General features: G+C 36.9%; 53 protein-coding genes, 2 tRNA genes and 1 rRNA gene (1 of these 56 running past the window's edge). 29 read left to right on the top strand and 27 right to left on the bottom strand.

The features are described 5' to 3' along the window. The 3 genes from M0G43_RS14975 to M0G43_RS14965 all read left to right on the top strand — a co-directional run. Positions 1 to 233, top strand: the 3' end of a protein-coding gene (locus M0G43_RS14975; protein WP_248027828.1) for a 3-oxoacyl-ACP synthase III family protein. 826 nt of this gene lie to the left of the window's left edge; 233 of the gene's 1,059 nt are visible here — the last part of the coding sequence; the start codon falls outside the window, past its left edge; it ends in the stop codon at positions 231 to 233. Between the two features lies 1 nt (position 234). Further along, positions 235 to 771 carry a class I SAM-dependent methyltransferase gene (locus tag M0G43_RS14970; protein WP_248027826.1) on the top strand — a complete coding sequence of 179 codons (537 nt, stop codon included), beginning with the start codon at positions 235 to 237 and terminating at the stop codon, positions 769 to 771. A gap of 68 nt (positions 772 to 839) precedes the next feature. Then, complete coding sequence (locus tag M0G43_RS14965) at positions 840 to 1,688, top strand: glycosyltransferase family 2 protein (RefSeq protein WP_248027825.1); 849 nt, start codon at positions 840 to 842, stop codon at positions 1,686 to 1,688. A 32-nt stretch (positions 1,689 to 1,720) separates the two neighbouring features. On the opposite strand, the gene M0G43_RS14960 is transcribed toward M0G43_RS14965, so the two are convergent. Next, the gene (locus M0G43_RS14960) at positions 1,721 to 2,530 is read right to left on the bottom strand and encodes a DNA/RNA non-specific endonuclease (RefSeq protein ID WP_248027823.1); all 810 of its coding nucleotides are present in this window, start codon (positions 2,528 to 2,530) and stop codon (positions 1,721 to 1,723) included. 1 nt (position 2,531) lies between these two features. Then, on the bottom strand, positions 2,532 to 4,196 hold the full coding sequence (pafA, locus tag M0G43_RS14955; RefSeq protein WP_248027821.1) for an alkaline phosphatase PafA: 1,665 nt from the start codon (positions 4,194 to 4,196) through the stop codon (positions 2,532 to 2,534). 113 nt (positions 4,197 to 4,309) lie between these two features. Here pafA and M0G43_RS14950 point away from each other — a divergent pair, with 113 nt between their 5' ends. Together M0G43_RS14950 and M0G43_RS14945 are read left to right on the top strand one after the other, a co-directional pair. Continuing rightward, the gene (locus tag M0G43_RS14950) at positions 4,310 to 5,047 is read left to right on the top strand and encodes an MlaE family ABC transporter permease (RefSeq protein WP_248027819.1); all 738 of its coding nucleotides are present in this window, start codon (positions 4,310 to 4,312) and stop codon (positions 5,045 to 5,047) included. Continuing rightward, entirely contained in the window at positions 5,047 to 5,814 is a 768-nt protein-coding gene (locus M0G43_RS14945) for an ABC transporter ATP-binding protein (RefSeq protein WP_248027817.1), read from the top strand. The genes M0G43_RS14950 and M0G43_RS14945 overlap by 1 nt, the downstream gene beginning before the upstream one ends. Before the next feature lie 3 nt (positions 5,815 to 5,817). Here the strand turns inward: M0G43_RS14945 and M0G43_RS14940 are convergent, their stop codons facing one another. From M0G43_RS14940 to M0G43_RS14930, 3 genes are all read right to left on the bottom strand, one after another. Continuing rightward, positions 5,818 to 7,284, bottom strand: coding sequence for a DUF389 domain-containing protein (locus M0G43_RS14940; protein WP_248027815.1), 1,467 nt, complete (start codon positions 7,282 to 7,284; stop codon positions 5,818 to 5,820). 52 nt (positions 7,285 to 7,336) lie between these two features. Beyond that, positions 7,337 to 8,419: a mannose-1-phosphate guanylyltransferase gene (locus tag M0G43_RS14935; protein ID WP_248027813.1), complete on the bottom strand. Its 1,083-nt coding sequence runs from the start codon at positions 8,417 to 8,419 to the stop codon at positions 7,337 to 7,339. Positions 8,420 to 8,504: 85 nt separating this feature from the next. Then, complete coding sequence (locus M0G43_RS14930; protein ID WP_248027810.1) at positions 8,505 to 9,122, bottom strand: SprT-like domain-containing protein; 618 nt, start codon at positions 9,120 to 9,122, stop codon at positions 8,505 to 8,507. Positions 9,123 to 9,194: 72 nt separating this feature from the next. Between M0G43_RS14930 and M0G43_RS14925 the strand changes: the two genes are divergently transcribed. Next, the gene (locus M0G43_RS14925; protein WP_248027808.1) at positions 9,195 to 10,409 is read left to right on the top strand and encodes a glycoside hydrolase family 172 protein; all 1,215 of its coding nucleotides are present in this window, start codon (positions 9,195 to 9,197) and stop codon (positions 10,407 to 10,409) included. Positions 10,410 to 10,432: 23 nt separating this feature from the next. Here the strand turns inward: M0G43_RS14925 and M0G43_RS14920 are convergent, their stop codons facing one another. Continuing rightward, positions 10,433 to 11,110, bottom strand: coding sequence for a Crp/Fnr family transcriptional regulator (locus M0G43_RS14920; protein ID WP_248027806.1), 678 nt, complete (start codon positions 11,108 to 11,110; stop codon positions 10,433 to 10,435). 106 nt (positions 11,111 to 11,216) lie between these two features. Between M0G43_RS14920 and M0G43_RS14915 the strand changes: the two genes are divergently transcribed. From M0G43_RS14915 to M0G43_RS14860, 12 genes are all read left to right on the top strand, one after another. Further along, the gene (locus M0G43_RS14915) at positions 11,217 to 13,589 is read left to right on the top strand and encodes a heavy metal translocating P-type ATPase (RefSeq protein WP_248027804.1); all 2,373 of its coding nucleotides are present in this window, start codon (positions 11,217 to 11,219) and stop codon (positions 13,587 to 13,589) included. A gap of 79 nt (positions 13,590 to 13,668) precedes the next feature. Further along, entirely contained in the window at positions 13,669 to 13,857 is a 189-nt protein-coding gene (gene ccoS, locus M0G43_RS14910; protein WP_248027802.1) for a cbb3-type cytochrome oxidase assembly protein CcoS, read from the top strand. A gap of 5 nt (positions 13,858 to 13,862) precedes the next feature. Beyond that, complete coding sequence (gene ccoN / locus M0G43_RS14905) at positions 13,863 to 16,058, top strand: cytochrome-c oxidase, cbb3-type subunit I (protein ID WP_248027800.1); 2,196 nt, start codon at positions 13,863 to 13,865, stop codon at positions 16,056 to 16,058. Between the two features lie 3 nt (positions 16,059 to 16,061). Beyond that, a complete protein-coding gene (locus M0G43_RS14900; protein ID WP_248027798.1) occupies positions 16,062 to 16,250 on the top strand; it encodes a CcoQ/FixQ family Cbb3-type cytochrome c oxidase assembly chaperone in 189 nt (62 codons plus the stop codon). Beyond that, entirely contained in the window at positions 16,247 to 17,215 is a 969-nt protein-coding gene (locus M0G43_RS14895; RefSeq protein WP_248027796.1) for a cbb3-type cytochrome c oxidase N-terminal domain-containing protein, read from the top strand. Before M0G43_RS14900 ends, M0G43_RS14895 begins: the two co-directional genes overlap by 4 nt. 9 nt (positions 17,216 to 17,224) lie before the next feature. Then, the gene (gene ccoG / locus M0G43_RS14890) at positions 17,225 to 18,649 is read left to right on the top strand and encodes a cytochrome c oxidase accessory protein CcoG (protein ID WP_248027794.1); all 1,425 of its coding nucleotides are present in this window, start codon (positions 17,225 to 17,227) and stop codon (positions 18,647 to 18,649) included. An 11-nt stretch (positions 18,650 to 18,660) separates the two neighbouring features. Beyond that, on the top strand, positions 18,661 to 19,107 hold the full coding sequence (locus M0G43_RS14885) for a FixH family protein (RefSeq protein WP_248027792.1): 447 nt from the start codon (positions 18,661 to 18,663) through the stop codon (positions 19,105 to 19,107). Next, positions 19,108 to 19,809 (top strand): sulfite exporter TauE/SafE family protein, encoded by a 702-nt coding sequence (locus M0G43_RS14880; RefSeq protein WP_248027790.1) that lies wholly within the window; start codon positions 19,108 to 19,110, stop codon positions 19,807 to 19,809. A 150-nt stretch (positions 19,810 to 19,959) separates the two neighbouring features. Beyond that, complete coding sequence (locus tag M0G43_RS14875) at positions 19,960 to 21,495, top strand: sulfatase family protein (protein ID WP_248027788.1); 1,536 nt, start codon at positions 19,960 to 19,962, stop codon at positions 21,493 to 21,495. A 95-nt stretch (positions 21,496 to 21,590) separates the two neighbouring features. Then, positions 21,591 to 22,511 (top strand): DnaJ C-terminal domain-containing protein, encoded by a 921-nt coding sequence (locus M0G43_RS14870; protein ID WP_248027786.1) that lies wholly within the window; start codon positions 21,591 to 21,593, stop codon positions 22,509 to 22,511. Then, positions 22,508 to 22,801: a chaperone modulator CbpM gene (locus M0G43_RS14865; RefSeq protein WP_248027783.1), complete on the top strand. Its 294-nt coding sequence runs from the start codon at positions 22,508 to 22,510 to the stop codon at positions 22,799 to 22,801. The genes M0G43_RS14870 and M0G43_RS14865 overlap by 4 nt, the downstream gene beginning before the upstream one ends. A gap of 30 nt (positions 22,802 to 22,831) precedes the next feature. Further along, on the top strand, positions 22,832 to 23,179 hold the full coding sequence (locus tag M0G43_RS14860) for an ADP-ribosylation/crystallin J1 (protein ID WP_248027782.1): 348 nt from the start codon (positions 22,832 to 22,834) through the stop codon (positions 23,177 to 23,179). Positions 23,180 to 23,215: 36 nt separating this feature from the next. Here the strand turns inward: M0G43_RS14860 and M0G43_RS14855 are convergent, their stop codons facing one another. Then, positions 23,216 to 24,088 carry a DUF4349 domain-containing protein gene (locus M0G43_RS14855; protein WP_248027780.1) on the bottom strand — a complete coding sequence of 291 codons (873 nt, stop codon included), beginning with the start codon at positions 24,086 to 24,088 and terminating at the stop codon, positions 23,216 to 23,218. A 130-nt stretch (positions 24,089 to 24,218) separates the two neighbouring features. Between M0G43_RS14855 and M0G43_RS14850 the strand changes: the two genes are divergently transcribed. From M0G43_RS14850 to M0G43_RS14825, 6 genes are all read left to right on the top strand, one after another. Continuing rightward, positions 24,219 to 25,118: a hypothetical protein gene (locus M0G43_RS14850; RefSeq protein WP_248027778.1), complete on the top strand. Its 900-nt coding sequence runs from the start codon at positions 24,219 to 24,221 to the stop codon at positions 25,116 to 25,118. Continuing rightward, positions 25,115 to 25,612, top strand: a complete 498-nt coding sequence (locus M0G43_RS14845; protein ID WP_248027776.1) for a hypothetical protein — start codon at positions 25,115 to 25,117, stop codon at positions 25,610 to 25,612. Before M0G43_RS14850 ends, M0G43_RS14845 begins: the two co-directional genes overlap by 4 nt. Positions 25,613 to 25,718: 106 nt before the next feature. Continuing rightward, on the top strand, positions 25,719 to 27,491 hold the full coding sequence (locus tag M0G43_RS14840; RefSeq protein ID WP_248027774.1) for a TrkH family potassium uptake protein: 1,773 nt from the start codon (positions 25,719 to 25,721) through the stop codon (positions 27,489 to 27,491). Between the two features lie 12 nt (positions 27,492 to 27,503). After that, positions 27,504 to 28,190 carry a potassium channel family protein gene (locus M0G43_RS14835; RefSeq protein ID WP_248027773.1) on the top strand — a complete coding sequence of 229 codons (687 nt, stop codon included), beginning with the start codon at positions 27,504 to 27,506 and terminating at the stop codon, positions 28,188 to 28,190. 79 nt (positions 28,191 to 28,269) lie between these two features. Further along, entirely contained in the window at positions 28,270 to 28,980 is a 711-nt protein-coding gene (locus tag M0G43_RS14830) for a hypothetical protein (RefSeq protein WP_248027771.1), read from the top strand. Positions 28,981 to 29,079: 99 nt separating this feature from the next. Beyond that, positions 29,080 to 30,573 (top strand): YfcC family protein, encoded by a 1,494-nt coding sequence (locus M0G43_RS14825; protein WP_248027769.1) that lies wholly within the window; start codon positions 29,080 to 29,082, stop codon positions 30,571 to 30,573. Between the two features lie 203 nt (positions 30,574 to 30,776). Here M0G43_RS14825 and M0G43_RS14820 read toward each other — a convergent pair whose 3' ends face one another. Both M0G43_RS14820 and M0G43_RS14815 read right to left on the bottom strand, forming a co-directional pair. Further along, positions 30,777 to 30,980, bottom strand: a complete 204-nt coding sequence (locus M0G43_RS14820; protein ID WP_248027767.1) for a hypothetical protein — start codon at positions 30,978 to 30,980, stop codon at positions 30,777 to 30,779. 18 nt (positions 30,981 to 30,998) lie between these two features. After that, positions 30,999 to 31,145 carry a hypothetical protein gene (locus tag M0G43_RS14815; RefSeq protein WP_248027765.1) on the bottom strand — a complete coding sequence of 49 codons (147 nt, stop codon included), beginning with the start codon at positions 31,143 to 31,145 and terminating at the stop codon, positions 30,999 to 31,001. Between the two features lie 42 nt (positions 31,146 to 31,187). On the opposite strand from M0G43_RS14815, the gene M0G43_RS14810 reads away from it, so the two are divergent. Together M0G43_RS14810 and M0G43_RS14805 are read left to right on the top strand one after the other, a co-directional pair. Further along, entirely contained in the window at positions 31,188 to 31,700 is a 513-nt protein-coding gene (locus M0G43_RS14810; protein WP_248027763.1) for a DUF3124 domain-containing protein, read from the top strand. Positions 31,701 to 31,838: 138 nt separating this feature from the next. Next, complete coding sequence (locus tag M0G43_RS14805; protein WP_248027761.1) at positions 31,839 to 32,414, top strand: hypothetical protein; 576 nt, start codon at positions 31,839 to 31,841, stop codon at positions 32,412 to 32,414. Here the strand turns inward: M0G43_RS14805 and M0G43_RS14800 are convergent, their stop codons facing one another. The 7 genes from M0G43_RS14800 to porU form a co-directional block, all read right to left on the bottom strand. Next, on the bottom strand, positions 32,415 to 33,098 hold the full coding sequence (locus M0G43_RS14800; RefSeq protein ID WP_248027759.1) for an SDR family NAD(P)-dependent oxidoreductase: 684 nt from the start codon (positions 33,096 to 33,098) through the stop codon (positions 32,415 to 32,417). Continuing rightward, the gene (locus tag M0G43_RS14795; RefSeq protein WP_248027757.1) at positions 33,091 to 34,062 is read right to left on the bottom strand and encodes a M28 family metallopeptidase; all 972 of its coding nucleotides are present in this window, start codon (positions 34,060 to 34,062) and stop codon (positions 33,091 to 33,093) included. The genes M0G43_RS14800 and M0G43_RS14795 overlap by 8 nt, the downstream gene beginning before the upstream one ends. 85 nt (positions 34,063 to 34,147) lie before the next feature. Further along, on the bottom strand, positions 34,148 to 35,836 hold the full coding sequence (locus tag M0G43_RS14790; RefSeq protein ID WP_248027755.1) for a pyruvate dehydrogenase complex dihydrolipoamide acetyltransferase: 1,689 nt from the start codon (positions 35,834 to 35,836) through the stop codon (positions 34,148 to 34,150). Positions 35,837 to 35,839: 3 nt separating this feature from the next. Continuing rightward, positions 35,840 to 36,838: a pyruvate dehydrogenase (acetyl-transferring) E1 component subunit alpha gene (gene pdhA, locus M0G43_RS14785; protein ID WP_248027752.1), complete on the bottom strand. Its 999-nt coding sequence runs from the start codon at positions 36,836 to 36,838 to the stop codon at positions 35,840 to 35,842. Between the two features lie 91 nt (positions 36,839 to 36,929). Next, positions 36,930 to 37,412 (bottom strand): cytidine deaminase, encoded by a 483-nt coding sequence (cdd, locus tag M0G43_RS14780; protein WP_248027750.1) that lies wholly within the window; start codon positions 37,410 to 37,412, stop codon positions 36,930 to 36,932. A 95-nt stretch (positions 37,413 to 37,507) separates the two neighbouring features. Then, a complete protein-coding gene (gene porV / locus M0G43_RS14775; RefSeq protein ID WP_248027748.1) occupies positions 37,508 to 38,728 on the bottom strand; it encodes a type IX secretion system outer membrane channel protein PorV in 1,221 nt (406 codons plus the stop codon). Positions 38,729 to 38,790: 62 nt separating this feature from the next. After that, complete coding sequence (gene porU, locus M0G43_RS14770; protein ID WP_248027746.1) at positions 38,791 to 42,645, bottom strand: type IX secretion system sortase PorU; 3,855 nt, start codon at positions 42,643 to 42,645, stop codon at positions 38,791 to 38,793. A 335-nt stretch (positions 42,646 to 42,980) separates the two neighbouring features. On the opposite strand from porU, the gene gldJ reads away from it, so the two are divergent. Together gldJ and M0G43_RS14760 are read left to right on the top strand one after the other, a co-directional pair. Further along, complete coding sequence (gene gldJ / locus M0G43_RS14765) at positions 42,981 to 44,660, top strand: gliding motility lipoprotein GldJ (protein ID WP_248027743.1); 1,680 nt, start codon at positions 42,981 to 42,983, stop codon at positions 44,658 to 44,660. A 71-nt stretch (positions 44,661 to 44,731) separates the two neighbouring features. Beyond that, positions 44,732 to 46,012: a UDP-N-acetylmuramoyl-tripeptide--D-alanyl-D-alanine ligase gene (locus M0G43_RS14760; RefSeq protein ID WP_248027741.1), complete on the top strand. Its 1,281-nt coding sequence runs from the start codon at positions 44,732 to 44,734 to the stop codon at positions 46,010 to 46,012. A 38-nt stretch (positions 46,013 to 46,050) separates the two neighbouring features. Here the strand turns inward: M0G43_RS14760 and M0G43_RS14755 are convergent. From M0G43_RS14755 to M0G43_RS14715, 9 genes are all read right to left on the bottom strand, one after another. After that, positions 46,051 to 46,125, bottom strand: a tRNA-Val gene (locus M0G43_RS14755). Between the two features lie 53 nt (positions 46,126 to 46,178). Continuing rightward, positions 46,179 to 46,253, bottom strand: a tRNA-Val gene (locus M0G43_RS14750). 63 nt (positions 46,254 to 46,316) lie between these two features. Further along, positions 46,317 to 47,534, bottom strand: coding sequence for a bifunctional folylpolyglutamate synthase/dihydrofolate synthase (locus tag M0G43_RS14745; RefSeq protein WP_248027739.1), 1,218 nt, complete (start codon positions 47,532 to 47,534; stop codon positions 46,317 to 46,319). 1 nt (position 47,535) lies between these two features. Further along, complete coding sequence (locus tag M0G43_RS14740; protein WP_248027736.1) at positions 47,536 to 48,423, bottom strand: energy transducer TonB; 888 nt, start codon at positions 48,421 to 48,423, stop codon at positions 47,536 to 47,538. 1 nt (position 48,424) lies between these two features. Continuing rightward, positions 48,425 to 48,820, bottom strand: a complete 396-nt coding sequence (locus M0G43_RS14735; RefSeq protein ID WP_248027734.1) for an ExbD/TolR family protein — start codon at positions 48,818 to 48,820, stop codon at positions 48,425 to 48,427. Next, complete coding sequence (locus M0G43_RS14730; RefSeq protein WP_248027731.1) at positions 48,820 to 49,515, bottom strand: MotA/TolQ/ExbB proton channel family protein; 696 nt, start codon at positions 49,513 to 49,515, stop codon at positions 48,820 to 48,822. The genes M0G43_RS14735 and M0G43_RS14730 overlap by 1 nt, the downstream gene beginning before the upstream one ends. Before the next feature lie 53 nt (positions 49,516 to 49,568). Continuing rightward, a complete protein-coding gene (gene nhaD, locus M0G43_RS14725; protein ID WP_248027729.1) occupies positions 49,569 to 50,984 on the bottom strand; it encodes a sodium:proton antiporter NhaD in 1,416 nt (471 codons plus the stop codon). A gap of 10 nt (positions 50,985 to 50,994) precedes the next feature. Beyond that, positions 50,995 to 52,221 carry a Glu/Leu/Phe/Val dehydrogenase dimerization domain-containing protein gene (locus M0G43_RS14720; RefSeq protein WP_248027727.1) on the bottom strand — a complete coding sequence of 409 codons (1,227 nt, stop codon included), beginning with the start codon at positions 52,219 to 52,221 and terminating at the stop codon, positions 50,995 to 50,997. A gap of 64 nt (positions 52,222 to 52,285) precedes the next feature. Continuing rightward, positions 52,286 to 53,350 carry an anhydro-N-acetylmuramic acid kinase gene (locus M0G43_RS14715; RefSeq protein WP_248027725.1) on the bottom strand — a complete coding sequence of 355 codons (1,065 nt, stop codon included), beginning with the start codon at positions 53,348 to 53,350 and terminating at the stop codon, positions 52,286 to 52,288. Between the two features lie 92 nt (positions 53,351 to 53,442). Between M0G43_RS14715 and M0G43_RS14710 the strand changes: the two genes are divergently transcribed. After that, on the top strand, positions 53,443 to 54,585 hold the full coding sequence (locus M0G43_RS14710; RefSeq protein WP_248027723.1) for an acyl-CoA dehydrogenase: 1,143 nt from the start codon (positions 53,443 to 53,445) through the stop codon (positions 54,583 to 54,585). Between the two features lie 57 nt (positions 54,586 to 54,642). Here M0G43_RS14710 and M0G43_RS14705 read toward each other — a convergent pair whose 3' ends face one another. Both M0G43_RS14705 and rrf read right to left on the bottom strand, forming a co-directional pair. Then, on the bottom strand, positions 54,643 to 57,093 hold the full coding sequence (locus M0G43_RS14705) for a helix-turn-helix domain-containing protein (RefSeq protein WP_248027721.1): 2,451 nt from the start codon (positions 57,091 to 57,093) through the stop codon (positions 54,643 to 54,645). A 492-nt stretch (positions 57,094 to 57,585) separates the two neighbouring features. After that, positions 57,586 to 57,671, bottom strand: a 5S ribosomal RNA gene (rrf, locus tag M0G43_RS14700); the annotation flags it as partial.

Below are 57,671 nucleotides of genomic sequence, written 5' to 3'. Positions count from 1 at the left end.
ACGAAGCCATCTTGAAGCGTTTCTACAAGCTTTATAATGCTGAAATCCCTGATGGCATTATGCCTATGAGTATTCAGGAATTGGGTAATAGTTCTGTTGCCACGATTCCAACATTATATGATATGGTTCGCAACAACGAGATACAAGGGCAAGAATTGAATAAAGGTGACATCATTATGTTTGCAAGTGTTGGTGCTGGAATGCATATCAATGCTATCGTTTACAAATACTAACATGTACGAGCACACTTTCCCAAATAAAAGGTATAAAAAAAACCTTCAATTTCTAAAATCACATATTTCAACTAATTCTTCAGTTTTAGATTTAGGAGTGGAAAATCCTTTTACAGATTTTATGAAGAATGAAGGATATTTGGTTGAAAACACAAAGGGTGAAGATTTGGATTTTGATACATCAACTATTGAAAATTCATCTGCGGAAGTTGTCACTGCATTTGAAATTTTTGAACATCTGTTATCGCCTCTTACGGTTTTAAAATCAATAAAAGCCAATAAGTTAGTAGCGAGTGTTCCTATGCGCTTGTGGTTTTCTAATGCCTACAGAAGTAAAACGGATGCTTGGGACCGACACTATCACGAATTTGAGGATTGGCAATTTGACTGGCTACTGGAAAAAGCCGGCTGGAAAATAGTTGCAAGAGATAAATGGACGAACCCAACAAAGAAGCTTGGTATAAGACCGTTATTGCGGCTATTTACCCCAAGATATTATATTGTTTATGCAGAAAGAACGCAAAGTTCCAAATTCTAAATTCCAAATTCCAAAAAAAGTAACCTCTAATAATTGGGATTTGGGTTTTTAATATTGAAATTTGTTGAATGAATTTCTACATCGTCATCCCAGCGCATAATGAAGAAGATTCCATAGGTTTAACTTTGGAATCGTTGGTGAGACAGACTCTCGTGCCAAAAAAAGTGGTGATGGTGAATGATAATTCATCTGACAATACCTATACAATAGCCAACAAATTTGCTGAAAAATATCCTTGGATATCGGTGGTGAACAAAACCTCATCGAATAAACATTTGCCTGGCTCAAAAATCATCAATGCATTTTATAAGGGCTTTGAAACGCTTGATACGGAATACGATGTGATTTGTAAGTTTGATGCTGATTTAATCTTTCCTGCAAACTATTTGGAAGTATTATCAGATCATTTTCAAAACAACAACAAACTGGGAATGGCAAGCGGATTCTGTTACATCAAAAAAAATGATGAATGGGTTTTGGAGAATTTGACTCGAAAAGACCATATAAGAGGCGCTTTAAAAGCCTACAGAAAACAGTGCTTTCTTGACATTGGAAAATTAAAACCTTCAATGGGATGGGACACTGTTGATGAGTTATTGGCGAAATATCACGGTTGGGAAATTTTAACGGATGACTCACTACATATAAAGCACCTAAAACCTACAGGAATCAGTTACAACAAAGCTTCAAAATATCTTCAAGGAGAAGCTATGTACAAAATGCGTTATGGTTTTATGATTACCTTGATTTCAGCTTTGAAATTGGCTTACAAAAAGAATAGTTATGCTTTATTTAAGGATTATATAAACGGATTTTTTCGTGCGAAAAAAGCAAAAACAGAATTTTTGGTATCCGAAAAGGAAGGGCAATTCATTAGAAACTTACGCTGGAAAGGAATTTTTAAGAAGTTCTTTTAAAATCAACCAATAACTCTTTTATAGACATTTGTTCAATTGAAATTCCAATCTTTATAACTGGCCAAAGCTTCCAATTTGTTTTCAATAGAATCCTCTAATTCAGGAAAAAAATCGATTCCTGTGAGTTTCTCAATAGAATCAACAGAAACCACGAATTTATAAAGCGGATCATTGGAGTTTTTATGAGACATCAAAAAAGCGATCATCTTAATATTTCCATTGTTGGCGTCCAATATTATTTTGTAAAATTGATTGGGAACAGCTACTTCCTCATCTCCAATAGTTTTCAGGCCATCCTCCAAAACACCTCCTGTCACTACAAAAACACCATCATATTTACTGGCCCAATACCTCGTTTTTTGCTCCAACGTATTCCAAATACCTGAATTGAACTCGTGCTCTTGAGGACTGATATTGCTTGTTAAGAATGTTTCGTCGTGCGCTTGTTGGCTATAATTTCGATCTCCAGCCGGACATAAATGCCCACGATCATATCCAGAATTTTTATAATTACGCCAATGGGCTGCGCCAGTTTTCACAGCTTTATCTATTTCAAAATAAGGTCGTTTAAAGTTGGAATTTGATAGGTGCGATTTTTTAAGTTCATAAGCCACCCATTCTGCCTGTTCGTGTGGCTCACTATATGAGAGCGAATAACCTTGATGATGAATCACCTGCCCAGTAGTGCTGCTAGGCAAGAAGAATTCATTAGTATCTGTCTTTACCTCTTTCCCATTTTCAATGATGCTAGAAACCTCTTTCTCCTTTAGAAAATGTTCATAGCCATACACTCCCAACACTAGGACAAGAGCAACAATGATGTAAAATCTTCTTTTTTTCAAACTAATCAAAGACAAATTCCAATGGTTGACCAATGGCACCATTTGGAAAACTAAAGCCTAAAAGTGCTGACATGGTGGGGGCGATATCAGTGATTTCTGTTCTTTTATAAGTCTCTCCATGCTTGATTCCTTTACCAAAAAACAACAATGGCACATGTGTATCATAATTTAATCCTGAACCATGGGTTGAGCCTTTTGGTCCATAAGAAATGAATGAAGGGTCGTAAACATACAAAATGTCACCCGATTTTTTTTGGTTAAAACCTTTTTGCAACAAGGCTTCAACCCCTGCATTGAATTCTGCCGTGCTCATAGTTGTAGCAGTGTAAACCTTATCAATGTTTGGATAATTGATCATTTCACTTACGATAGATGTTTGCACTTCTTCCAAATTCAATCCTAAAACCTTTAGTTTGGCATGATCTAAAAACACTTGATTATTACTAATGTTTTCAATGATTTCTTCAGAACCAAAAGCAGAATTAAGAAACTCGGTTAATCTACTTTTTAGATCTCGTGAGTCAATATATCCCGCTGGAATTTTTAAACTTTTTAAATAAGAAGGCACCTCAACAGCGGCATGGTCGGCTGTTAAAAAAACAGTGTAATTTCCTTTTCCAACTTTTGAATCCAAAGTATTAAAAAAACGCTCTAAATCTTTATCCAGTCGGATGTATGTATCTTCAATTTCTTTTGAGTTGACTCCAAAATTATGACCAACGTAATCTGTACTTGAAAAACTGACAGTTAACACATCTGTAATTTTATCTTGACCTAATTGTTCACCCTCAAGTGCTGCAATAGCAAAATCTGCTACTATACTATTTCCGTAGGGAGTACTTTTTAAAATATCATATTCTCCATTTTGACTTTTCAAGGATTTCAAATCGTAAGGAAAAGCCGCTGTTTCTTTCCCTCTAAATCCGCCTTCAAAATTATTCAAATCAATGCCACTTTCTTTATAGGTTTCAATATCATACAAGGTATTCCAAGGTTTTAAATATGATTCTGCCTTACCAGAATTATTAAAATCATCGACCCATTTCGGCAGTGAATTCATATAAAATGTACTACTTATAAAATATCCTTTATCCTTTCCATAAAACCAATAAGCTGCATTAGCCGTGTGACCTGCTGGTAAAACTGCTCCTCTATCTTTAATAGAAATACCTATAGTTTTGCCTTGCATTTGTGAAAATAGGCGATTCTCATCTGCAAATGAAGTGGTTTTCATTCTGTGCGGTGACATTTGACCTTCATAAGAATCTACACCAACTGATTGAACAGTTGAATCTCCCGCACAATATACCATTGACTTCGATTCTTTATCATACCAATCATTACCCATAATACCATGATATTTTGGTGTTGTTCCAGTGAAAACTGAAGCATGTCCTGGCCCAGTGTACGTTGGAACATAGTTGAAATGATTGTTTCTACAATTGAAGCCTTCATTCATCATTCTTTTGAAACCGCCTTCTCCATACTTACTGTAAAAACGCGTCAAGTAATCAAATCGCATCTGGTCAACAACAATCCCAACAACCAACTTTGGCCGTTCATCGGTAGGTGAAATTTTCTCCGTGGACGCAGTGGAAACAGACTTTTGAGATTGACAAGAAAGGGCAAAAAAGCACATGATCAGTACCGATAAAAAATATTTCATTTCTAGTGTTTAGTTTGTAGATTTCAAAAATACGGTTTTTAACAGAATCATAATTTTAAATAAAGGTTAATAACGTTCAAGTTTTTTATAACTTAGCGGTTACAAATTTTGCTATGTCGTATATACATAATATTGGCGCCTACTTTTTGATGATTAAAGAAATGTTTCGCAAGCCCACCAAATGGTCTGTTATGCGAGGCTTGATTTTTAAAGACATTGATGATTTGATTATTGGTTCCTTGGGCATCGTAGCATTCATTTCTTTTTTTGTCGGTGGTGTTGTAACGATTCAAACGGCTTTAAACATCAGCAACCCTTTGATTCCGAAATATCTTGTTGGTTTTGCAACACGTCAGTCAGTCATATTGGAATTTGCGCCTACATTTATCTCAATAATCATGGCGGGTAAGGTCGGATCTTTTATTACTTCGAGTATTGGTACCATGCGTGTTACCGAACAAATAGATGCTTTAGAGGTTATGGGAATCAATGCCATCAATTATTTGGTGTTTCCAAAATTTGTGTCTTTGATGCTCTATCCTTTTGTGATTTCAATTGCAATGTTTCTTGGTATTTTAGGTGGTATGGCAGCATGTATTTATGGCGGATTTAGCACCTTGGATGACTATATAACTGGTGTTCAAATGGACTTTATTCCGTTTCATATGACCTACGCATTCATCAAAACCTTTGTCTTTGCATTTTTATTGGCAACAATTCCTTCTTATTATGGTTACTTTATGAAAGGTGGTGCACTTGAAGTTGGTAAAGCCAGTACAACAGCGTTCGTCTGGACGAGTGTGATGATTATCTTGTTGAATTATATTTTAACCCAAATGCTTTTAAGTTAATGATCGAAGTCAAGGATATATATAAATCATTTGGTGACCATGACGTTTTAAAAGGCATCAGTACAACCTTTGAAAAAGGAAAGACCAATCTGATCATTGGTCAAAGTGGTTCAGGGAAAACGGTTTTTCTTAAATGTTTATTGGGGTTATTTATTCCAGACAAAGGAAGCATTTCCTATAATGGTCATGATTATTTAGACCTTTCTGATGATGAGAGAAGTGATTTAAGGGCGGAAATGGGCATGGTTTTTCAGGGAAGCGCACTGTTTGATTCGATGACCATTGCAGAAAACGTCATGTTTCCTTTGAAAATGTTTACCAAACAAAGCAAAAGTGAAATGCAAGACCGTGTCAATTTTGTATTGAAACGTGTGAATCTAGCCGATGCGCATAAAAAATTACCAAGTGAAGCTTCTGGTGGAATGCAAAAACGTGTTGCTATTGCTAGAGCCATTGTCAATAAACCGAAGTACTTATTTTGCGACGAACCTAATTCTGGCTTGGATCCAAAAACTGCAACGGTTATTGATAATTTGATTCAAGAGATTACACAAGAGTACGATATTACCACGATGATAAATACTCATGACATGAATTCCGTAATGGAAATCGGCGAAAAAATCATCTTCTTAAAAGATGGTCTCAAGGAATGGGAAGGCTCCAACAAAACCATTTTTAAGACGGATAATGAGGCTGTGACCAACTTTGTTTACTCTTCAGATTTGTTCAAGCGTGTTCAGAAGATGTATCTTGAAGAAGATATGTAAATTTTAATTTTCCCTTCTTACCACCAAGGTATCTAACTTGTATTTTTGTTTTAACCAACGATACAACCTGTCTTTTTCCTTGTTGATTTCATCTTCTGCAACAGAATTGTTCCACTTTGCTGTGAAGACAGGCGTAGTATCTAATTTTGTAAAATTAGAACTGATGACACTTGAATAGGATAAATTTTGAAGGTTTTCGTAGTTGATTTTTACTTCTTTGCTTAACTCTTCAAACGGAATTTGAAGTGCTTCATATTTCGATAATTTGGCGACTTTATTTTCTAGAAATTCAATTTTTTCTGATTGAGAAAGCAAATCCAATGAATCGCGATATCGTATTTGCGACATATATCGAAGATTGTCCAAATTCTTCGACCTGTTTTGGTTGAATACTAGTTTCGTATTAGACAATGCAGGATAATCTTTCATTCGGGCTCTCAATAACGAAATCGTATTGTCATCAACCTGATCCAATCCGAAGGTGTTCAACTCAAGAATCGACTGCTCATCTTTTACTCTTGAAAATTCTGGCACCGCATTATCCCTTATGAATTCTGAATGTGGCAAAGGTTCCAATTCATTATCAAGGAAAGACTTTACTGCATTTTCAAACTGGCTTTCGCGCCATACTTCCACAAATGTAAAAAGTGCCGGAACCATTACGATGACTGCAATCACAGTAGCAATCTGACCTGTACGTCTGCGTCTTTTGGAATTGGCATACTTGAGCATTGGAAAGCCCAAAATCTTTACGACGATAAACGTTGCCAAGGCAATAAAAATCGTGTTGATCGTAAAAAGATACATCGCTCCAAAGAAGTAAGGCCAATTGGCTTTTGCCAATCCATAACCTGCCGTACACAACGGTGGCATCAATGCTGTAGCAATGGCAACACCAAAGATGACTGATGCAATGGTTCCTCTTTTGGTACGAGCTATTATCAACGCCAAACCACCAAAAAATGCTATCAAAACATCTCGAATATCTGGTTTTACACGTCCTAAAAGTTCAGACGTATCTTCACTCAATGGAAAGAGATAGAAAAACAAAAACGCTGTCAATAAACTCAAAACAATCATAATGGCAAGATTGACCAATGAACGTTTCAGAGTATCGACATCATTTATGGCAATAGAAAGTCCCACACCTAAAATTGGGCCCATAAGAGGCGAAATTAACATAGCGCCAATCACCACTGCAGTGGAACTTGCATTTAAACCAATGGATGCCACAAATATAGAGCAGATTAAAATCCAAGCGGTAGCACCCTTAAATGGAATGTCACCTTTAATGGCTGCCAAGGTAGCATCTCTATCGGTATCTTCCCTAAAATCCAACAGTTCCCTAAAGAACTTTTTGATGCTTTGCAATAATCCTTGCGCATCCTTTTTTACTGCTTCTTTAGATTGCTCTACAGCCTGGTCTTTATTGGCTTCTTCTTCAGAAAAATTGAATTTATTTTCTTCCATCGCTATTTTCGCTATTGTGAATCAATCAACTAACTAAAATCAAATAGATATACTATCCGTATTGCTCACCAAATTTGTCCTTTACTTTTTGAAGTACTTTTTTGATGTCCTGTTCTTTTTCTTTTGGAAATATAAGCAAAACTTCTTCTTTATCGACAATGATATAATCTTTCAACCCATCAATGACCGCAATTTTCCCTTTTTTGGTCCTGATCATATTTCCTGAAGCATCTTCTGTCAAGGTTCTTGCATTCACAACTGCATTTCCGCTGTCATCTTTATCTAGCTTGTCATAGAGACTTCCCCAAGTTCCAAGGTCATTCCAATCAAATTCTGCCGGAAGCACATAGACATTGCTAGACTGCTCCATAATGGCATAATCGACAGAAATGTTTTCCGCATCCACATAATTGTTGGCTATAAATTCATTTTCATCAGGAGTATTATAAGCTGGTATGCCTTCCGCAAACAATTCATATAATTCATTTTGATATTTTTGGAATGCTTTCACAACGCTTTTAGCACTCCACATAAAAATACCAGCATTCCACAGAAAATTACCTTGAGCAATAAACGATTTTGCTGTTTCATAATCAGGCTTTTCCCTGAATTGATTGACAGGTTTTATGGCATTAGATGAATCTTTATCGTATTCCACATAGCCATAACCAGTATTTGGAAATGTAGGCTGAATACCTAAAGTCATTAAAACATCATTGGTTTCGCAGAAGTCGAAAACCTGCTGAACGTTGTTACTAAAAGTTTTTTCGTCTTCAATCCAATGGTCACTTGGTGCCACGACCATCACAGCATTAGGATTTTCCTTCTGAATTTTTAAAGCTGCATATAAAATACAAGGAGCTGTGTTGCGCATAGCTGGTTCCAACAACACTTGACGCTGTGTTACTTTGGGCAACTGTTGTAACACCAAATCGTTATAAAGTGCGTTAGTCAATATAAAAATATTTTCTGATGGAATCAGTTGTTCCAGTCTTTGAAACGTTTTTTGAATCAAAGTGTCGCCAGTACCCAACATATCGTGGAACTGCTTTGGAAAATCTTGAGTACTCACGGGCCAAAACCTAGACCCTACACCGCCTGCCATCAAGATGGCGTAATAATTTTTGTTCTTCATTTTGTTATTCCTATTATGGAATTATATTCTAGTTGTTAGTCTTGAAATTATATAGCTGAAATTGAATCTTGGCACGCTCCAGTTTTCATCTAGCAACTTCTGCTTTCGCAGGAATAAGTTCCACTTCAGCATTTGGGTTAAAAAGATACAATCTACCAGATGCTACTTCCACACCTTCATATCTCGTTCGTCTTTTTTCACCCTTCTTAAAAATCCGTCCATTGTAAAGCTTGAAAAAACTTCCTTTTGGAACTTCAAAAATATAAGTTTTATCATTAGGTTCGTCATACCTCTTTAAAGCCAAAGCTAACTTAACATCTGTATCACTACTTGCTTTTGGATTTTTGAAATGCTTTGCAAGTAATGGTAACAATTCCGACGGAAACACATTTGGATTCAGCACTGGCAACATCAATCTTTGAAACGTATGTTTCCATTCCTTCCCGTGCGGTTTGATAAAACGACTATAGTTTTTATAGGCTTCAAAATGGGCAATCTCGTGAATCAAGGTTATCAAAAAGCGATACTTGTTCAAATTAGAATTAATCGTGATTTGATGCTTTCCATTAGGAAGTTTTCTGTAATCCCCGTGGCGTGTCTTTCGCTCCTGCTTTACTTTAACTGCTAAATGATCGTGAGTCAACAGATTTAGAACATAATCTGTGGCATAGTCAGGGATATACTCGACGAGTGAATTGTGCATAAGGCAAAAATAATAGAAATCGTATGAACGGACTTATAATTTTGTAATTTTAAGTCAACAAACATTCGTCTTATGAACCTCAAACTGTATCTCAAAATCCTTTTGCTTTTTTGTCTTCTATTTTCATTCAAAATTGAAGCGCAAGAACTGTATCAAATGCCCAAAAACAAGGAAACAAAATGGGTCAGTTTTGAAAATGTGACAGGCAACAAAGGACAGGGTGGCCAAGCCAACAAAGGTGCGAAAGGCGCAGCATTCAAATCTTTAAAAGCAGGTGAATCCGTAAACCTAATCGATTTAAAAGGTAGTGGCACGGTAAAAAGAATTTGGATGACCTTTAATGAGCGTAGCCCAGAGATGTTAAGGTCATTGAAAATAGAAATGTTTTGGGAAGACAACTCAAAACCTGCTGTTTCGGCGCCAGTTGGTGATTTTTTTGGTATTGGTTTGGGGCAAAGGCTTCCATTTCAAAGCGCCATTTTTTCTGACCCTGAAGGTCGCTCCTTCAACTGCATCATTCCTATGCCTTTTAAAAAAGCGGCTCGCATCACAATCACCAACGAATCTGACACCGATTTGATTCAACTCTTCTATGATGTCGATTTATTGATGGAAACTCACGATGAAAATATGCTGTATTTCCACGCCTATTGGAGTCGTGAAAATAAAACTACACTGGGTAAAGATTTTGAAATTCTTCCGAAAATTGCAGGCAAAGGCAGTTTTTTAGGAACAAATATGGGTGTCAAAACTGATCCTGCGCTTGAAGACACTTGGTATGGCGAAGGCGAAGTTAAGATGTATGTAGATGGCGACCATAATTTCCCAACCATCATTGGAACAGGCACTGAAGATTATATAGGCACGGCTTATGGCCAAGGTGCGTACAGCCATTTGTACCAAGGTTCACCGATTGCTGATGTTAAAAAAGGATTGTTCGCCTTTTACCGCTATCATATTCCTGACCCTGTTTATTTCTATAAAGATATCACATTGACGATGCAACAAATTGGCGGCGCAGGGAAAGAAAAAGTAATAGAATTTCTTGAAAAAGGTATCAATATTAAACCTGTAACTCTTCACAATCACTTGCAGTTTATCAATCTTTTAGAGGACGATACTTCTAAATCATTGGACGACCCATCACTTCCAGAGGGTTGGGCGAATTTTTACCGAGAGGATGATGTATCGGCAACAGCCTATTTTTATTTGGACAAGCCGACGACAGACTTACCATCCTTGCCTGCAGTTGCGAAGCGTGTTGAAAATTTACCTGTTAAAGAATAATTTGTTGGGTAAAATTTCAAAATCTATTCGACTGTTTCGAGCGCCTTAATATCTTCGATTCTTATTTTTTTACCAATGGATGAAATCAATCCATCTTTTTTGAAATCGGACAAAATACGTATAGCCGATTCAGTTGCTGTACCAACAATATTTGAGAAATCTTCTCTAGACAATACCAAGTTTAAAGCACCTTCATTATCAGTTCCAAAACTGTCATGAAGGTAAAGTAAAGTTTCTGCCAATCGTTTTTTTACAGACTTTTGAGCCATATTTACAATGACGTTGTCGGACTCCTTTAAATCTTTGGCCATTTGTTGTAAGACATCCATAGAGAAATTGGAGTTTTTTTGCAAATCCCTGATAATTTCATCTTTCGGAATAAAACAAACCTCCATGTCATTTAGCGCAACAGCAGTTAAATTGGCCGACTCACTTCCTATTAGAGAACGTTGCCCAAGCAAATCACCTTTCACAATAAGTTTTACAATGTGATCCCTACCATTTTCACTCAATTTTGAAAGTTTGCAGACACCATCTTTTACGCAGAACACGCCATTTAACGTTTCCCCTTCCTGAAAAATAAGTTCGCCTTTTTTAACAAAGCGGGATGTTTTACAGCCAGAAATACGAATTAACTCATCCTTTGTAAGTGCTTTAAGGGAGTTGAATTGTCTAATAATGCACTGTTCGCACTTGCTCATACCTAATTTTGAAGTGTTCCGTAAAATTACTTAAAACCTGATAAATATCATATTTTTTTTGAGTGCTCATTTCAACCTTTGCAATAGGTAAAAATGAGCAAATAGTATGGAACAAACCTCCTGTTTCCATTGTGGTGATGCATGTTCGGCAGAGCACATCATCTATAATGATAAAAATTTCTGCTGTAATGGCTGTAAAACAGTTTATGAGATTTTCTCTGAAAATGATTTAACCTGTTACTACGATTTGCAGCAAGCACCAGGTAATACACCAAAAGAAATCCAAGGAAAGTATGATTTTCTATCGGATGAGGGCATCATCGAAAAGCTTACCGAATTCAATGATGGCAAACATCAAATTACCACTTTGACCATTCCACACATTCATTGCAGTTCTTGCATCTGGATTTTGGAAAACCTCAACAAACTCAATCCAAATATTACGGCTTCGCAAGTTAATTTTGGAAAAAAAACGGTTCGCATCACCTACAAATCAGAAGACATCTCACTGAAAGATGTGGTTTTATTATTAAGCAGAATTGGTTATGAACCTTACATTTCTTTGGAAGATTTCAACACAGGAAAAAACAAAGTTAACCGTAGCTTAATTTACAAACTTGGTGTCGCTGGTTTTGCTTTTGGGAACGTCATGTTTTTGTCATTTCCTGAATATTTTGAAGTGGGCGAATTTTGGCTAGAGCAATACAAATCGCTTTTCAGATGGTTGATGTTTGCTTTTTCATTGCCTGTCGTATTTTATGCAGGCCAAGATTATTTTATTTCAGCATACAAAGGCGTCAAAGCAAGATTTCTGAACATTGATATTCCCATTGCGCTTGGAATTCTAGTATTATTCATCAGAAGTACGGTTGAGATCATCTTTGATTTAGGAACTGGCTTTTTTGATAGTTTGACAGGCTTGGTGTTCTTCCTTTTGTTAGGGAAATTTTTCCAGCAACGCACCTATGCCTTTTTATCCTTTGAACGCGATTACAAATCTTACTTCCCAATTGCAGTTACAAAAATTTCCAACGGAATTGAAACACCCATTCAGGTCTATAACATCAAAAAAGGTGATAGATTATTAATCAGGAATGAAGAATTGATTCCTGTGGATGGCATTTTGATGAATGGAAATGCCAATATTGACTATAGTTTTGTCACTGGCGAATCAGAGGCTGTTAAGAAGCAATCAGGCGACAAACTTTTTGCTGGTGGCAAGCAAACGTCTGGAAGTATTGAAATGGAAGCCTTGAATGCTGTAGAGCAAAGTTATTTAACTCAACTTTGGAGTAACGATGTTTTCAGCAAAAACAAAGAAGATGGTTTTACAACACTTACCAATGCCATCAGCAAGCGGTTTACCATTGCAGTTTTAAGCATTGCTGTTTTGGCTAGTTTATACTGGTTGGTGGTTGATAGTTCAAAAGCCATAAATGTTTTTACAGCAGTGTTGATTATCGCTTGTCCTTGTGCCATAGCGCTTTCGGCACCATTTACTCTCGGGAATTTATTGCGCATTTTCGGCAAACTGAAATTTTATCTTAAAAATGCTTCGGTTATAGAACAATTGGCAAAAATAGACACCATTGTTTTTGACAAAACTGGCACGATTACTTCTAATGCAAAGAGCAAAACCAATTACGAAGGTGAAACACTTTCTGAAGAAGAAACAGTCTTGTTGACGAGCACTTTAAGGCATTCAAATCATCCGTTAAGCCGCTCGTTATACAACATTCTTCAAAAAAATAACATTGTTACTCTCGATCATTATGAAGAACATTTAGGTGAAGGCATTTATGGAGAAACAAGTGATCAATCGGTTAAAATTGGTTCCGCGAAATATGTAGGACAATTGCAACCTGAAACCGATCTCAAGACTTCTGTTTACGTTAGCACCAATCAAGGTTATAAGGGAAAATTCACCTTTTACAATGCTTATCGAAAAGGGATTTCAAAACTATTCAATAAACTAAAGAAAGAATATGACTTGGTGATTCTGTCAGGTGATAATGCTAGCGAACTCAACAATCTCAAGAAGTTATTGCCTGCAAAAACCAAGCTCATTTTCAACCAAAAACCAAATGACAAGCTAGAATACATCAAACATCATCAGGACAATGGTGCCCATGTGATGATGGTTGGCGATGGACTGAATGATGCAGGCGCTTTGGCGCAAAGTCATGTTGGTATTGCAGTTTCAGAAAATATCAACGTGTTTTCGCCTGCTTGCGATGCCATCTTAAACGCTTCAAAGTTCAACCAGCTGCATAGTTATATCAAAGCGTCGAAAACAGCTATTATGATTATCAAGTGGAGCTTTTTGTTCTCTTTCTTCTATAATGTAATAGGACTCTATTTTGCGGTTACAGGACAACTCATGCCTGTGATGGCTGCTGTTTTAATGCCATTAAGCTCCATCAGCATCGTGATTTTTACAACCGTTGCAACTAACATTTTAGGACGAAAATTAAAATGAAAAAACTGCCCGAACATGATAAATATCATAGAATAGAAATTCACGCAGAAGTAATTTTGAACCATAACTTCAGGTAGGTATGAGTGTTATATACATTTTATTGACCATTAGCATCGTCATTGCAGTGCTGTTCTTTGCTGCATTTATAAAAGCCGTTAAATCAGGTCAATACGATGACAATTATACACCTTCCGTTCGCATGCTATTCGAGGACGAACTTGTCAAAAACAAAACCAAGAAAACCATTAAAAATCAAAAGTTTAACTAATTATTATGGAAGTACAACAATTTTACTACGACAACAGGATTGTTAAAAAATTCTTACTCGCCACCATGATTTGGGGTGCCGTAGGTATGTTGGTTGGGTTACTCCTAGCCTTTATGTTCTTATTCCCTAACCTCACCGATGGCATTTCATGGTTAAGTTTTGGTCGTTTAAGACCTCTGCATACCAATGCTGTTATTTTTGCCTTTGTTGGTAACGCTATTTTTGCTGGTGTATACTATTCTTCGCAGCGGTTGCTGAAAGCCAGAATGTTTAGTGATGCTTTGAGCAACTTTAATTTTTGGGGATGGCAATTGATCATTGTGGCGGCAGCCATCACATTACCATTGGGCTATACTACAAGTAAAGAATATGCTGAATTAGAATGGCCGATAGACCTTGCCATAGCCTTGGTGTGGGTAGCATTTGGTTGGAATTTAATAGGAACAATCTTAAAAAGACGTCAGCGTCATATGTATGTTGCCATTTGGTTTTACCTAGCCACTTTTGTTACTGTAGCCGTACTTCATATCTTCAACAGTTTAGAACTTCCCGTGAGCGGACTGAAAAGTTATTCGGTTTATGCTGGTGTTCAAGATGCTTTGGTGCAATGGTGGTATGGGCATAATGCGGTGGCATTCTTTTTGACAACGCCGTTTTTAGGGTTGATGTACTACTTTGTTCCGAAAGCGGCCGATAGACCTATTTACTCCTACAGATTATCAATTGTACACTTTTGGTCATTGATTTTCATCTACATCTGGGCAGGACCTCATCATTTATTATACACTGCTTTACCTGAATGGGCTCAAAACTTGGGAGTTGCCTTTTCGGTGATGCTTTTAATGCCTTCTTGGGGTGGAATGATAAACGGACTTTTGACATTGCGTGGTGCCTGGGATAAAGTACGTATTGACCCCGTGTTGAAATTTATGGTTGTGGCAATTACGGGTTATGGTATGGCTACCTTCGAAGGACCAATGTTATCACTCAAAAACGTCAACGCCATTGCGCACTTTACAGATTGGGTCATTGCACACGTACATGTTGGAGCCTTGGCTTGGAATGGATTTTTAGCCTTCGGAATGATTTATTGGTTGGTGCCAAGATTATTCAACACCAAACTACATTCAACAAAACTTGCAAACTTCCATTTCTGGATTGGCACTTTAGGTATCATCATCTATGCATTACCCATGTATGTCGCTGGATTTACTCAAGCCAGTATGTGGAAACAGTTCAATCCCGACGGAACTTTAGTCTATGGTAACTTTTTAGAAACCGTTTCTGAAATCATCCCGATGTATTGGATGCGAGCTATTGGTGGTACTTTATACATCATCGGAATGTTTGTGTTGGCCTATAACATCATCGTCACCATCAGAAAAGGCAGCGAGGTTGGCGATGAGTTGGCCGAAGCCCCAGCATTGCAACGTGTATCAAAAACACGTATTGCTGGTGAAGGATTCCACACATGGTTAGAGCGCAAACCTGTGCAATTGACCATATTGGCAACCATCACAATATTGATTGGCGGAATCATTCAGATTATACCGACTATCATCGTAAAATCAAATATTCCGACAATAGCAAGTGTCAAACCTTACACGCCATTAGAATTGGAAGGTCGTGACATCTATATTCGTGAAGGTTGTGTGAGCTGCCACTCTCAAATGGTGCGTCCATTTAGAAGTGAAGTAGAACGTTATGGCGAATTTTCAAAAGCTGGCGAATATGTCTATGACCACCCTTTCCTTTGGGGAAGTAAGCGTACAGGACCAGACTTACACCGTGTAGGAGGCAAATACTCTGATAATTGGCACCTCAATCACATGTATGACCCACAAAGTACCTCTTCAGGCTCCATCATGCCTGCTTATCAGTGGTTGATTCGCGATGAATTGGATAAATCAATGACAAAAGACAAAATGAGAGCCATGGTAAAGCTAGGCGTTCCATATTCTGAAGAAGAGATTGCCAACGCTCAAAAAAGCATGACTGAACAAGGGACTCAAATCGAGAAAAACCTTTATACAGATCCCGACTTTGCAGAAAGCTATGAAGCCGATAAAAAAGCTGGCGGCAGTGAATTCATCGAAATGCGAAATAGAGAAATAACGGCTCTTATTGCTTATTTACAACGCCTGGGAACTGACATCAAAGTTCAAGAATTAGAAGCAGAATTATCATCTCAAAATCCTTAAACCATGTTGAAATTTGTAAAAAACCATATGGAAAGTATTGCTGGTATTGAAATATACCCGCTAATCTCTCTAATGATATTCTTTCTCTTTTTTGTTGCTCTATTTTGGTGGGTTATCACTGCTGAAAAAGACTACATCAAAACCGTGAGCGAATTGCCACTAGATACTAATCAAAATAACACAAACCCATGAGACATTATATTCCTTCTTGGCTTCGAGTTCCTGTTGTATTTTTTTCGATAGCGTTATTGGTAGAATACTTTGTAGATTCTGGTGACAGACCAGCCTTTCTGAAATATCCCTATATATCACTATTCCTTCTCCTAGTGTTCTTGATTCTAGTTGCAATGGAAGGTATTGTAAGTACTTTAGAAAATACGCTCTATCAAAGTCTTGATGAAGAAGCAAGAGCTCGTTATGACGCCAAAAAAACTGAAAAGCCAGCCATTATCAAATGGGTTCAAAAAACCTATATAAAATTATTGGGTTCAAAACCTATTGAAGAAGAACACGAAATTATACTTGACCACAACTATGATGGTATCAAGGAATTAGACAATTCGCTTCCGCCTTGGTGGCTGTACTGCTTTTACATCTCTATCATTTTTGCGCTGGTATATATGTTAAGGTTTCATGTGTTTAGTGGCGATAATCAATATGAAGAATTGGAACAAGAATATGCTGAAGCTAAAATAGCCATTGAAGAATATAAGAAAACTGCAAAAGATTTGGTGGATTTCAATACTGTTGAAGTATTGGTGGATGCAGGCGATTTAAAAGCTGGGCAAAATATTTTTGAAACCAACTGTGTGGCTTGCCATAAAGCAGATGGTGGTGGCGGTATTGGGCCTAATCTAACAGATGAGCATTGGATTTTGGGTGGTGGCATTAAAAATGTATTCCATACCATTTCTGAAGGTGGCCGCAACGGTAAAGGTATGATTGCATGGAAACAAAGTTTAAAACCATCCGAAATTGCCCAAGTAGCAAGTTACGTACTCACATTCCAAGGCACTACTCCTGCTGAACCAAAAGAACCTGAAGGTGATATCTGGACCACTGATAAAGTTCCTATCGAAGATTTGGAAGTTCCTGCAACCATTGAGAAAGAGGTCATTGAAATCGACTCGACCGTAACGCTAAAAGAAGATAAATAATAAAATCTCATGGAAACGCCAAACGAGGAAAATTTTAGAGACTCCATTGGTACCATTACCGAGGAAGGCAAGCGTGCTTGGGTGTTTCCTAAAAAACCAAGTGGCAGGTTTTATGACAAACGTAAAATTGTTAGTTACCTTTTATTGGCATTCCTCTTTGCGGCGCCATTTATCAAAATTAATGGTAACCAGTTTTTAATGTTCAATGTTTTGGAACGCCGATTCAATATTTTCGGGTTTCCGTTTTGGCCACAAGATTTTCACTTGTTCGTAATATCCATGATTATAGGTGTCATCTTCGTGACACTTTTTACAGTAGGGTTTGGTCGTATTTTCTGCGGATGGATTTGCCCTCAAACCATTTTCATGGAGATGGTTTTTAGACGCATTGAATTCTGGATAGATGGTGACCGAAACAAACAACGTAAACTTGATGCTCAAAAATGGGATGCAGAAAAAATTAGAAAACGCCTTTTCAAATGGTTCATCTTTTTGGTGATTTCATTTTTGATTGCCAATATCTTTCTCGCATATTTAATTGGTAGCGATAAGCTTATGGGATATATCATTGAAGGTCCTTCTCAACATTTGGGCACTCTTCTCCCGCTGCTCATTTTTACGGCAGTCTTTTACTTTGTGTTCGCTTGGTTTAGAGAGCAGGTATGTATCATCGCTTGTCCTTACGGAAGACTGCAAGGTGTGCTTCTGGACAATAAATCGATTGTTGTGGCATATGACCATAAACGTGGTGAAGGCGAAAACGGTAGAAAAAAATTCAGAAAAAATGAAGACAGAACAGCTTTAGGTCACGGCGATTGCATAGACTGTCTGCAATGTGTACATGTTTGCCCTACAGGCATCGATATTCGCAACGGCACACAACTGGAGTGTGTTAATTGTACTGCGTGTATTGATGAGTGCGACCATATTATGGAAAGCATCAATCTACCTAAAGGCTTGATTCGATATGCCAGTGAAGACGAAATTGAAAAGAAAGAAAAGTTCAAACTCACAGCCAGAATGAAAGGCTACATCGCCGTACTTATCATACTTATTGGAGTATTGAGCGGCATGCTATTATTGAGAAATGATGTTGAAGCCAGAATATTGCGATTGCCTGGACAACTATATGAAAAGAAAGAGAAAAACATCATTAGCAATGTATTCACATATAAACTGGTGAATAAAACCAATGAAGAGATTGACAACGTCAGTTTCAAGATCAGAAATTTTAAAGGTACCATTCACTTGGTATCTACATCCGAAGATTTTGAAGTCCCAGCACAAGGTTTAGCTGAAGGCACACTCTTTATAGAGATCAAAAAGAATGAATTAAAAGGCGATAAAAACAAACTGACCATAGATGTCTATAGCCACAACAAATTGATAGAAACAACAACGGTCAACTTTTTGGGACCAAGAAGTTACCATTAATATAAAACACTATGAAATTTAATTGGGGAACAGGGATTGTATTAGCTTTTATAAGCTTCATCGGCTTTATCATGTACTTTGTAATTACTATGAGCACTGATAAAAAATATGATCATGATTTGGTTACAGAGAATTATTACAAACAAGAGCTCGATTTTCAAAACAATATCAATAAGGAAAATAATTCCAGAACATTAAAGCAAAACATTACTTGGGAAAAAACCAGTGACGGATTGCTCATCATCTTCCCGGAGAATCTACACGTCTCTAAAATCTCCGGAAGTGTGTTCCTATACCGACCATCTGACAAGCAATTTGACTTCGAAATTCCAATTTCGTTGTCAAGCAACCATTTGCTCATACCTGACAAACGTTTGTTGGGTGGTCGTTGGAACATCATTATAGATTGGGAATACGAGAATATCCTATATCGCTATAAAAAAGAAATCATCTACTAAATGCTTTGGTCTGCATTCATATTCGGAATCTTGGGTAGTTTTCACTGCGTTGGCATGTGCGGACCCATTGCCTTTATGTTGCCTGTAGATAGAACCAATTCCATCAAAAAAGTAAGTCAGATAACTACTTACCACATTGGTAGATTATTGGCATATAGTTCCATTGGATTAGTATTCGGACTCATCGGAAAGAACCTTTACATCTTTGGCCTACAACAACAACTTTCCATCATCATTGGTCTATTGATGATTGTGGCTGTATTGCTTCCATATAGAACACTTAACAAATACAATCTATCCAAACCACTTCATAAGATTATTTCAAAAGTAAAAAGCAACTTGGGACCAGCTCTAAAAAAGAAAGCTGCCGATACGTTTTTGACCATTGGTTTTTTGAATGGATTTTTACCTTGTGGCTTAGTCTATATGGCTGTTTTTGGTAGTTTAGTAAACGCTTCTGTTACTCAAGGTGTCTTGTATATGGCACTTTTCGGTTTGGGCACTGTTCCATTGATGACGTCAGCCATTTATGTGGGCAAGTTCTTAAATGCAACCATCAAACAGCGTATTCAAAAAGCGATTCCGGTTTTCGTGATTATCATCGGTGCGCTCTTCATTCTTCGTGGCTTGGGATTGGGCATTCCTTACATTTCCCCAGAACCAGTTGTTGAGATGGCTACAAGTAATATGAATTGTCATTAAAGGAAGAATTAATTTCAACATTATCAATTTTCATTTTACTCAACAAGTTTGGTCATTGTTATTGAAGTTCCGATGAAAATGGTTAATTTAGTTAAGACGTATTTCGATACATACCACTTCATGATCATTCCAAAAAGACCTTTTTAAAACATGTCTAAATTCATTTTCTTATTAGCATCATTCGTAATACTAAACTCGTATACCACTATTGCCCAAAAAACAACCAAAAAACCCAACATCATATACATTAACGTGGATGACTTGGGTTATGGCGATGTAGGCGTATATGGTGCCACAAAAGTAAGAACACCCAACATTGATAAACTTGCAGATCAAGGTATTCGTTTTACGGATGCGCACACCGTTTCTGCCGTGTGCACGCCATCGCGTTATGCAGTGATAACGGGCGAATATCCTGTGCGTAATAATAATCTATCAAGTGCCATTTTCGATAGAGATTCCCTAATTATCGACACCAATAAATTGACGATTGCCGATGTTTTTAAACAACAAGGATATGCTACTGCCTGCATTGGAAAATGGCATTTAGGCTTTGGAAACAAACGACCTGTAGACTGGAATGCAGAACTAAAACCTGGTCCGTTGGAATTGGGCTTTGATTATTACTACGGAGTGCCTGTTCTCAACAGCCACCCGCCATTTGTATACGTTGAAAACTATAAAGTGGTAGGGCTTACAGAAGACGATCCTTTAATCTATGGCAAGGAGGCAAAAACCCAACCGTATCCTGAAAAATGGAATAAGTGGGACCAAAAAATAGGTGGTGCAGAAAAGGCACACGAACTTTATATAGATAGCAAGGTGGGCACAACGCTTAAGGGTAAGGCTTTGGATTATATAAAGTCAAACTCAAAAAAACCTTTCTTTCTTTATTTTGCTACTACCAACATCCATCATCCATTTACACCAGATAAACGTTTTCTTGGTACCAGCGATGCAGGACGTTATGGCGATTTCATTCATGAACTCGATTGGATAGTGGGCGAAATTATGCAAACATTGGATGAAGAGGGCCTTACCGACAATACGCTTTTGATTCTTACCAGTGATAATGGCGGGATGCTCAATCAAGGTGGACAGGATGCTTATGCGATGGACCATAAAATCAATGGTGACTTATTGGGCTTTAAATTTGATGCTTGGGAAGGAGGTCATCGCATTCCGTTTATTGCAAGATGGCCTGGACATATCAAACCACAAACCGTGTCCAATGCTTTGATTTCCAATGTGGATATGTTGGCGACCTTTGCAGCCATCGTCAGTACCAAAATACCTAAAGGACAGGCCGTGGACAGCAAGAATCTTTTGTCGGTGTTGACAAATTCCAAAGACAAAACTGAACGGTCAGAGCTACTAATTGCACCCAATAATCTCAACAACCTAGCATTGCGACAAGGCAAATGGATGTATATATCAGGACAAGGTGGCGGCGGCTTCGGCGCTAAACATCAAGGGATGCACGACTTTGGTGGTCCAGCCGCTTTTCCATTTACAGGTCAAACAAATAGTGACATTGCCAACGGACAACTCAAAGAGGATGCACCAGAGGCCCAATTGTACAATTTGGAAACAGACCCTTATCAACATAAAAATGTCTATGATGAACATCCCGAAATTGTGAAGCAAATGAAAGCTCGTATTGAAGCCATCAAAAAAGAACATTAAAATGAAGATGTCTTTGTTAATCATCTTTTAAAAGCATTGTTGGTCTGTTTAAAAACCACTAACTTGTATGCTAGATTAAATTCCGACAACCATCTATGGACTTTATAGATTACTACAAAATACTTGGCGTATCTAAAAACGCCACCGAAGCCGAGATTAAAAAAGCTTATAGAAAGCTCGCCAGAAAATACCATCCAGACCTCAACCCAAACGATAAAGAAGCTGAAAAAAAGTTCAAAGAAGTCAATGAGGCCAATGAAGTTTTGAGCAATGCCGAAAACCGTAAGAAATACGATAAATATGGTAAGGATTGGAAACACGGGGAAGCCTATGAAGAGGCACAACGTCAGCAACGATCGCAACGCCAATACCAACAGCAAGATTTCGGAGGATATCAAGGCTTTTCCGGCCAAGATTTTGAAGGTAGTGAGTTCTCTGATTTCTTTGAATCGATGTTTGGAGGAGCTAGAGGAGCACGCAGTGGCGGTAGATCTTCATCTTTCAGGGGTCAAGACATAAGTGCACAATTACAACTGAATCTCACGGATGTTTACAAAACAGAAAAACGTGTGCTGACCGTTAATGGGAATAATATCCGTTTGACCATACCAGCAGGTGTTGAGGATGGGCAGGTTATCAAAATAAAAGGCAAAGGAAATCCTGGTATCAATGGTGGACCAAATGGCGATTTGCTCATTCAGTTCAATATTCTCAACAATACATCCTTTAAGCGCGACGGCAATGATCTTTACAGCACTGTAAACGTGGATTTATATAAAGCGCTTTTGGGCGGTGACATTACCGTAGATACATTTGACGGTAAAGCCAAACTGAAAATAAAGCCCGAAACACAGAATGGCACTAAAGTAAAATTGAAAGGCAAAGGCTTTCCTATTTATAAAAAAGAAGGACAGTACGGAGATCTCTACATTACCTATCAAATAGAGATGCCCACTAACTTGTCATCCAAAGAAAAAGAATTAATAGAACAACTTTCAAAATTACGAAGCTTATGAGCACCAAGAACCTCATTCCCATCAAAACGCTGTGCAAGCATTACCAAGTGGAAACGTCTTTCTTTACTGGTCTCAATGAGCACGGCTTGATTGAAATCACCACAGTGGCGCAATCTAATTGCATTCATCAAGATCACATCCAACATTTGGAAAAGATGATTCGTTTACATCAAGATCTACATATCAACTTTGAAGGAATTGACAGTGTCTTAAATTTATTGAAACGTATCGAAACCTTACAATCGGAATTGCAATCGGTGAAAAGTAGATTGGGGATTTATGAAGAGTAATTTTATTTAAGTTTGTCATATTTACAACTTATGAAAAATACCACAACGCTTTTTCGTCCAGTGAATGACAAGGAATTAGAACTGATAAAAGAATTAGAATACAAAGCATTTCCGCCAAGACTACCCGAACAGCCTATATTTTATCCTGTGATGAACGAAGAATATGCAACCCAAATCACAAGAATGTGGAATGTGAACGATTATGGTGCAGGATATGTTACAAAATTTGAAGTTGACACCAACTTCTTAAAACGTTATGAAATAAAAAATGTTGGAGGAGCCATTCACGATGAATTATGGGTTCCTTCTGAAGAACTTGATGAATTTAATCAAAACATTGTAGGACTCATAGAAGTCATTTCAGAATTTAAAAAATAACCCTTCACACCTTGTTGAGTGTAAAGGGTTAAAAAATTAAGCTTTTTTATCAGTTTTCATTCGATATCTCACATAACTTATAATTAAAATTCCTAACAACAATATTGGCCAAATATGAATGATGACAAGGAGAATAGATTCAATCATATCCCAACCAAAGCTGAATCCTTCTTTAGTTTTTGACCAAAAGGATTTGTTATAAACTTCTGGCTCTACCTTAAAATCCACAGTTTCGTAAAGGTCTATTTGTATGGTGCTATAACTTACCTTATTGGTCAAGTAATTGAGCCTTCCTTGGGCAGACTCTATTTCTTCCTGTATAATTCTCAATTTATCTTCAGTGGCTAAAATGTCTTCAACCGTTTTGGCATTTTGCCTTAAAATGTTTTCATAGCGTTCTTTGACCTCAAGCTTTGTTTTAAGACGCGTTTGTATATCCACATATTCTTCAGTCACATCTTTGGTTGTGATATTTTCAAAATCGGTAAATTCAGAAACTACGTTGATGGAATCCATCAAAATATCAAAATGTTTTGCCGGAATCTTAATGGTAAATCGAATTTCTTTCTTGTATTGGTCATTCTCAAAGCGCAAATCTGAAATATAAGCGTCATAGGCAAAGGCCATTCGCTTGATTTGCTTGGTTGCTTTTTTAACATCCTTAACTTTATATCTGGAGTTCGCCGTCTTAATGATTTTCAAATCCACTGGCACTTTATTATCAGATACTTCAGGCTTCATAGGTGCTGCTAGTTCTTTGTCTAAAGATGAATAGTCCTCTGAAACATCAACTTCAGAAACAGATACATCTTCTTTGAATTTTGCATTTTGCTGACAGCCATAAAAAATTGCCACTCCTAAACTGACCATCAAAATTTTAAACAGGGTTTTTACGTTAATTGCTTTCATATTTTATATTTTTAAGAATTATGAAAACAAACCTAAAGCAAGACATTTGGAAGCGGTTGTAAAACCCTTGTAAAACAATTGTAACCTATTTTACAATATAAATCATACTGAAAATCATACGTTTATAAACTTGACATCCGAAAACAAATATTACTTTTCACAACTAAAAAACGCAGTGACGCAAGTGTTTTTGGATGGAAATTCTGCACCATCTTCAATGGAAGAATGGAACGGTGAAACCATTACAGATTTTCAAGAAGATTTATTTAGGAAGGTCAAAGCCAAAGTAAGCGAAAAATGGTTCTATACCTATTTTAAAAATGAACCTGACAAATTGCCTCGCATCGATATGCTCAACCTTTTGAGTGCGTATGTAGGCCATAAAAATTGGAACGACTTTAAAAGCTCACAATCCATCACCTATACCAAAACCTCTCATAAACGCTCACGTGCTGTAACGTACATCGCCTTATTGATGATTCCATTATTGGCTTACGCAATTTATGGGTTGAATTCAAAAAACGAGTTTCACTTTTGTTTTGTTGATTCTATAAGAAATGAGGCAATTACCAAGATTCAGTTGGACATTAAAATCATTCAAGAAGATGAATCGCCTCTTTATTTCAAGACTGACAGTATGGGATGTTTTACCTATACCACCAAAAAAGACCGCATTCAATTTATCGTGAAATCGCCTTTTCATAAAACAGACACGATTATTAGAAGCATCGATGCCAATCAAAACCAAACCGTTCATTTAGACACAGATGATTATGCGCTGATGCTCTCCTATTATACCAACGGAAACGTCAAGGACTGGAACAAACATAAAGCTAAATTACAGGCAATTATTGCAGAAGATGCTCAAATATATCAGCTTTTGGACAACAGTATGAATGTTGAACTATATTCCAAAGATGATTTCATCAGATTGCTCACCACGCCTACAAATAGTCTCAAAAACATTGAGATTTTAGACAAAACATTGTCCAAGGGAAAAATTGTAAATCTAAAATTTATGGTACGATGAAAAAGAGCATTTACATACTACTGTGTTTACTTTGGATGTCTTGTGCCAACGAAACAAAAAGTTCCAAACTTGAGGTCGTTGATGAAGAGCAGTTAGAAGCACCAACACGAGATTTCGATATGTCTGCGCCTATTAAAGCTAAAGAAAGCTATGAAAATTTGGCCATTTCAAAGCTGAAGAATTATTTTGACTTAATTCGTTTACAAAACGAACATCCAGAATTTAGAGAAGATATTTTGATACAGCTTCAAGAACTCACTAAAGATGGCGATGCTTCTTATAACTATTCGGATATCGACAGTATCCAAAACATTCAGCAAAAAGGAGCCACTATTCAGGAAAATGATTCAATCCAAAGACTTAAACTCTATTTTGAAAAAGTGCAAGGCTCTCAAGTAATTCCCGATTCAATTACTGCCATCATCACCTCAAGAACAATAACTCTAGACAATCAATCTGTCAAGGCAACCAAAGTAAAGTTTGAAAACCCCTAAAATAATAAACCAGATATTTAAGGCTGTCTATTGGTAAAAACCGTAATTTTGTTAGAGAACAATTCACTGGTTCCAATAATTTAACAAGACCCACGTCTTTATAGAGATGTTTGTACTTCCAAAGTATATCAAAAACAACCTTTCTTATTTTTTTCAATTTGCCTTCATCATCAGTATCATTGGTATGGTATTGTTCATTGTTGATTTTGGTTTTACACAATCTGCAACGTTTCAGGCATATTTAAACAGCTACTACTTTTTTGTGCTGATTATCGGTATCACCTCAACAGTGTTTCGATATCTCAACAGAAACAAATCTTATAAACGGAAGGTGCTCTTCTTTGATATCAGTACGATTGTTATTACAATTTTTGTCCTGATTGCCCATTTCTTTGGTGAAGAAGCGCATCGGCATATCTCCTTTCTCTATGATGATGATTGGATGAAATTTGCCATCATCCTCACTTTTATCCGTGAGTTTTCAGAACAGCAAATCAATTACAAGCGCACCTCTTTAAATCCAGCACAGTTGTTTATCGCTAGCTTTCTGGTCATCATTTTTGTTGGTGCCATATTATTGATGTTGCCAAAAGCCACCTATAACGGTATCTCTTTCGTAAATGCATTATTTACTTCCACAAGTGCTGTGTGTGTTACGGGGTTGATTGTGGTAGACACTGGTAGCTATTTCACCACCTTTGGACAGACCATTATTATGTGCCTTATTCAGGCTGGCGGATTGGGCATTCTTACGTTTGCCAGTTACTTCAGTTATTTTTTTAAAGGTGGTGCCACGTATGAAAACCAATTGACCTTAAGCGATATGACGGGTTCTAATAAAATAGGCGAAGTCTTTTCGACATTCAAGCGTGTCATCCTCATCACCTTTTCCATTGAGTTGTTTGCAGCGATATTCATCTTTTTCAGTTTGGATAAGAATCTGTTTGAATCTTTTTTTGATCGATTCTTTTTTTCTGCCTTCCACTCTATTTCAGCCTTCTGCAATGCAGGGTTTTCGACCTTGCCAAATGGACTGTACGAAGCTGGTTTTAGGTACAATTATTTCTTTCAAATCATTATCATTTTATCATTTGTGTTGGGCGGATTAGGGTTCCCTATCGTAGTGAATCTCATTAAGTATCTCAAATACTTTTTCATTAATAAAATCAACTACTTCAGTGGTAGAGCGCAATCGCACAGACCATGGGTTTTAACACTCAATAGCCGCATTACATTAGTAACCACAACAGCCTTAACCATTATAGGCACCATCTTTTTTTATCTCAATGAATATCACAATACGCTTGCTGAACATGGTTCGTTTGGAAAAATTGTGACAGCTCTCTTCGGTGCTACCACACCTCGTACCGCTGGTTTTAATACTATTGATATGGCTTCATTAGATTTTTCTACGGTGATGCTTATTTTTCTATTGATGTGGATTGGTGCTTCGCCAGCTTCTACAGGTGGTGGTATCAAAACAAATACTTTTGCAATTGCCGTTCTTAACTTTATAAGCTTGGCAAAAGGAAAATCTAGAATAGAAATATTCCGGAGGGAAATAGCCGAAATCTCTGTACATAGAGCCTTTGCCGTGATTGCCCTATCTCTTATCGTCATAGGTGCTGGTGTTATTTTAATTTCGGTATTCGACCACGACATGAGTTTAATAGACATCGCTTTCGAATGTTTTTCGGCATATAGCACCGTTGGTTTAACGCTCGGCATCACTGCCAAATTATCGGCATTCAGCAAACTGGTAATCATCGCCATCATGTTTGTGGGTAGAGTATCAATGCTCACAGTCATGATTGCCATTATCAAAAAAGTAAAACAACAAAATTATAGATATCCCATCGAGGAAATCACTATCAATTAATATACTCGTATTATGAAATACATTATCGTAGGTCTTGGAAGTTTTGGAGCATCATTGGGAGAAAAACTGACAGCAGCAGGCAATGAAGTGATTGGTATAGATACCAACATGAACCGAGTGGACAACTACAAAGAAAAAATCTCTCACACCATACGTATGGATGCTACTGATGAATATACCGTGTCTGGGCTGCCACTCAAAGATACCGATGTGGTCATCATCGCTATAGGCGAGGACCAAGGCGCCAACATCATGACTACAGCATTGTTCAAGAATTTACATGTGAAACGATTGATCAGTCGTGCCGTAAACCCGCTGCATCAAAAGGTATTGGAAGCCATTGGTGTAGACGAGATAGTACACCCCGAAGAAGAAACTGCCGAACGGTGGGCAAAAAAATTGTGCTTTAAAGGCGTAGTCGATTCATTTGAATTAAGCGAAGATTTTAGTATTGTTGAAGTCAAACTGCCACCTAAATATGATGGACAATCCATCCGCGACATCAATATACGCAAGGAATATAATCTACTCGTTTTGACTACCATATCTAAAGAAGAAGTCACCAGCTTTATCGGCAAAACTCGTAAGGTAGACAAAGTAAGGGGTGTCGCTATGCCCGACGATGTACTTCACGAAGGCGATTTGCTTGTAGTTTATGGTGCCAATAAGGATATCAAACGGTTTTTGAGGGAGAGTTGAATGGTTAAAAATATTACTTTTTCAAGTATATATGAGCTAAAAAACTATATTTACCTTGTTTTAATTTAACCACTATTGAATGATAATTTCGTTACATACTCCTAAATCTGGAGGAGGTAGTTTTAGAGAGATGCTTCAAAAAGAGTATGGCAAATCATTTTTAGGAGATTACAAAGATATTCCAATCAATAAAACCTATAATGATCGAATAAACGAAGCTGTACGTTTTGATAAAAAACTTACTTTCTTAAAACGTTTTTCCTACAATGTAAAGAGAATTGAATGCATACACGGCCATTTCTTACCGTATAAGTATAGAAAATTCAAGAACAACCCAAAAACAATTTTTGTAACGTGGTTGAGAGACCCAGCAGAGCGATTAATTTCTCATTATCATTATTGGTTTAGAACATATAATAAAAATTCTGCCGCCTTGCACAAAAGAGTTGTTGAAGAGTCCTGGAGTTTGGAGAAGTTCTGTTTGTCAACGGAAATGCAAAACTTTTATGGTAAATTTTTGTGGGAATTTCCTATTGAAAATTTTGACTTTGTAGGAATTACGGAACACTACGAAGATGATGTAATTTATTTTGCGAATAGATTTATGAATAAAGTCATGTTAAAAAATGACATTCCGATGAAGAATGTTAACCCAAATAACAAGAACAGCTATTCTCATAATATTCCCTCTGACTTATTATTAAAGATTACAGATTTTCATTCTTCAGATTTTGACATTTATCAAAAAGCACTTGATGCAAGAACAGCTAGAATCGAAAAACAACTTTAATTTTAGCTATATACTTTTTCCAACCTTGCAATAACTGAATTCAAATTCGCTTATATCCCTTTTACTACATGTAGATTTTTGAAATCATCACAAAACCAAATGAGAAAACTAAAATTTCCAACCGCCCAAACCCTTTTAATCCTCATTGCCACTGTAGTAACCACTCTAACCTGGCTCATCCCTGCTGGAAAATATGATAATCTATCGTATAACAGTGACAGTAATACCTTTACAAAAACCAGCTTAAAAGAAACTACAGAATTACCCGCCACACAAGAAACTTTGGATGCACTCAATATTAAAATCCCCATAGAAAAATTTACGAATGGCGACATCTATAAACCCATCAGTATTCCTAACACCTACAAGCAATTAGAAGCAAAACCCCAAGGTTTTGGAGCACTGGTCACAGCTCCTATAAAAGGGATTATTGAAGCGTCTGATATCATTTTTTTGGTTCTCATCATTGGTGGACTCATCGGTATCATGAATCTTACGGGGGCCTTTGACGCAGGTATTGCTTGGTTAGCAGATGCGCTCAAAGGCAGAGAATATATATTGATAATTTTAGTGACTACACTCATAGCAGCTGGTGGCACCACCTTTGGCATGGCAGAAGAAACGATGGCATTCTACCCTATTTTGATTCCCGTATTTCTGGCAGCAAAATACGACGCCATGGTAGGGCTGGCATGTATCTTTCTCGGCTCTAGCGTTGGAACCATGTGTTCTACAACCAATCCCTTTGCAACTATCATCGCATCAGATGCTGCGGGTATTAGCTGGACGGAAGGTCTTCCAAACCGTATAATTATGCTTTTTATTTGCTTGACAATCACCATACTTTATATCCTTCGGTATGCCAAGCGCGTCAAGTCCGACCCTAAAAAGTCTATTATTTATGATCAAAAGGAAGAATTGGAAGAATTATTTGGGCTTCATAAAACAAATGTTTCAGTGAAGTTCACTTCAAAACTGAAACTCATCTTATTCATATTTACGATGAGCTTTGTGGTGATGATCATTGGCGTTTCCGCGCTCGATTGGTGGTTTGTCGAGATGACCGCTACGTTTTTGGTAGGGGCCATCATCATAGGTTTTGTAGCCAAAATAAAAGAACGCACTTTTGTGGAAGCCTTTGCAAAAGGTGCTGCGGAGTTATTGAGCGTTGCATTTATTATCGGTATTGCACGAGGTGTCACCATCCTGATGCAAGATGGGTTGATAAGTGATACCATTTTGTTTTATGCAAGCGGCATGACAGAAGGAATGAGCAAAGGTATATTTGCCAATGTCATGCTCGTCATTTATGGTGGATTGTCTTTCTTTATGCCATCATCATCCGGCATGGCGGTGTTGACCATGCCTATCATGTCGCCGTTGGCAGATACAGTTAATATAGGCAGAGAAATTATTGTCAATGCTTATCAGTTCGGACTTGGCTTATTTTATCTTATTATCCCCACCGGTTTGATATTAGCCGCACTTGCCATAGTAAAAATCGGATTCAATAAGTGGTTGAAATTCATAATGCCCTTGTTCTTTATATTACTTGTTACAATAATGCTATTCTTAACAGTGTCTGTATATTAAATGATATACCATGTTCAAGTACTAAAAAGACATGGTGTATAGAAAGTTTACTCTATCAACCTGATAAAATGATATCTTAATTTTTCAGAAAAGGATATATTTTTCATAAAACGTCCTATCTCTCGCATAGTATTACTCACTTAATTAATAGAAAAGCCTGTCTATCCGATGAAAAAGCCTATCCATTTTCTACTTTTGACGAGTTAGTTTGTGTTTTTTACAATATTGTTTTTAGTTTTTGCAATCTCGTTTTTATTATTATAAGGATTGTTTTTAGTTTTATAAACCCTATTTCCAGTTTTATTAATCTTGTTTTCAGTTTTATCAATCTTGTTTTCAGAATTGGCTTCCGCACCGTCGGAAAAGGCTTCCGCACTGTCGGGAAAGGCTTCCGCATTGATGAACAAATGGACATTACTGAAAGATTAGTGCAACGCTTTCATAAAATCAACAGCTTCCTTCTCAAAACCAGCCTGTGAATAACTAAAACTGAATACATTGGTTCTTGCAAAGAGTACTTTCCACATACAATAGACATAACCAGAGAACAATTTGTCATCAACAATCATCAATCAACCCACAATCATTATCTTTTTTTTTCCTATTTTTAAATAATGAAATACATCGCACTCATATCATTCAGTCTTCTTTTGATGTTGACCTCATGCAATTCAGAAATTCAGCCGTATGATGACATCACACCCATCAATTGGAAAGAAAGAGCAGCTACCATCAATCCTGCAGACAGTCTACAAACTGGAAGCAGCTATCTTGCAGTGTATTCGGCCATCTACAGTGTCACAGAACATCGCATTATTAACCTCACCGTAACCGTGAGTTTAAGAAACATCAGCTCTACAGATACTATTTACATTAGAAAAGCAGATTATTACAACACAGAAGGCGATTTGATTCGTTCCTACACCAAAACGCCAGTGTACCTAAAACCATTGGAAACTATTGAGATTGTCATAGACGAAAAAGACAATCATGGTGGCAGTGGCGCCAACTTTATCTTTGAGTGGGCCAAACAAGAAAACACCCACGAACCCATTTTCGATGCCGTCATGATTTCTACGTCAGGTCAACAAGGCATTTCGTTCACCACACAGGGAATTAATAGGTAAAGTTTTAATCTTTCACAAAATAATAAGATTCTAATTTGTCGTTCTGAAAAGAATTCAAACAGTAATCTTTCATATTTTTTCTTCTGAAGAATTCCACATGAAAAAATAAAGTATATTAGCCGCTTTAAATTTATACCCATGCCTAAAAATCTACTTACCTTTTACTGTTGTATTGCTATCATAGCTAGCTTTACTTTTACATCAACTGCCCAACCTAACAAAGGCCGATTTATTGACGCAAGTATCGGTTTCGGATTAAGCTATCCAAATGAAGACATCAATATAGGAGCCAGTGGCTTTTTCATTCAAGGCGAATATGTCTATGCCATCAAAAAATGGTTTGGTGTACGTCCTTACCTTGCGTTTGTTTCTACAAAATTCAATGAAGAATTAAGCGATGAGGCACTGAAAGATTATGACATTTCTACTTCTGCGGTTATGTTCGGAACCAAAGTGCGCCTAGCCATTCCTATTCCGTATGTGGCACCTTTTATAGAAGTAGGAGTTGGTGGTTCAGTCGGTAAGTTTGTTACTTATACACCTTTTACCAATGTTGAAAAGAAAGGATTTCAGTTTCATATTCCATTTACCTTGGGATTGGCTGTAGGTCGCGATAATGGAGTAGACTTGGCATTTGCATATTATTACCATCCTTCCGCCGAACAATTTACAGGTGCCGCAGCTATAGGTCTCTCCTTCCCTTTGGATGAATAGTTAAGGCGTACTATTAGAAACTTGGAGTAGTTTCCCGTTGTAAAATTCGTTACCATTCATGGCAAAATCGACGATGTATCGAGCCATATTCGTGGCAGTGGTTGGCGCATCATATCCAGGAAATGCTTCAGCAAGCATTTCGGTCTGTACTGCTCCAAGAGCCAAGACATTGAAAGAGATACCAGTTTCTTTATATTCTTCGGCAAGTAGTTCAGTTAACGTAATCACCGCAGCTTTGCTGCTACTGTAAGCTGCCAGACCAGGAAACTTGACACTTCCTTGCACGCCACCCATACTACTTATGGTCACCACGTGGCTTCCACGATACATAAACGGCAACACCAAACGCGTCAGTTCTGCAACACCAAAAACATTCGTCCTGTAAACCTCTTCAAAATCGTTCATGCTTGTGTGGGTGAAAGGTTTATTCAGTAAAGCACCTGCATTATTGATTAAAATATCAACATTTTGCCATTCAGTGGAGATAAAATCCACAACTTTTGCATATGCTTCGAGATCTCCCAAATCAAAAGGAAAAACAGTAACATTCTTAAGCTTCAATTTTTTTACAGGAACTTCGTTACGGGACAAAGCCAACACCTTATGCCCATTTTTAGCAAATAGTTGCACCATCTCAAACCCAATCCCTCGGCTCGTTCCTGTTATGACAATGTTCTTACTCATTCATCTTTATTTCTGGCTCGGCAGTGTTGCTCATCGTTTCAAAGGCAGGAATCAATTTGTTGACCAAGCTTGCCATAAATTGATAATCCATTTTATCAGCTTCGTCATCTACATGGTGATAATACTCATAGTTGGTAAAATCAAAGGTAGATATAGCATGACAAGGCCTATTGAATACTTTATAGAAAGAATAATTATCAGAACGGTAGAATAATTGATATTCCTTTGCTTGAGGAAGAAGTCCTAACATGTTGTAGCCAACATAGTCGTTCATTTTTGGAGCCATATTAGACAAATCAAACCCTGTAAAATACGCATCATAATCTTTATCGGTCATAGGCACGCCTATCATTTCAAAATTAACCATCGTGTAGATATTGACATTTGCGTCTTTTAATTTTTCCGCCAAATGTTTTGAGCCCAGCAATCCCATTTCCTCACCAGAATACAATGTAAAGAGAATACTGCGTTTGTTGTTCTTTTTTGCCGCAAAATAACGCGACATTGCCAAGACTGCTGCAGTACCAGAGGCGTCATCATTCGCGCCATTAGCAATAGAATCATTCTCTACAGGTTTTCCAAAACCAATATGATCATAATGTGCTCCAAGAATAATGAATTCGTTTTTCAAATTTGGGTCATTTCCTTCCACATAGCCTATAACATTAAAGGCTGCTCTTCCTTTGGCATCATAGTTATCACGATAGCTTTCAAAGTAAGGTTTCACTCCATATTTCTTAAACTTTTCTTCTATAAAAATTGCTGCCTTTTCGATGCCTTCAGAGCCAGTGTCTCTACCTTGCAATTCATCGGAAGCCAAATATGTGACACTCTCACGCAATTCACCACTGGTAATTACAACTGTTTTGGAATCGCTTTCCTTTAATGTTTCAGTAGTTTCAACAACTTTGGATTTACAGCTTACCAAAATCAAAATACTAACAATAGAAAGAATGTTTTTCATAAAATTTTGATTTAGCTCTAAATATAAAAAAATCCTGCTTCAATAAAATAAAGCAGGATAATATATTCAATTTTATAAGTCTTATTTAAACGAGCATCGTCACAGGATTCTCAATATACCCCTTCAAAGTCTGAAGGAATTGAGCTCCTGTTGCACCGTCAACAGTTCTATGGTCGCAAGCCAAGCATAGTTTCATAGTATTCCCAACTACAATCTGACCATTCTTTACCACTGGTTTTTCAACAATTGTACCTACAGAAAGAATTGCCGAATTCGGTTGATTGATAATCGATGTAAAACTCTCAATTCCGAACATTCCAAGATTAGAAACCGTAAATGTGCTTCCTTCCATTTCTTGAGGTGTCAGTTTTTTGTTTCGAGCTTTTCCAGCAAAGTCCTTAACCGCGGCACCAATTTGAGGTAAACTCTGCTCATTGGCAAATTTCACAACAGGCACTACCAAACCATCTTCAACTGCTACAGCCACACCGATATTTACGTGATGATTCAAACGCATTTTATCCGCAAACCATTGAGAATTTACTTGCGGATGCTGCTTTAAAGCCAACGCACAAGCTTTCACAATCATATCGTTAAAAGATATTTTAGTGTCTGGTATGGAGTTGAATTGCTCTCGGAATGCAATGGCATTTGTCATATCAAACTCTACATTCAGGTAATAGTGAGGTGCTGTGAATTTAGATTCTGCCAAACGTTTTGCAATGGTTTTACGCATTTGCGAATTCGCTTTTTCCTCAAAATCCTCTTGTCCAACAGGAACAAATTTACCTACTGAAGCTACCGAAGCAGCACCTGGTGTAAAGTTTTCAATATCTCTTTTGATGATACGTCCGTGTTCTCCAGAACCTTTCACTTGTGATAGATTAATGCCTTTTTCATCAGCCATCTTTTTAGCTAAAGGTGACACAAACACGCGTCCACCATCAGAAGTTGACGTTGTTTGTGTAGGTTTTGACTCTTGCTTTGGAGTTTCAGTCTTCTTTTCTTCTTTTGGAGCTTCTTTTTCTTTCGGAGCTTCTTCAGTTTTAGAAGTGCCTCCATCTGCTTTAAAGTTTTTGGCTACGCCTGATACATCAGTACCTTTAGGACCAATGATAGCAAGCAATGCATCCACCTTTGCTGATTCACCTTCTTTCAAGCCAACGTACAATAGCGTTCCAGCTTGAAACGATTCGAATTCCATTGTTGCTTTATCTGTCTCAATTTCCGCAAGAATATCACCTTCATTAACTTCATCACCTTCTTTTTTTAGCCAAGTGGCAACGGTTCCTTCTTCCATTGTATCACTCAAACGCGGCATTGTTACTACCGTAACGCCTTCAGGAATTTCGGCACTAGCAGATGAGCTTGAATCTTCAGATTTTTTGTCCGAAGTATCTTCCTTCTTTTCTTTTTTATCTTCTGATTTATCTTCTTTTTCTTCTGATTTCTTTTCAGTTTCTTTCTCTTCGGAAGCTTTTGATTCTTCTTTAGACTTTGAATCACCTCCTTTAATCAGTTCAGAAACATCTTCACCTTCGTCACCAATAATTGCCAACAACTCGTCAACTTTTGTAGTCTCACCTTCCTTCACACCGATGTACAACAAGGTTCCTTCATAGAAGGATTCAAACTCCATCGTAGCCTTGTCCGTTTCAATTTCAGCAAGAATATCGCCTTCCTTCACCTTGTCACCAACTTTTTTTAACCAAGTTGCGACAGTTCCTTCTTCCATTGTGTCGCTCAAACGAGGCATATTTATGATCTCTGCCATAGCTTATAGTTTGTGTTGTATAAATGGATAATCTTCTTGTTCGTAAACCACGTCGTACATAACATTCTTATCTGGCCAAGGAGATTCTTCAGCGAATTTTTCACATTCAGCAACTAAATCTTTCACTCTTTGATCCATCTCCTCAATTTGAGCCTCTGAAACTTTATATTCGTCCATCAAAACCTCTTTCACTTGAGTGATTGGGTCAATTTTCTGATATTCGGCAACTTCTTCTTTAGTTCTGTAATGTTGAGCATCACTCATTGAGTGACCTCTATAACGATAGGTTTTCAATTCCAAGAATGTAGGCCCATCGCCTCTACGTGCCCTTTGAATAGCTTCATCAAATGCTTCGGCAACTTTCACAGGGTTCATACCATCCACTGGTCCGCAAGGCATTTCATAACCTAGACCCAATTTCCAGATTTCTGTATGGTTTGCTGTTCTCTCTACCGAAGTTCCCATTGCATAACCATTGTTTTCGCACACAAAAACAACAGGTAATTTCCAAAGCATTGCTAAATTGAATGTTTCATGAAGTGAACCTTGTCTTGCAGCACCATCACCAAAACAGCATAACGTTACAGCATCACTACCGTGATATTTGTCACCAAATGCAATACCTGCTCCTAGAGGAATCTGACCTCCTACGATACCATGCCCACCGTAAAAACGATGTTCTTTTGAAAAAATATGCATAGAACCACCAAGACCTTGCGATGTACCTGTGCCCTTACCGTACAATTCTGCCATCACACGTTTTGGGTCCACACCCATACCAATCGGCTGCACGTGATTACGATATGCCGTAATCATCTTGTCTTTTGTCAAATCCATAGCGTGCAAAGCACCAGCTAATATAGCCTCTTGGCCATTATACAGGTGAAGAAATCCTCTTACTTTTTGTTGAATGTAAACAGCAGCGAGTTTATCTTCAAACTTGCGCCAAAACAACATATCTTCATACCACTTTAGGTAAACTTCTTTCGTGATTTTTTGCATTAGTAACGTCAGTTAAAATAGAACGAATAACAAAAGTAATACTTTAACAACTAATGAAAAAACCGAAAATCGTAAAATTTCTACGAAATCGTTATAGAAAAGATTTGTCAAACATCAGTGGAAGAAGATTAGCAAGCGATTCAGATTTCACTACTTTTCCTGTCTCTCCCATGAAATAAATTTCGATGGGACTCTCTTGCTTAACTTCATATTCCGCAATGGCTTGTCTACAAGCTCCGCATGGAGGAATGGGTGAAGATGTTTCATTGTGAACAGAACCAGCAATGATGCACATTTTTTCAATTTTGGCATCAGGATATTTTGCTCCAGAATAATAGATAGCTGTACGTTCTGCGCACAAACCAGATGGATATGAAGCATTCTCTTGATTGCTACCTGTCATTACTTCACCATTGTCCAATAGTAATGCCGCACCAACTAAAAAGTTTGAATATGGAGCATAAGCTTTCAAACGTGCCTTTTTCGCGCTGTTCATCAATGACTGCACATCGGATGGCAACTCATCAAAATTGTCAAAAACATCAAGTGTTGATTCTATGGTAATTTTTTTCATTTTTTACTCAAAAGTTAAATAGAAACCATTTTAGACAAAAAAACTATTGCTTTGGTTAAAACAATAGTTCTTTATGTACTTCTTTTTAGTTGATTCTAATATTCATCATACTCACCATCGCCAAAGTTAAAGGTCAATGAAAAACGAAGTGTATTTTCCAAAGGACTTTGAATTTTTGAAGCAGAGAATAAGTATGACAGATCGATATTGATAGTTGTATATTTAAATCCTGCGCCTAGAGCGAAAAACTTACGTGCACCTTTATCCTCACTTTCATTAAAATATCCGGCTCTGAAGGCAAAAGATTCTTGATAGCGATATTCGGCACCTAAAGCCCAAGTAAATTCTTTCAATTCCTCACTAAAGCCACCAGGAGCGTCACCAAATGATTGAAAAATTCCTTTTACAAAACTTACATCGTTCGATTTACCTTCAACAATAATCGTTGGCTCATTAGGATCTTGTTGTCCATTTGGTTCGGTGTCACCTTCTTGAACTGTATCCACAAAGCCCAATACTGGAGGCGTTGGAACCAATAATTTAGTAACCTCTCCGGTAAGACTCAATGTGTTGTACTCGTCGAATATAAAATCGAAACCTCCACCAAGTCTTAAATTGGTAGGCAAAAAGTTCTCTCGGCCAGCATCATCATATTTTATAGTTGGACCTAAATTTTGAATTGCAAAACCTAGACGAGTTCTACCATTAAAACTATCATAAGCATTTTCTTCACTTTGATAATATCCGGAAATGTCAACTGCAATAGAACTTGCTGCAGAAGCATTGGCATCAACCGATTGAATCCTTAAATCAGAACGAAGGTATCTTAATCCCACAGCCATTGAAAATTGGTCTGCTAATCTAAGTGCGTAAGACGCATCAATTGTCAATTCATTTGGTTTTTCAATTAAAGCTTCAGAGAATTCATCTTGAACAATTTCAATTTCCCCAAGACTAAAATATTTAAAACTTACACCAAAAGCACTACGATCGTTTAAACGATTGAAGTAAGTGATGTTACCTAAAAAAATATCGTTAACCAATTTACTCAAGTAAGGTGTATAACTTACTCCAATACCTGATTTTGCCAAAGAAAATGCGTATTTTGATTGATTCCATTGTTGAGAGTAGGCGTCAGCGGAAGTTGCAACACCCATATCTCCCATACCTGCAGCCCGTGCATCTGAAGCTATCAATAGAAATGGAACACCTGTCGTGATTACCGAAGATTGATTTGGAAAAACAACGGTTTCTTCTTGAGCATAGGTAAAATTATAGATTGATAAGGTGATAAGGGCTAGAATGTATTTTTTCATAAAATTTTTGTTCTAATTAATGAGCTTGAGGCATTAATCAATTTAGCAAATATAAATCTTTATTATAGTATTACAAGTTTTTCAATTTTTTCCACCTGTTTATTCAGTTGATTAGAGCGTACCTTAAGTTTATAAATGTAAACGCCTTTACCAATTTTGTCTCCAAAGTCATCACGACCATCCCACACAATGTTACGTGATAGGTTTGATGCACCTTGGTTACAACATTCGCCAGATCCAGTTTGACCATTTAAGGTTCGTACCAATTTACCAGAAACCGTGAATATCTGTATAGAAACGTCCAAAGGTTCTGAACTATTGTGGTTGAACCAAAATTCTGTGTAATTTATAAACGGGTTTGGATAGTTTAAGACATTGTCGATAATCAATTCTTGATCTTTGTCATGCACAACAAATTGAATTTCAGAGGTGGACGAATTGTTATAGACATCCCAAGCTTTTAAGGTCAACGTATGCAGACCTGGCTCCAAATCCCTGAAGGCATAAGAAACTTTACCGTTTTGATAATCATCTATATCAGCCTGATAATAATCATTTAGGACAAATGGATTGGTCTCATCGCCATCGATAATAGCAACTATGTCATGTCCAATACCACTCGCGGTATTGATACCGTTACTATCTTGTATTTTAGCTAGTAGCGTTGGTGATTCATTTGTTATGCCTCCTGTCACGAAATTTTCATCATTCATAAAAAGATTGATAATGGGACCAATATTGTCTTCTTCAGCATTTTCATTGATACCGCCAATTTGGATGTCAAAACTGGCTCCCGCCTGATCTTGAAGAGGGTTGTCAGTTTTTGAATAAAAACTAGCCTTACCATTTCCAACTGGAATCCCGATGTCTCGTGGCACAACGAATTCAAAATCAAATAAACCGTTGTTGACACTCGCTTGACCTATGAAAATCTTTTCTCCTAAAGTTTTAAAATTGAGAATTACTAATTGATTATTTACCCTTACTCCATCATTTCCCAACGTAGCTCTTTGAATCTCCTTATCATATATTGTGGCGGTTAAGGTCCCGTTATAATTTGATAAAATGTTTCCAGAAGTATCTACAACTTCCCCTGATAACTTTACACGACTCAAAGCTTTCAAGACATCTGTATTTTGTCCAAGTGGAACGTCATTAATTTTGGTAAGTCGGATGTTGGGCTTTGGAAATGCCAATTTCATAGCAGGATCTCCAATATAAAAAACAACTTCCTTTTGAGTAGAAATCAAAGGATCATTTTTAGTTAACCTCAAGGCTTCAGCCATACTTGGGTAATTATCTGACCCAAAAGCAAATAAATACTTTTCCATTACCTTATTAAATCCTACACCGACCGTTAGAAAAATTTCTCTAGTTGTGGTAATAAGTGAAATTGAGCCGCCTTGTGAGTTCCAATAAATAAGCTCTCCCGCTGTAGGTCTTTGAGGATTGTCAAATTTTGTAAATTCACAAGTGACAGTCACGAAGCAATTAAATTTACAGGTGTTTCTTATATCTTGAGCATCTATCTTATCGAAAACAAACTCATGAGCAAGACCATCTTCACCTCCATGACCAAAATAATTTACAACCAAAGCACCCACTTCAATGGCGTCTTTAATCGCTTTGTTAACTTTTGGATATCGTGCACCACTGGCAGTTGCTTCTTGTTGATAGGAGTCAGAATGTATTTTTACAATATTCAAAAACGGTTTTTCGGCTGAAACTAAATCAGCCATTTGGTCTGTGGTACTTTGCAATTGCTGTTCACCTGACCTGTCAACATCATCGGAAATAACCACAAAGGTATTTCTCCAACTTCCATAAGAAGGCTCCTTATAATATAGCTCTATTTTATCCACTAATTCCTTCGCTCTTTGTGGTGAATCTGCAAGAATCCTACCAACGGCAATATCCAATTTATCAGAAGTTGCCATGCTCCCTTCGCTCTCATCCATGTTGCCATAAAAATCATCAGAAATGTAGGAATTGGTCAAACTAAAACTATTGTAACTCAACCATGAAGGAACAATATTGGTATTGTTGGATATTCTATCCTTATAATCATAGGATGCATCGCCAAATAAGCATAAATATTTCAATCGCCGAGTTTCAGAACTGGCATTTAGATAAACATATCTTAGAAAATTCCTGATGGCTGCCACATCTTGTTGACCAGAACTAAATTCGTTGTATATCTCTTTCAAGGTTACAACTTTCACGTTAAGGCCATACCTGTTTCTGTTAATTTGCGCTAAGCGCTCCGCCTGATTTACGTAGTTTGACGATGCTACAATGATATAATCAACATCTTGAAATTCACCTTGTGCATTATTAAAAATTGTGCCTTTAAGGTTTTGGTTGCTTACCCTCACATTCCCGTCTCGCAGTGGTAGATAATAATTGGAAGGCGCCACCACCAAATAATTCTTGTCAACACCACCTTGAGCCTTGAAAATGAATGCGGCCGAATGATCAGTGTTTACCACATTTGTAACATCATATTTATTGCTGATGTCCCAAATTTCAGATACAGCAGTGGCGTTATTTAAAGAGTATTGAACAATTCCTGAAGCCAATGCCGCCGAGTTATGCTTGAAAGGAAATTGTTTGCCATCGTATCTTAACGCTCTAGTAGCTTCAATTGACAGATAATCCAGATATGCAATTGAAGCTGGATTATTGTTGTTGTTATAAGTGAGCATGACGGTTGCTTCAGGAGAGGACAATGATACTTGACCCGTAAATGAATCTCCTGTTGCCAAGGTTGTATCTGCAAAAGCGTTTAAAGTAAGGTTTGATACGACATTGCCATTCAATTTTATCTCCATAGAAGTCTGGACCTCGGCCGTGGCTCCCACATAAACCTTAAGGCTCACGGGTTCCGTTGTCACTAAATTCGGAAAGTTGAACAAAAACTCCTTTTGATTTTCAATTCCAAACCTATCTCCAAACCAACGTCTTCCAATTTTCGCTATATTATATTCATCGATTTCATGAAACTGATAATCATGAAAAGTATCAAATATTACATCAGGATTTCCTGTTGGTTGCGCCATTGGTTGAATCCGTTTTCCATAACCAGGACCAACAGTTATATAATAGTAGGATTTATCTGTGTATGGGTTTAAATTGGTATTGATATTTAAATTTGAAACATTCCCTTTTGGACCCTCACCATAAAATAAAATATAATCCTCATTATTAAATATGCCATCTTCTTCACCAACAAATTTTATTGCATTTTCCGTCAAGTCATTTGGATAAGATGATGAATTCAAAAAAGGAAGCATAGCTCCCCCGTTACCAAAAACTTTGATGGTGCGCGGATCAACATTAGTATTCACACCCAAATCATTCAAAAAATCTTTAGATATCTTAAAGACACCTGATTTGTCTACATAAAAACGATACCATTGTCCAGTACTCAAAACAGAATTTACAATACCGGCCCTCTGTTGAGGATCACTTGTTTTAGCTGAAAAAGTGTTATATTTTACCGTAAATGACGTGATTTTTTTAAAAACACCATTATCTTTAATTATAGGAGTTATTTGAAGATGTATACTTCTTTTGTCTCTTGCTTTGGCATTTGTAATAGTTAATTTTGGAGAACCTGGAATGGTGTTAAGCGGTAAACCTTTTAAATCTGATCTTGAAATTACTGAATAGGATACATCTGATAATTCTACAGATGACTCATTAATGATAACATTTGAATCCCATTCTGTAAAATACAATAGGCCATAGTCTGTGTTAAAGCTTAAATGTTCATCGTCAAAAGCAGGAACTTCGAAACTAGAAATGTTGGTTTGAAAAATTTTTGTTCCATTCCAAGAGATGTCAAATGATTTCTGTTGAGAAAATAAAAGAGATGGACAAACTGCAAGAAAAATAAAAGGTAAGTATTTGTTCATTTATTCAAATTCAGAATTAACTCAAATGGCAAAAATAAATCTAAAAACCGAACGTTTAATCAATTCATTTGCCATAAAATGCGACAATATAGTAACGCAAACAAGAAAAGGTTATTATTAGCGCAATTTTTTTTATTCAAAATTACAACAATAAATAAAATTTAAACTCGTTATTGAAAAACAAAATACATCGATAAAATGGGCAAAAGTCCGTTGTTGTGTTCAAAAAAAAGGATGAAATGCAACTTTTTTTCAATCTATTTTAAAAAAAATGTTGTTAATATTCCTATAATTACTATATTGCGTCACTAAATTTAACTAGCTTACTTAAAAGTATGGATATGAAAAACGTCTTAAATCTAAGGATACTATTAGCCCTAATGCTATCTTTAACCATGATTGGCTGTAAAAGATCATCGTCTTCAAACGAATCTAGAGCCACTGGTTGGAACATTAACGACAAAAAAGGAGGCTTTCAATACAATAACAATTACAAAGGACAAGAAGCTGGTCCAGGATTGGTATTTGTAGAAGGCGGAACCTTCACTATGGGAAAAGTACAGGATGACCCAATGCATGATTGGAACAATTCTCCTTCTCAACAGCACGTGCAATCTTTTTATATGGATGAAACGGAGGTGACCAATAAAATGTATTTGGAATATTTGGATTGGATTAAACGAGTTTATCCACCAGATGACCCAAATTTCAGACTAATCTATGAAGGAGCATTACCTGATACTTTGGTATGGAGAAATCGTTTAGGTTATAGCGAAATGATGACAGAAAACTATCTACGTCACCCAGGTTATGGAGAATATCCTGTAGTTGGTGTCACTTGGATTCAGGCTGTAGAATTTGCTAATTGGAGAACTGACCGTGTCAATGAGCTTAATTTGGAAGAAGCTGGTTACATCAAAAGAGATGCCCGTTTAAGCGAAGACATCACTGCTGATTCCAACTTCAACACTGACACATATATCAATGCGCCTACTGAAACTTACGGAGGAAATAGTGATATTTTGGAAGGTGGAAGAAGAAAACCTCAAACCAATGCTGCTGGTGAACCAATGAACGTTTATGCCACTAGAGAAACGGGTATTATTTCACCTAAATACCGCTTACCTTCCGAGGCAGAATGGGAATATGCTGCGCTTGGTCTAAGCGAATTAAGAAACTATAACGCCATTAGAGGTCGTAAAAAATATCCATGGAGTGGTCAATATACACGTTCTGGTAAAAGAAAAACTAAAGGCGATCAGTTGGCAAATTTCAAACAAGGTAAAGGTGATTACGGAGGAATTGCTGGTTGGTCAGACGATGGAGCAGACATCACAAACGCCGTGATGTCTTATGAGCCAAATGATTTTGGACTGTATGACATGGCTGGTAATGTGGCTGAATGGGTGGCTGACGTTTATAGACCAATTGTTGATGATGAATTCAGTGATTTCAACTACTATCGTGGAAACGTTTATACCAAAAATGCCATTAATGAAGATGGAACCGTAAAAGTTGTGACAACAGCGGATATAGTTTATGACACTTTAAGCAATGGTAAGATTGTCGCTAGAAACTTGCCTGGTGAAATCCTACAAGTTCCAATTGATGAAAACGAGACTTACCAAAGAACAAACTTCGATAAAAGTGACAACCGTAATTTCAGAGATGGTGACAAAAGATCATCTCGTCAGTATGGAAATAGCTTTGGTGAAGATGAGATTGATGGAGTGTCTGAAACCACAAAAATGTACAACTCCCCTCAAAACAAAATTGAGGTGGACTCAAGTGGTAATTTGATTAAACAATATGATAAGTCAAACGACAGAACCTCTTTAATCAACGATAATGTGCGTGTTTACAAAGGTGGTTCTTGGAAAGACAGAGCTTATTGGATTGACCCTGCACAACGTCGCTATTTCCCACAAGATATGGCAACTGACTATATCGGTTTTAGATGTGCTATGTCTAGAGTAGGTTCTAAATCTGAAGCTAAAAATAAGTCTAGAAATTAACATATAAACTTTAATATAATATTAAAAGTCCCAACAAAGTTAGTTGGGACTTTTTTTATTACATTTATTTTATGGATATAGAAGCTATTTACTCGTATTATCTCAAGTGCAGTTCTGTATGCACTGATACAAGAAAAATTCAGCAAGGCTGTCTTTTTTTTGCTTTAAAAGGAGATAATTTTAATGGAAATACATTTGCACATCAAGCACTTGAAAAAGGTGCTAAATATTGCATTATCGATGAGGCCGACTATTTGACCGACAACTGTATCTTGGTCGACAATGTATTGAAAACACTTCAGCTGCTCGCGACCCATCATAGAAATCAACTCATAGTACCTATTATAGCTCTCACAGGAAGTAATGGAAAAACGACGACCAAAGAGCTTATCAATGCCGTCCTGTCCAAAAAATTCAATACGACTGCAACCCTAGGCAATTTGAACAATCATATTGGCGTCCCTTTGACTTTGTTAAGCATGACAGATAAGACAGACATTGCTATAGTAGAAATGGGAGCCAATCATCCAAAAGAAATTGCATTTCTATGTGACATTGCGCAACCCGACTATGGTTTGATAACAAATTTCGGAAAGGCACATCTTGAAGGTTTTGGAAGTGTTGAAGGTGTCATCAAATCAAAGTCCGAATTGTATGATTATCTCAAAAAACATCAAAAAACAATCTTTGTCAATGAAAATGACGAAATTCAAGTGAAGCAAACTCTTCATTATGAAAATATTTATCACTTCGGTTTGATTACATCCTTAGACGCAATGGTAGAGTTGATTAGTTCTCAACCTTATGTCTCGTTAAAATATAATAACAAAACCATTAATAGTCAACTCACCGGGATGTATAATTTTAACAACATTGCTGTGGCCATTGCCGTAGGTTCTTATTTCAAAGTAGATTCAGAGGATATTGTTTCAGCAATTGAAAATTACAATCCTACAAATAATCGTTCTCAACTTATAGAAAAGGGTAGCAACTCAATTATCATGGATGCCTATAATGCCAATCCTACAAGTATGATGGCTGCATTAGAGAATTTTAAGCAGCTTCATAAAGATCATAAGGTACTCTTTTTAGGTGATATGTTTGAATTGGGCGCCACATCAGAAATTGAGCATCAACAAATTGTTGATTATATCAAACAGAATCCTTTTGATGAAACCTATATTATTGGAAAAAACTTCTTTAAAACAGATGTAAATGGCTCCAATATCAAAAAATTTGAAGGTTTTGATGACTTAAAAGATGAATTACAAAAACGTCCTATCGAAAATAAATTTATGCTGATTAAAGGCTCTCGAGGGATGGCACTTGAACGAATTTTGCAAATACTCTAAATAAAAAAATCCATTCAATAAAAGAATGGATTTTTTTGTGGTCCATACTGGATTCGAACCAGTGACTTCCACGTTGTCGACGTGACACTCTGAACCAGCTGAGTTAATGGACCTAGTACTTATTAAAAAAGTTCACACAAATGTATGAACTTTTTATCAAATTTTGTGGGCGATGAGGGGTTCGAACCCCCGACCCCCTCGGTGTAAACGAGGTGCTCTGAACCAGCTGAGCTAATCGCCCTACGTTATCGGACTGCAAATATAGATTAGTTTTTTATTCTGCAAAAGATTTTTTTGAAAAAAATTAAATTATTTCAGCCACTACAAATGTGCTTCCTCCTACATAAATCAAATCGTCATGGGCTGCATTTTCTTTTGCAGTTTCAAAAGCCTCTATAACACTAGAATAGCTTTTTCCATTGAAACCATTTTGAAGGAATTGGTATTGTAATTCTTCTACATCCTTACCTCTCGGAATATTTGGTTTGCAGAAATAATATTCAGCGTTTTTTGGTAAAATCGGTAATATTGATTCCAATTCTTTATCATTCACGACACCAAAAACCATGTGCAATTTGTCAAACGTTTCATCATTCAATTGTTGCATGACATAATTGAGACCTTCCTTATTGTGTGCGGTGTCACAAATAATTTTTGGATGCTCACTCAAAATTTGCCAACGTCCGTTTAGTCCTGTATTCTTAACTACATTAAGCAAGCCGTTTTTTATATTTTCATCTGAAATATGATAACCACGATTTTGAATAATGCTTACAGCCTTTAAAACTGTTTTTATATTTTTCTGTTGATAATAACCTTTCAGGTCACTTTCAAGAGCATCTTCAATATCTTTATCTGCAAAGAATATTTTAGAATTCCTGTCCTTTGAAATCTCTCTAAAAACAGCTTCAGTTTCGAGTTGAGTTTCGCCAATAACAACAGGAATATTTGGCTTGATGATGCCGCCTTTTTCCTTGGCAATAGCTTCGAGCGTAGATCCTAAAAATTGCGTATGGTCCAGACCGATATTGGTAATCACGGAAACTTCAGGGGTTATGATATTTGTGGAATCCAGCCTACCTCCCATTCCTACTTCAATAATGGCGATATCTACTTTTTCTTTAGAAAAATAATCAAAGGCCATTCCAACAGTCATTTCAAAAAAAGACAAAGTATTACTTTCAAAAAAAAGCTTATGTTCATCAATAAACTCAACAACAAACTCCTCCGAAATCTCTTTACCATTGATTTTAATACGCTCCCTGAAATCTTTAAGATGTGGTGAAGTATACAATCCTACCTTGTAACCTCCTTCTTGCAAGATGGATGCTAGCATATGACTTGTGGAGCCCTTACCATTGGTTCCTGCTACATGAATGCTTTTAAATGAATTTTCCGGATGATTGAGATAATCTGCCAAAAGGTGCGTGTTGTCCAAATTAGCCTTGTAAGCAGATTTACCTTGATTTTGATACATAGGTAACTGCTTGAACATCCAGTTGACTGTATCTTGATAGGTCATTTTATTGTGTAACGCTGAAGTCTATTTTTACAAATCCTATTTGGGTAGAAGGCGCTTTTGAATCTGCTGGCCATTTGTAAGTCAATGCTGTTTTTTTGGCTGCTTCATATAAACACAAGTCTCCTGTTGTCCCCTTAACTCCAGGAATTGCTTTAATGACGCGTCCGTCTCTATTCACATGAATTTCAACGACGACTCGCCCTTCTTCATCACAATCGGGTACAACTTTACCATTGGTAGGTCTACCTCTACCATTCAACCCATAACCTGATCCATTCCCACCGTTCCCAGTACCTGGTTGACCAAAATAGCTCGGTGCATATGGGTCACCATTTAATTGCCCTTTATCTCCAGCTTTATTGTCATCGCCTTCGCTTCCTGTAGTTTTTCCATCAGATTTACTGACGCCTCCAATAAGCGCATCCAATTTTGCTTTCTTTTCGGCTTCTTCCTGACGTTTTTTTGCTTCCGCTGCTTCTTTAGCTTTTTGCACTCTTTCAGCTTCTGCCTTTGCTCTAGCTTCCGCTTGTGATTTGGCTTCAGCGGCTTCCTTTTGCTTTTTCATGGCAATGGCTTCTTCATTATCTGCAGTGAGGACTTTTTCTGAAGCTTTATCAGATTTACTGGGTTCAGCCTTGGTTTCTTCAACTTTCGTTTCTTGAACCTTTGGTTGCTCTTTAACTTCTCTGGGTTCAGACTTAACAGGCTGCAATGGTTGCACATCTCCACTACCTACTTCAGAATTTCCGAAATTTACAGCCACCCCATATTCAATGGGTGGATCCATATAAGGAGGTCCCATCACAAACAACAGCAACAGCAAAATGACCACAATAAGTGTGGTTACCTTTGCAGAATTTCGTTCATGTTGGGTTTCTAAATACTTCATCTTAATCATTTGGCCTTACCGCCAAAATCACTTTAAATTTATTTCTATTGGCTATGTCCATCACTTTCACAACATGTTCAACAGCCACTGATTTATCAGCTCTCAATACTATTGTTGGTTCTTCTTGACTTGCCAAAGCCGTTATCAACTCATTTTCCAACATACTTTCACCCACCAATCTTTGATCAATATAAAACGTTAGATTTTCTTTGATACTTACTGCAACCGATTTTTTATTTTCAGTTTTTCCACTTGCTTTCGGAAGCAAAATATCAATAGCACTGGTGGTCACCAATGTTGAAGCAATCATAAAAAATATCAATAACAGAAACACAATATCTGTCATTGAAGACATATTGAATTCTGGAGTTACTTTATTTCTACCTCGTAAATTCATTAAATAGGTTCATTTAAGTGATCCAAAAACTCTAATGAGTTGGCTTCCATTTGATAAACAACCTTATCTGTTTTTACCACAAGATGATTATAGGCCATGTAAGCGACAATACCAACTATTAGACCTGCAACTGTAGTAGTCATAGCTGTGTACAAACCACTTGCTAAAACATCCATCTGTATAGTTCCGCCAGCATTTGCCAATTCAAATATTGCCAATATCATACCAACAACTGTTCCAAGAAATCCAATCATAGGAGCTACACCAGAAATAGTTGCGAGCATACTCACATTTTTTTCTAAACCATAAATTTCCAAACGTCCTGCATTTTCAATGGCTGTGTTAATATCAGCCAAAGGTTTGCCAATTCTACTGATTCCTTTGTTAATCAATCGGGAAACAGGCGTATTAACCTGAGCACATAAAATTTGAGCTGAATCGGTTTTACCATTAGACACATGGTCTTTTATTTGATTCATGAAGTTGGCATCAATCTTTGAAGCTGCTTTGATGGCGAATAAGCGTTCAAAATAAATATACAATGCCACAAAAAGCAAAATAAACAAAATGCCAATGATGACCATCCCTGCGGTGCCACCACTACCAATCAATTCAATAATCGAAAGGGTTTTCTCGACTGATTCTTCCGTCGGAACTGCTTCAACTCCTTCTTGTATGATATAAAATAATGCCATATAATTGTTTTAATTAGTCTATAAACGCCTAAAATACGCCTAAAGTATGTTAGTTAAAATATTGTTCTTGTAAACATAAAGGTTATAGCTCCTGCCAAAAAGCCTATGAGTGCCAGCCATGATATTTTTTTGAGATACCAGAAGAAATCGATTTTCTCCATTCCCATAGCAACAACCCCAGCGGCTGAACCAATAATGAGCATGCTACCCCCTGTTCCGGCTGAATAAGCAACAAAGTGCCATAATTCATTATCTATAGGTTCTGAGAACATTCCTAAACTGGCGGCAACCAATGGTACATTGTCAATGACTGCTGACGCTACACCAAGAAGTAAAATCACTAAATCAGAAACACCTGTATGATGTAATTCAGTACCAAGCATTGGCATATTATCTTGTAAGGTTGTAGCAAATTCAAACAAGATTCCCAAAGATTCCAACGCCGCCACAGCCATTAATATTCCAAGAAAAAATAAAATACTCGGAAGCTCAATCTTGGACAGTGATGAGTGTACAGGGCTGTGATGCCCATGGGCATCTTCCTCTGAAGCTGATGGGTCAGAAAGTGTGAATTTGGAACTACTGTACATTTCGGCAAAAATTGCTACAACACCCAATGATAGCATCATACCAACATATGGCGGTAAATGAGTTATAGTTTTGAAAATCGGAACAAAAACAATTGCACCCAACCCAAGATATAACATCGTAGAGCTAAATTTGCTTTTTGGCTTGTCATCAACTTCTTCTTCGACATCTAAAGTCCCTTTGAAAATAGGCATGAAAGAGGCGATCAGCGCTGGCAAGGCCATACATACTAAAGAAGGCAAAAACAAATAAACAAATAAATGGCTAGTTGTTACCTTTTTACCAATCCAAAGCATTGTTGTAGTCACATCACCAATCGGTGACCAGGCTCCACCAGCATTTGCAGCGATGATGATAAGACCAGCATACCAAAGACGCATATCTCTATCTTTCACTATTTTTTGAAGGATAGAAATTAAAACTATGGTAGCTGTGAGATTATCAATTATAGCAGATAGGATAAAGGCTAGAATAGAGAATATCCAAAGAATTTTGGTTTTCTTCCTAGTCTTTACAAAACCCTTTATGGTGGAAAAACCATCAAAATAATCAATGATTTCAACAATGGTCATAGCTCCCAAAAGAAATACCAGGATTTCAGCTGTTTTACCTAGATGATGCAATAAGCTTTCTTCCATTATGTGCATTTTGCTTTCATCTGGATTGGATATATTTTCCAAAGGCATATTGGCAAAACCATCCACCAATGCATGTTGAGAAGAATCGAACCATTCATTAAAACCTTCTAAACCGAGTGAAATCAGAGCCCAGCTAATAGCCATCATCACAAGGGCCGGTATGAGCTTATCGATCTTTAGGTTATGTTCAAGGGTTATGGCTAAATAGCCGAAAATAAATACGAGTATAATTACAGTTTCCATAAATATGATATTATATAAGTTGACTTAAGGCGATTTCGAAAGCTGTTTCGCTTATGCCTACTTTTGTCTTATTCTTATCGTACACCTGTTTAATCGCTTGTTTGATTCGGTTTGATGTATCGTTGAAAATGGCATCATCAGTCATTTGAACTTTCTGCTCCATAAAATAAGCAAAAACTCTTGCCATCCCACAATTGGATATAAAATCTGGAATAAGGCTAACTTTTTTATCTGTATATTCCATTATTGGTCCGAAAAAAATTTCTTTATCTGCAAAAGGCACGTTGGCACCACAGGAAATAACCTCTAATCCAGTATCTATCATTTGATCTATTTGATGTTTTGTTATTAATCTGGATGCTGCACATGGCGCAAAAATTTCGGTTTCCAAAGACCAAATTTTTTCGTTCATAATCTCATAAGGTATGAGGTTGTCGCTTACCAATGTATTACCTGTCTTCTCTAAATATAAGTCGGTGATTTCTTCAAATGAAAAACCCTCTTCGTTAATAATACCACCTACAATATCAATGATGCCCACAACTTTGGCTCCCATTTGAGATAAATAAAAAGCCGCTGCTGCGCCAACATTCCCAAAGCCTTGAACAATTGCTCTCTTACCTACCACCGATTCGCCTTGAACGTCATAAAAATGCCTCACTGCTTCTGCAACTCCAAAACCTGTAATCATATCGGCAACTGTATATTTACGGCGTACATCTGGAGAATATTTTGGATTTTCAATAACTTTAATCACACCATGGCGCAATTGTCCTATCCGGTTTATTTTATCTGCTTGAGTAGGTTTAAAATGTCCTTCAAAAACACCTTCTTGAGGATGCCATACACCACTTTCTTCCGTAATCGGAATAACTTCGTGTATTTCATCTACATTTAAATCTCCTCCGGTGCCATAATAACTTTTCAATAAAGGAGAAACAGCATTATACCAACGTTCCAAAACACCCTTTTTTCTTGGGTCGTGTGGGTCGAAGTTGATTCCCGATTTGGCACCTCCAATTGCTGGTCCAGAAACGGTGAATTTAACCTCCATGGTTTTTGCTAAAGACAAAACTTCATTCATATCCAATCCTTTGCGCATACGCGTTCCACCTCCGGCAGCACCGCCTCTCAATGAATTAATGACTGTCCAGCCTTCGGCTTCGGTTTCTGGGTCTTTCCAGTTAAATATAATTTCGGGGTCTTTGTCTTCGTACTTCTGAAGTAAATCTTTCATCTAAAGTAATTCTGTAACAAATATAAAAAACAAAAAATCCATAAAGATTAATTTTACAATAATTTTATGGACAATACACTTTGCCAGAGCTATGATCTTTTGCCGCTCCAGTAACACTTTTTAAGCAATTGATTTCATTGCGAAGCTTTCTTACACCCAAAAAACCAAACACTAGAGCTTCCTTAAATTCTATAAGTTCTTTAGAGGGAATTAACAAACTGCTAACTGTGTGATTTTTAATTCTTTTAATCAAAAAATCATTATAAGCACCTCCTCCAGTACATAAAACGGAAGCTTCAAACCCTGAAAAGATATTTTTAGAAATTTGTATTGATATGTGCTCTATGAAAGTTCTCAAAATATCTATGACATCCAACTGAAATGAATCAATCAAAGGGAAAACTTCAGATTTGACCCATTCCAAACCTAAAGACTTGGGGGGATGTTGTTTATAAAATTGAAATGCGTTTAATTTTTCTAATAAACCTTTATTGATGCTTCCCGTTGAAGCCAACTTACCTTTATTGTCATAATCAAAGCCTAATTGATGTACATAATGATTCAATACAATATTAACAGGACAAATATCATAGGCAATCCGTTCGCCATCAATTTTGGTAGAGATGTTGGCAAAACCTCCCAAATTGAGGCAAAAATCATAATTTGAAAATAACAGTTCATCGCCAATTGGCACCAAAGGTGCTCCTTGACCACCGAGAAGAACATCATCAACCCTAAAATCGCACACCGCAAGCTCATTGATATTGGTTGCAATTTTTGGTAAATTACCTATTTGATAGGTCAATCCTTTATCTGGCTGATGCAAAGCGGTATGGCCATGAGAACATACAGCATCTAACTTTTCTATCTTATTCCTACGGATAAAATCAACAACAATTTCACTCAAATAATCTGTATACACTTCATCCAGAAGTTTTAAATCATCAAAAGATAATGCTACCAATGATTGAAGCTTCTGTATCCATTCAGGTTGATAAGGAACTGTTACCGTTTTATGAATTTTATATTCAAGTCTGTCATTATAAATAAATGATACGTATGCCAAATCTATTCCATCTAGCGAGGTACCAGACATTATTCCTATGACATCATATCGGTTCTTTATCATATTGGTAAAACTACAAATCCTTATTGAAATAATTCTACGAAAACGTTATCTTTGCCATCATTTTTTTATCAAATCAACAAGAATAGAAAACTATGGATTTTAGTCTTACAGAAGAACACATTATGATTCGCGATGCCGCGCGCGATTTTGCAATAACAGAATTACTTCCGGGAGTTATAGAACGTGATAACAAGCAAGAATTTCCTCAAGAATTGGTCAAAAAAATGGGAGATTTAGGTTTTATGGGAATTATGGTCGACCCGAAATATGGTGGTAGTGGCATGGACGCCATTTCATACGTATTGATTATGGAAGAGTTATCAAAAATTGACGCATCGGCTTCTGTAATAGTTTCAGTAAACAATTCATTGGTTTGTTATGGCCTTGAGACCTACGGCACAGAAGAACAAAAACAAAAATACTTAACGAAACTAGCAACAGGTGAATTTGTGGGTGCATTTTGTTTAAGTGAGCCCGAAGCTGGAAGTGATGCTACCTCTCAAAAAACCACTGCAATCGATAAAGGAGACCACTACGTGATCAATGGCACCAAAAACTGGATTACCAGTGGAGGACGCGCTGACGTCTATTTGGTGATAGCTCAAACTGACAGAGATAAAGGTTCTCATGGTATCAACGCTTTTATTGTTGAAAAAGGAACACCTGGATTTGACGTAGGACCAAAAGAAGATAAGCTTGGAATTAGAGGAAGTGATACCCATACACTTCAATTTAATGATGTCAAAGTACCAAAGGAAAATAGAATAGGTGAAGACGGTTCTGGCTTCAGATTTGCGATGAAAACTCTTTCAGGTGGACGTATTGGAATAGCAGCTCAAGCATTGGGTATTGCATCCGGTGCTTATGAATTGGCTTTAAAGTATTCGAAAGAACGCAAAGCATTTGGCACTGAGATTTGCAATCATCAGGCTATCGCTTTTAAATTGGCCGATATGTATACTGATATCGAAGCCGCTCGACATTTAGTATTGAAGGCTGCCTGGGATAAAGATAACGGTAACAATTACGATGTGTCAAGTGCTATGGCAAAATTATATGCTTCCAAAGTTGCCATGCAACATACGGTTGAAGCTGTTCAGATTCATGGAGGAAATGGATTTGTAAAGGAATATCATGTTGAGCGTTTGATGAGAGATGCAAAAATCACCCAGATTTATGAAGGAACTTCGGAGATTCAGAAAATTGTGATTTCTCGGAGTTTGATTAAGGCTTAATTGAAAATAATGAGACGATTAAGGTCTGATAGGTTTATGAAAACGTATCAGGCCTTTTCATTTGGCGATAGCACTTATTGCAATTCTTAATTCTCCGTAAGAAAACTTATCTCCTAATTTATTTTTCAGCTCTGTCAGACTTTCAAATGGTGTGCTTTTAATTAGATTTTCAAGTTCAGTGAATTTTTCACGGGAAATTAAATCATAAAGGTCTATTTCTCCACTTTCTAGAAATGAAGCCAAATGTGTTTCAATGGTTCCAACGGTCAAAAATCGTTCTTGGGCTATATCAGAAATCGATTTTCCACTTTTAAATAAATCTAGAGAAACCTTTTTTGTGTTTTTCTTTGATACTTTTTCAATAATATATTCTATTGAAGCTGATTTTAGTTGATCAATCCTGTTAGCTTTACAGTAGTCATCTATCACTTCAAGTATGGCTTTTCCATACTTTTGAAATTTTATTTTTCCAATGCCATGAATCTTTTTTAATTCATTTGATGTCGTAGGTAAAAGATTGCAGAGTTCATAAAGTGTTTTTTGCGTGAACACCTGAAAATGTTTAATATCTTCATCCATTGCAATATCTGAACGTAGTTGTTTCAACTTGATAAATAACTCTGGATGTGCGGACGTATCAATTTTAATTTCTTTCTTTGTTTTTGGCTGTCCATGCTTATCCAAAATGGCTTTTGCTCTTGCTTCCAGATAAGTGTTGGTTTTAAAACCTTCTGAAAGTCTTTTCAAGCAATATAATTTGATATCCAATAGATTATCAATAGTTTGCAAATGCTTTGAAATATCTTTTTGAATCTCTCTATTTTCTGAAGAAAAAGTGACTTCTCCCAAAGGTTGCTTAAGATGCAGTTTTGTATAATTTTCAAAGTACTCAACGGCCTTTGTGAATCGCTCTTGTATAACCGAATCATATTCTGGTAAGGAATTATTGTTCTTAACCAACTGCTCCAATTTTAATTTGAATGTATTAGCCACTTTCAAGACTTCTGGAATACGGACTTCTTTAACTGCCTTTAACTTATTTTCAATATTACCTTCAATACTACTTTTGTTTTTATAATAAATATCGAAAATACGATTGAAAGGATACAAAAACTCATAGTAATCAAACAATTCAACAATAAGATTCAATTGAAACTTTTGTTGGGAGATATTTAAAATATGATGATCTGGTGGATTTTGTTCTGATTGTTTGTTGAATAAAAGCACATTCTCATCGTTGATAATACTGCTACTCTTAATTGGGTTCTTTAGAACGAGCCCTTCGAGAGATTTACATCTACTTAAAGCGACATACGTTTGACCATGAGCAAAAGAATCATTAATGTCAATAATTGCCTTCTCAAAGGTAAGGCCCTGACTTTTATGAATGGTGATTGCCCAAGCTAAACGTAATGGCATTTGGGAAAAAGAACCAATGATTTTCTCTGAAATAGCTTTAGTCTCTGGATGAATAGTGTAGTTAATGTTTTCCCATAATTCATTTGTGGTAACAATATCAAAATCATCAGACGGACATCTTACTATTACTTCATCTTCAGATAATTGTATGATTTTGCCAATTTTTCCATTATAATAGCGCTTCTCCGGTGAACTATCATTTTTAATGAACATTACTTGAGCACCAACTTTCAGTTTAAGTGTCTCATAGGTTGGATAACTGTACTCCGGAAACATGCCTTCTATGGATGCTTTGAAGATAAAATCTTTGCCTTCAAGCTTCTCTACCTCCAATGTATTTATACGATCAGCCTTATTATTGTGAGTTGTAAGTGTTATATATCTTTCTTGTGGATCAGGATTGAAATCTGGAATAAAACGTTTGTTCAATAGTTCCGCGGAAGCTTGATGTAAATTATTGTTGCGAATTTGATTTAATATTTGAATGAACTCTTGATTATCCTGTCTATAAATATGCTTGAGTTCAATAGTGATTGCTTCAGACATTTGAAAGGCCTTACTACTGAAGAAATAACCATTTTTGTAGTAAGCTCTTAACAATTGCCATTCATCATCTTTTATTACAGGAGAAAGTTGCTGCAAATCTCCAATCATCAATAACTGGACTCCTCCAAACGCCTTATTTCTATTTTTATAACGTCTTAAAACGTTATCAATCCCGTCCAATAAGTCAGCCCTTACCATACTTATTTCATCGATTACCAACAAATCCATGGATTTAATAATATCAATTTTTGTGGTGCTGAATTTATTAGCAAAATTGGTATGCTCGTTAGTGCGTGAATTAGGTAAAATAGGTCCAAAAGGCATTTGGAAAAACGAATGGATTGTCACACCTTTGGCATTAATTGCAGCCACCCCTGTAGGAGCAACAACGACCAATCGTTTTAAAGATTCTGATTTTAGTTTGTGTAAGAATGTCGTTTTACCTGTACCTGCCTTTCCTGTTAAAAAAGCATTCCGATCCGTGTTGTTAACGAAGTCCCAAGCCAATTGCAATTCATTATTAACCATAAAATCTATTTCCAAAAAGCGTTTGACTCAATGATATCGTTAATATTCAATAGAATCAATGAACTAATGACAAGCAAAACAAACGCATGGATACAGAATAATTTTGCCCTTTGAATCTTAAATTCGTTGCGTTTTAAAATGAGGAGACTACTTTTTTTATGATTAAACTCTGTCTTGTTAATTGAAGAAAAACTCATAAAAGAATAACCTATGGACATTAAAAAAAATGCCATACAGATTATTAAAATAATCAGAAAGATGCAACTTCTTGTAGAGCAAAAATAGAGTCCTTGCGGTAACAATTCATATACGTAATGATATGAACCTGATAAAATACAAAAAATAGGAATTTGTAAACCTAATAGAGATAGCGTATCGCTATCGATAGATTTTTTTCGAAAAAAAATATGTTCTTTTGTTGATTTTTTCATAAGGATATTAGTTTATACTAATATATGATTATTTCCAACAAAAAAAGCCCCCAACATTTCTGTTGGGGGCTTCTGAAAAAGGCGACGACCTACTCTCCCACGAGGTGCAGTACCATCGGCGCAAACGGGCTTAACTTCTCTGTTCGGAATGGTAAGAGGTGA

The organism is Subsaxibacter sp. CAU 1640 (genome assembly GCF_023156585.1).
In the GTDB taxonomy this organism is placed as follows: domain Bacteria; phylum Bacteroidota; class Bacteroidia; order Flavobacteriales; family Flavobacteriaceae; genus JBPOFM01.
This window is presented reverse-complemented; position numbering and strand designations above follow the sequence as displayed.

What these genes read in the sequence shown, in the direction of transcription:
- M0G43_RS14875 (WP_248027788.1), top strand. Translation starts at nt 19,960, where the DNA reads ATGTCTAAATTCATTTTCTTATTAGCATCATTCGTAATACTAAACTCG.
- M0G43_RS14735 (WP_248027734.1), bottom strand. Translation starts at nt 48,820, where the DNA reads ATGAATTTACGAGGTAGAAATAAAGTAACTCCAGAATTCAATATGTCT.
- M0G43_RS14935 (WP_248027813.1), bottom strand. Translation starts at nt 8,419, where the DNA reads ATGAAGAACAAAAATTATTACGCCATCTTGATGGCAGGCGGTGTAGGG.
- M0G43_RS14965 (WP_248027825.1), top strand. Translation starts at nt 840, where the DNA reads ATGAATTTCTACATCGTCATCCCAGCGCATAATGAAGAAGATTCCATA.
- porV (WP_248027748.1), bottom strand. Translation starts at nt 38,728, where the DNA reads ATGAAAAAATACATTCTAGCCCTTATCACCTTATCAATCTATAATTTT.
- M0G43_RS14840 (WP_248027774.1), top strand. Translation starts at nt 25,719, where the DNA reads ATGTTTGTACTTCCAAAGTATATCAAAAACAACCTTTCTTATTTTTTT.
- porU (WP_248027746.1), bottom strand. Translation starts at nt 42,645, where the DNA reads ATGAACAAATACTTACCTTTTATTTTTCTTGCAGTTTGTCCATCTCTT.
- cdd (WP_248027750.1), bottom strand. Translation starts at nt 37,412, where the DNA reads ATGAAAAAAATTACCATAGAATCAACACTTGATGTTTTTGACAATTTT.
- ccoG (WP_248027794.1), top strand. Translation starts at nt 17,225, where the DNA reads ATGGAAACGCCAAACGAGGAAAATTTTAGAGACTCCATTGGTACCATT.
- M0G43_RS14915 (WP_248027804.1), top strand. Translation starts at nt 11,217, where the DNA reads ATGGAACAAACCTCCTGTTTCCATTGTGGTGATGCATGTTCGGCAGAG.
- ccoS (WP_248027802.1), top strand. Translation starts at nt 13,669, where the DNA reads ATGAGTGTTATATACATTTTATTGACCATTAGCATCGTCATTGCAGTG.
- pafA (WP_248027821.1), bottom strand. Translation starts at nt 4,196, where the DNA reads ATGAAATATTTTTTATCGGTACTGATCATGTGCTTTTTTGCCCTTTCT.
- M0G43_RS14945 (WP_248027817.1), top strand. Translation starts at nt 5,047, where the DNA reads ATGATCGAAGTCAAGGATATATATAAATCATTTGGTGACCATGACGTT.
- M0G43_RS14940 (WP_248027815.1), bottom strand. Translation starts at nt 7,284, where the DNA reads ATGGAAGAAAATAAATTCAATTTTTCTGAAGAAGAAGCCAATAAAGAC.
- pdhA (WP_248027752.1), bottom strand. Translation starts at nt 36,838, where the DNA reads ATGCAAAAAATCACGAAAGAAGTTTACCTAAAGTGGTATGAAGATATG.
- M0G43_RS14950 (WP_248027819.1), top strand. Translation starts at nt 4,310, where the DNA reads ATGTCGTATATACATAATATTGGCGCCTACTTTTTGATGATTAAAGAA.
- M0G43_RS14880 (WP_248027790.1), top strand. Translation starts at nt 19,108, where the DNA reads ATGCTTTGGTCTGCATTCATATTCGGAATCTTGGGTAGTTTTCACTGC.
- gldJ (WP_248027743.1), top strand. Translation starts at nt 42,981, where the DNA reads ATGGATATGAAAAACGTCTTAAATCTAAGGATACTATTAGCCCTAATG.
- M0G43_RS14865 (WP_248027783.1), top strand. Translation starts at nt 22,508, where the DNA reads ATGAGCACCAAGAACCTCATTCCCATCAAAACGCTGTGCAAGCATTAC.
- M0G43_RS14900 (WP_248027798.1), top strand. Translation starts at nt 16,062, where the DNA reads ATGTTGAAATTTGTAAAAAACCATATGGAAAGTATTGCTGGTATTGAA.
- M0G43_RS14745 (WP_248027739.1), bottom strand. Translation starts at nt 47,534, where the DNA reads ATGACCTATCAAGATACAGTCAACTGGATGTTCAAGCAGTTACCTATG.
- M0G43_RS14895 (WP_248027796.1), top strand. Translation starts at nt 16,247, where the DNA reads ATGAGACATTATATTCCTTCTTGGCTTCGAGTTCCTGTTGTATTTTTT.
- M0G43_RS14710 (WP_248027723.1), top strand. Translation starts at nt 53,443, where the DNA reads ATGGATTTTAGTCTTACAGAAGAACACATTATGATTCGCGATGCCGCG.
- M0G43_RS14930 (WP_248027810.1), bottom strand. Translation starts at nt 9,122, where the DNA reads ATGCACAATTCACTCGTCGAGTATATCCCTGACTATGCCACAGATTAT.
- M0G43_RS14830 (WP_248027771.1), top strand. Translation starts at nt 28,270, where the DNA reads ATGATAATTTCGTTACATACTCCTAAATCTGGAGGAGGTAGTTTTAGA.
- M0G43_RS14795 (WP_248027757.1), bottom strand. Translation starts at nt 34,062, where the DNA reads ATGAAAAACATTCTTTCTATTGTTAGTATTTTGATTTTGGTAAGCTGT.
- M0G43_RS14925 (WP_248027808.1), top strand. Translation starts at nt 9,195, where the DNA reads ATGAACCTCAAACTGTATCTCAAAATCCTTTTGCTTTTTTGTCTTCTA.
- M0G43_RS14970 (WP_248027826.1), top strand. Translation starts at nt 235, where the DNA reads ATGTACGAGCACACTTTCCCAAATAAAAGGTATAAAAAAAACCTTCAA.
- M0G43_RS14825 (WP_248027769.1), top strand. Translation starts at nt 29,080, where the DNA reads ATGAGAAAACTAAAATTTCCAACCGCCCAAACCCTTTTAATCCTCATT.
- M0G43_RS14730 (WP_248027731.1), bottom strand. Translation starts at nt 49,515, where the DNA reads ATGGCATTATTTTATATCATACAAGAAGGAGTTGAAGCAGTTCCGACG.
- M0G43_RS14800 (WP_248027759.1), bottom strand. Translation starts at nt 33,098, where the DNA reads ATGAGTAAGAACATTGTCATAACAGGAACGAGCCGAGGGATTGGGTTT.
- M0G43_RS14920 (WP_248027806.1), bottom strand. Translation starts at nt 11,110, where the DNA reads ATGAGCAAGTGCGAACAGTGCATTATTAGACAATTCAACTCCCTTAAA.
- M0G43_RS14740 (WP_248027736.1), bottom strand. Translation starts at nt 48,423, where the DNA reads ATGAAGTATTTAGAAACCCAACATGAACGAAATTCTGCAAAGGTAACC.
- M0G43_RS14790 (WP_248027755.1), bottom strand. Translation starts at nt 35,836, where the DNA reads ATGGCAGAGATCATAAATATGCCTCGTTTGAGCGACACAATGGAAGAA.
- ccoN (WP_248027800.1), top strand. Translation starts at nt 13,863, where the DNA reads ATGGAAGTACAACAATTTTACTACGACAACAGGATTGTTAAAAAATTC.
- M0G43_RS14810 (WP_248027763.1), top strand. Translation starts at nt 31,188, where the DNA reads ATGAAATACATCGCACTCATATCATTCAGTCTTCTTTTGATGTTGACC.
- M0G43_RS14805 (WP_248027761.1), top strand. Translation starts at nt 31,839, where the DNA reads ATGCCTAAAAATCTACTTACCTTTTACTGTTGTATTGCTATCATAGCT.
- M0G43_RS14855 (WP_248027780.1), bottom strand. Translation starts at nt 24,088, where the DNA reads ATGAAAGCAATTAACGTAAAAACCCTGTTTAAAATTTTGATGGTCAGT.
- M0G43_RS14720 (WP_248027727.1), bottom strand. Translation starts at nt 52,221, where the DNA reads ATGAAAGATTTACTTCAGAAGTACGAAGACAAAGACCCCGAAATTATA.
- M0G43_RS14715 (WP_248027725.1), bottom strand. Translation starts at nt 53,350, where the DNA reads ATGATAAAGAACCGATATGATGTCATAGGAATAATGTCTGGTACCTCG.
- M0G43_RS14845 (WP_248027776.1), top strand. Translation starts at nt 25,115, where the DNA reads ATGAAAAAGAGCATTTACATACTACTGTGTTTACTTTGGATGTCTTGT.
- M0G43_RS14870 (WP_248027786.1), top strand. Translation starts at nt 21,591, where the DNA reads ATGGACTTTATAGATTACTACAAAATACTTGGCGTATCTAAAAACGCC.
- M0G43_RS14885 (WP_248027792.1), top strand. Translation starts at nt 18,661, where the DNA reads ATGAAATTTAATTGGGGAACAGGGATTGTATTAGCTTTTATAAGCTTC.
- M0G43_RS14860 (WP_248027782.1), top strand. Translation starts at nt 22,832, where the DNA reads ATGAAAAATACCACAACGCTTTTTCGTCCAGTGAATGACAAGGAATTA.
- nhaD (WP_248027729.1), bottom strand. Translation starts at nt 50,984, where the DNA reads ATGGAAACTGTAATTATACTCGTATTTATTTTCGGCTATTTAGCCATA.
- M0G43_RS14835 (WP_248027773.1), top strand. Translation starts at nt 27,504, where the DNA reads ATGAAATACATTATCGTAGGTCTTGGAAGTTTTGGAGCATCATTGGGA.
- M0G43_RS14760 (WP_248027741.1), top strand. Translation starts at nt 44,732, where the DNA reads ATGGATATAGAAGCTATTTACTCGTATTATCTCAAGTGCAGTTCTGTA.